The following is a 50843-nucleotide window of genomic DNA, read 5'->3' as shown; positions in this document are numbered from 1 at the left end:
GTTACCTCACCAACAAGCTGATAGGCCGCGAGCACATCCTGGACCGAAAAACTTTCCACCACCACTAGATGCCTAGAGTGGTCATATCCGGTATTAATCACCGTTTCCGGTGGCTATCCCAGAGTCCAGGGCAGATTACTCACGTGTTACTCACCCGTTCGCCGCTCGAGTACCCCCGAAAGGGCCTTTCCGCTCGACTTGCATGTGTTAAGCACGCCGCCAGCGTTCGTCCTGAGCCAGGATCAAACTCTCCATAAGAAAATTCTAACCTGACAATCGACGGACACTGACAACAAACGTTGTCAGAATCATCATTGTCACAAACACATCCATCATAAAGACGGACGCACACAAACGTCACAACAATCTATTTGCATGACACACTGTTGAGTTCTCAAACATCACACGCTTCGAAGTTTCCCGCCGCAGCGGTTCTTCTTCGAGCTGATGCAGTCCGAAACCTTAGATCCTGACTCCGGTCTGTGCCAAATCCGCAAGGACTTGCTTTTCTGACCGGCGTCCGAACGAGGTGTTCGAGACTAGGTGGTCGCGGAGCCGGAAGCCCTCCGGCTGACCGCCGTCTTGCTTCCCGCCGCACCCGGCGACAAAGAGAACATTACGCACACCCGGCCAGAAGCACAAATCGAAACGACGTGACCCGGGCCACAGGGCTCCGCAGGGGCCTCTGACACCCCCAGGAGACGCCTGTGGGCGGCCTCCGAGGAGGCCGCCCACAGAGGGGTGCGTGGTCCGGGGACCGGGGCGCTCAGCGCACCCGGACGCCGGCGAACCGCTTCTTGCCGCGGCGCAGCACCAGCCACGTGCCGGCGATGAGGTCGGCCGCGGCGGGAACGTGCTCGGCGTCGTCGACGCGGACGTTGTTGACGTAGGCGCCTCCCTCGGCGACGGTGCGCCGGGCCTCCCCCTTGGACTTGGCCAGCCCGGTGAGGGTGAGCAGCTCGACGACGTCCGGCAGTCCTGCCGCCGCGTCGACGTCGACCGTGCCCGCCTCTCCCAGCGCCGCCTCGAGCGTGGCGGCCGAGAGCGCCGTGACGTCACCGGTGCCGAAGAGCGCCTGGGCCGCGGCCTTGGCGTTCTCGGTCTCGGCCGCGCCGTGCACGAGCGTGGTCACCTCGTCGGCCAGGACCTTCTGGGCCTCGCGCAGGAACGGCTTCTCTGCGTGCCGGGCCTCGAGCGCCTCGATCTCCTCGCGCGGGAGGAAGGTGAAGACGCGCAGGAGCTCGCCGGCCTTCTCGTCCTCGACGTTGAGCCAGAACTGGTGGAAGGCGTAGGGCGGCATCATCTGCGGGTCGAGCCAGAGGGCGCCACCCTCGGTCTTGCCGTACTTGGTGCCGTCGGCCTTGGTGATGAGCGGCGTGGCGAACGCGTGGGCACTGCCGCCGTCGGAGCGGCGGATCAGCTCGACGCCGCCGGTCAGGTTGCCCCACTGGTCGGAGCCGCCGAACTGGAGCGTCACGCCGTGCTGGCGGTAGAGGGTCAGGAAGTCCATCGACTGGAGCAGCACGTAGGAGAACTCGGTGTAGCTGATGCCGGACTCGAGCCGGCGCTTCACCGTCTCGCGCGCGAGCATCCGGTTGACCGGGAAGTGCTTGCCGACGTCGCGCAGGAAGTCGATGACCGACAGCCCACCGGTCCAGTCGTGGTTGTTGACCATCGTGGCCGCGTTGTCCCCCTCGAAGGAGAGGAAGGGCTCGATCTGGCCCCGCACCCGCGCCGTCCACTCCTGCACGGTGTCGAGGGAGTTGAGCGTGCGCTCCCCCGAGTCGCGCGGGTCGCCGATCATGCCGGTCGCCCCGCCCACCAGCGCGTACGGCGTGTGGCCGGCGCGCTGCAGCCTCATCGCGGTGACGATCTGGACCAGGTTGCCCATGTGCAGGCTCGGCGCGGTGGGGTCGAAGCCCACATAGAACCGGACGCTCCCCTCGCTCAGCGCTGTGCGCAGCGCGTCGCGGTCGGTGGACTCGGCCAGGAGGCCGCGCCACTCGAGATCGGCGAGGAGGTTCGGGTCGACGGACACGTCGGTCCTTTCGGTTCAGGTGTGGTCGCTGAGAGGGGATCCGGGGTCCCGGTCCCGCCCCCAAGGGTGCCCCATCGGTGGCACGCGGGCCCACTGGGTTCGGCTCGGTGGACCCGGGTACGTTGCGAGCACGATGAGCAACCAACGGATTGCGGGGCGCTACACCCTGGGGAGGGCGGTCGGCCAGGGTGCCGGCGGCGCGGTCTGGCAGGCGCACGACGAGGTCCTCGACCGGCGGGTGGCGCTCAAGCGGATCGGCACGATCGCGGGCGTCGACGACGCCGTGCGCGCCGAGCGCGAGGCCCGGCTGGCCGCGCAGGTGCGCCATCCCCACGTGGTCGCCGTCTACGACCTCGTCACCGACCCCGACGGCACCTGGCTGGTCATGGAGTACGTCGACGGCCCCGCGCTGTCGACGGCGGTCCGCGAGCGCGGACCGCTCTCCCCCGACGAGGCCGCCCAGCTCCTCGCGCCGGTCGCCGACGCGCTCGTCCAGGCGCACGCGCTCGGCATCGTGCACCGGGACGTGAAGCCGTCGAACATCCTGGCCGGGGCCGACGGCGCCGCGAAGCTCTCCGACTTCGGCATCGCCCGCGGCGCCGAGGACGCCACGCTCACCCGCACCGGGCTGGTCACCGGCTCGCCGGCCTACCTCGCCCCCGAGGTGGCGACCGGCGGGCAGGCGACGCCGGCGAGCGACGTCTGGGCGTTCGGCGCGACGCTCGTCCACCTGCTGACCGCGCGGCCGCCGTACCACCACGACGACCGGGACAACGGTCCGCTGGCCGTCGTCTACCGGATCGCGCACGAGGACCCCCCGCTGCCGGAGTCCGCCGGGTGGCTGCGACCGCTCATCGCGGCCGCCATGACCAAGGACCCCGCGGCGCGCCCGACGATGGCGGCCGTCCGCGACCACCTGGCGCGGGTCGAGACGCTCGCCGAGCGGACGTCGTACCTCGACCCGGTGGCGGCAGCGCCCGCTCCGCCCGCCGCGGCGGAGGCGGCGCCGCGTCGCCGGCGGCCGGCCGGCCTGGTCGCGGCGCTCGCCGTGGCGGCGGTGCTGGTCGCGGTCCTGGGCGGGGTGCTGCTCGCGACCCGCGGCGGTGACGACGGCGCGCCCGCTGCGGGCGGCGACCGATCGACGTCCGCGTCGACGCCGGACGAGTCGACGGCGACTCCGCAGCCGCCCACCGAGGCGGCGATGATCGAGTTCGCCCGGCAGTACGTCGCGACGGCCAGCGCGGACCCGAGCCGCGGGTTCGCGATGCTGACGCCGGCCTACCAGCAGCGGAGTCCGTCGTACGCCGAGTTCTGGGGGCAGATGAAGAACCCCGAGATCGAGACGATCACGGCCGACCCGGCGGCGATGACGGTGACCTACGAGTACCGCTACGTCTTCCCCGGCAAGGGCCGGACCTCGGAGCGGGTCACGCTGCACCTCGTCGACGACGACGGCACGCTGCGCATCGACGACGCCGACTGACCCGTCGCACGAACCCTCACCAAGAGGTTACGTTGGCCCGGTGAGCGAGGACGACGACGCGGCGCGCCGCGTGCTCCCCGTCGCCGAGGCCGTGGCGTCCGCCCATGCCGCCGGCCGGGTGCACGGGGCCGTCGCCGACGACCCGCGCCTGGCCCCGCACGACGCGGTCCCGAGCCCGGCCTCGGACGTGTGGGCGCTCGGCGCGCTGCTCCTGCACGCGACCACCGGGCAGCTGGCCTCGACCGGCGACGTCGTCCCCCGCCGAGCCGGCTGGCTGGCCCCGCTGGTCGAGCTCACCCTCCGCGCGGACCCGGCCGAGCGGCCGACGGCCGAGGAGGTCGCGGCGTACCTGCGGGCCCGGATCGCTCCCCCGCCGGTGCGCCGGCGCCGCTCCGGCGCGGTCCTCGTGCTGGCCGGCGTCGCCGTGATCGCCGCGCTCGGGGTGGCCGGCGGAGCGCTCCTCCTCACCGGCGGGACGGACGACGACGACCCGCCCGCGGCCGGCCCGTCGGCACCCGCGTCGCAGACCGAGGACGACGAACCCGAGCCGGACCGGCAGCCGGCGGCCGCTCCCTCGGCCGAGCCGCCGACGGCCGCCGAGATCGAGCGGTTCGCGCGCGACTACGTGGCGCTCGCGAGCAGCGACCCGGACCGCGGCTACGCGCTGCTGACCCGTGACTACCAGGCCCGGAGCCCGCGGTACCGCGACGTGTGGGCCGCGATCGACGAGCCGGAGATCCTCGCCGTCGCGGCCGAGCCGGCGACGATGACCGTGCGCTACACCTACCGCTACGCGCTGCCCGGCGGCGTGCGCCGGACCGAGGACATCACGCTGCAGCTCGTGCAGCGCGGCGAGCGCCTCCTCATCGCGGGAGCGACGGCTCGCCCGCGCTGACCGCCGCGGCGACCCGGTCCGGCGGACCGGCCACGAAGAGGTACTCGACGTTGCGCAGCCGTCCCACCTCGCCGACCCGCTGGCCGGACGCATTGTGGATGCCGATCTGCGCGCCGACGTACCGCTTGCTGTCGAAGGCGAGCAGCGCCACCTCGGCGTGCCCGGCGTCGCGCAGGAAGCGGGTCATCTCGTCGGGCGTCACCCACGCCTCGTCGTTGTAGGAGACGACGACCACCTCGGCGCGCAGCCGGCCGAGCAGGTCGGCCAGCGCTGCCGGCATCGTCCGCCGGCTGTTGAAGACGCTCCGCCGCTCGCGGACGTCGACGCGCTTGCACGCGATGCCGTAGTGCTCGGGGGCGTCCCAGCGGACGAGGGTCTCCCAGATGTGGTAGTTCGCGAAGTAGCGGTGCTGGTTGTACGGCGGGTCGACGTAGGCCAGGTCGACGGCCGGCACGTCGTCCACCAGGACCATGGCGTCGCCGCGCACCGTCGTACCGGGGCCGGGAAGGAGCTCGGGGCGCCGCAGCCGCAGGTCGGCGTGCGCCCGCGGGGCCCACTGCTTGAGGTAGGCCATCTGCACGCCTGTCGTCGAGTCCACCCGGTCGGCGGCGAGCATCAGGCTGGTCAGGAGCACCGGTCGCAGCGGGCTCCCCTCGGGATGGTCGCGCTCGATCGCGTCCCGGATCGCGTCGATCCGGCGCCCGTTCTTGGGCTGGAAGAACCGCGCCCGCTCGCAGAACGTCTCGGTGACGTACCCGCTGCGCCCCTCGACCGCGTCGAGCCGGGCCAGCTCGGCGTCCAGCGCGTCGAGGTCGACGGTGCCGGCGTCGGTCGCGACGAAGCAGTCGCTCAGCACCGCCGAGTACGACGCCAGGTCGGCCGCCGTCACCTCGATCCCCCGCCGCTTGAACTCCTGGGCGACCCGCGTCGTCCCGGTGAACAGGTCGATCGCGGTCCGGGCACCGGTCGCGACGGCCATCTCCCCCAGCACGGGCACCAGCGTGCGCTTCGAGCCGAGGTACTTGATCACGGCCAGCAGCGTAGGTGTCCCGGGGCCGCGACGGGGGTACCGCCCGCGGATGGGTGAGATCCGCGTCGGCACGTCGGGCTGGTCGTACCCGTCCTGGCGCGGTGACTTCTACCCGCCAGGGCTGGTCCAGCGACGCGAGCTCTCGTACCTGGCCGAGCGCGTCGACTCGGTCGAGATCAACGGCTCGTTCTACTCGTTGCAGCGGCCCACGTCGTACCGGAAGTGGCGGGAGGCGACGCCGGACGGCTTCGTCCTCGCCGTGAAGGGCGGCCGGTTCATCACCCACCTGAAGCGGCTGCGCGAGGTGGCGGACCCGATCGCCCGGTTCTTCGGCTCCGGGCTCGACGAGCTCGGCCCCAAGCTCGGGCCGGTGCTCTGGCAGCTGCCCGCCACGCTCACCTACGACCGGGCGCTGCTCGCCGACTTCTACGACGCGCTGCCCCGCAAGGTCGGCACGTGGCCGGTGCGGCACGTCCTCGAGTTCCGCGACGCGAGCTTCTGCACCGACGAGGCCCTCGACCAGATGCGGGCGCACGACATCGGCTGCGTGGTCTCGGACTCCCCCGGGACCTGGCCGCGCGCCGAGGCGGTGACCAGCGACGTCGTCTACGTCCGCCTGCACGGGCACACCGAGCTGTACGCGAGCGGGTACGCCCCCGCGTCGCTCGACCAGTGGGCGGAGCGGTGCCGCGGCTGGGCGGAGGAGGCCGACGTCTACGTCTACTTCGACAACGACGCACGCGGCCGGGCGCCGTACGACGCGATGGGGCTGCGCGCACGCCTGCGGCAGTGACATGCTCGACCCATGGCCGAGACCCCCGCCCCGCTGCCGCCGCTGAACGAGGACTGGGAGCGCGCGCTGTGCGTCGTCGCGCACCCGGACGACATGGAGTTCGGCGCCGCGGCCGCCGTCGCGCGCTGGACCGGGCAGGGCAAGACCGTCGTCTACTGCATGGTCACCAGCGGCGAGGCGGGCATCGACGGACTCGACCCCGAGGCGTGCCGCGCGGTGCGCGAGGAGGAGCAGGTCCGGTCAGCCGAGGTCGTGGGCGTCGACGTCGTCGACTTCCTGCACCAGCCCGACGGCGTCCTCGAGTACGGCGTCGCACTGCGCGCCGTGATCGCCGAGTCGGTCCGCCGGCACCGGCCGGAGATCGTGATCACCGGCAACTTCCGCGACACCTGGGGCGGCCGGAACCTCAACCAGGCCGACCACATCGCGGTCGGGCGCGCGGTCGTGGACGCCGTCCGGGACGCGGGGAACCGGTGGGTCTTCGCCGACCAGCTGACCGACGGGCTCGAGCCCTGGGGCGGCGTGCGGGAGGTGTGGGCGTTCGGGTCGCCCGACTCCACGCACGCGGTCGACACCACCGCGACCTTCGACGCCGGGGTCGACTCGCTCAAGGCGCACGCGGCGTACATCGACGGACTGGGCTGGGAGAACTGGGACCCGAGGGAGTTCCTCGAAGGCATGGCGCGGACGACGGGCAGCCGGCTCGGCGTGACGTTCGCGGCGCCGTTCGAGGTGTTCCCAATGGGGTGGGGCGAGTAGCGCCGGGCCGGCTCAGACGTCGGGCAGCAGCTCGGCGACGAGTGCGGTGACGCGGGCCTTGATGTCGTCGCGGATCGCGCGCACGGCGTCGATCCCCTGCCCGGCGGGGTCGTCGAGCTTCCAGTCGTCGTACCTCTTGCCGGGGAAGTAGGGGCACGCGTCGCCGCAGCCCATGGTGATGACGACGTCGGCGACCTGGACGGCCTCGGGGGTGAGCACCTTCGGCGTGGCGGCGGCGAGGTCGACGCCGTCCTCGCGCATGGCCTCGACGGCGACCGGGTTGATCCGGTCGGCCGGCTCGGAGCCGGCGGACCGGACGTCGATCCGGCCGCCGGCGAGCTGCTCCAGGTAGCCGGCGGCCATCTGCGAGCGGCCCGCGTTGTGGACGCAGACGAAGAGCACGGTCGGGGTGCTCGGGATGCTCGGGGTGGGCTGAGTGGTGGTCACCTGGACTCCTCGACAGGGGCGGGGACGGGCATGTGGAGCAGTCGGACGAGGGCGAGCGCGAGCGCTCCCCCCAAGAGCTGCATCAGCAGGAAGGCCGGCACCGAGCCCGGCGCGATCCCGGCGAAGGTGTCGGACAGTGTGCGCGCCACCGTGACGGCGGGGTTCGCGAAGCTGGTCGAGCTGGTGAACCAGTAGGCCGCCGCGATGTAGCCGCCCACCGCGAGCGCGACGGTCTCGGCACGGCCCGTCCGCAGGCTGCCGAAGACGACGAGGACCAGGCCGAGCGTCGCCACCGCCTCGGCGAGGAGGACGCCGCCGCCGTCGCGGTGCGTGGTGGCGACCGAGATTGCGTCGAGGTCGAACATCAGGTTGGCGACCACGACGCCGACCAGGCCGCCCATCACCTGCGCGACGACGAGAACCGCAGCGGCGGTCGACGTGATCAGGCCGAGCCCCCGCTCGACCAGCGTGACGACCGGGTTGAACGACGCCGACACCGGCTGCAGCGCGAGGATCAGCGCCACCAGCACAGCGCCCGTCGCGATGCTGTTCTCGAGGAGCTGGAGCCCCCGATCGCCGGGCGAGAGCCGGGACGCGGCGATCCCCGACCCGACGACGGCCGCCACCAGGAACGCCGTACCGACGAGCTCGGCGGCGGCTCGCCGTCCGAGGTCCGCCGGCGCGGTCACGACGCGACGCCGCCGATGAGCGCGCCCAGGTCGGCGAGCGCCTCGCGCCGGACCGAGTAGTAGACCCACACCCCCCGCTTGGCGCGGTCGAGCAGGCCGACCTCGTGGAGGACCTTGAGGTGGTGGCTGATCGTCGGCTGCGAGAGGTCGAACGCGTCGTTGAGGTCGCACACGCACGCCTCGCTGTCGCTGTGCGAGGCCACCAGCGAGAGCAGCCGCAGCCGGACCGGGTCGGCCAGCGCCTTGAGCAGCGGCGCGATCCGCTCGGCCTGCTCACCGGACAGCGGCTCCTTGGTCAGCGGCGAGCAGCACGCCACGGTCTCGACCGGGGTGAGCTCGAGCGAAGACTTCGACATGTGTCTATGTTGACAGCGGTCGATGTCTGGGAGCAAGGTGAGCGTCAATATCGATGCTCGTCTATGTCAGGAGTGCCCATGTCCCGCGTCCAGCTCGCCCTCAACGTCGACGACCTCGACACCTCGATCGCCTTCTACCAGCGCCTGTTCGGCACGCCACCCGCCAAGGTCCGGCCCGGCTACGCCAACTTCGCCGTCACCGACCCGCCCCTCAAGCTCGTCCTCATCGAGAGCCCCGGCCACGGCGGCACCCTCAACCACCTCGGCGTCGAGGTCGCGGACACGGCCGCGGTCGACGTCGTCCAGGAGCGGTTGCGGGGCGACGGTCTTGCGTCGACCGACGAGCGCGACACGACCTGCTGCTACGCGCGCCAGGACAAGTTCTGGGTGGACGGGACGCCGGACGGCGAGCGCTGGGAGGTGTACGCCGTCCTGGCGGACGCGCCGGTGATCTCGGTCGCACAGGCCGGGTGCTGCTCGGCCTAGTCGCGGCCGTCGCGCAGGTACCAGACCGCCCACGTGACCGGGAAGAACGCGCCCGCCACGATCGCGACGTCCCACCGCGGCGAGCGCCGCCGCTCCCCCGCGCCGGTCAGCAGCGCGAGGGCGACGAGCGGGGCGGCCAGCGCCAGCAGGACGAGGGTGGTCGCGGGGGTCACCCGACGAGTGTGCCGCCGGGACGGGCGTCTGGGTAGGGCGGGTGGGGCTCGAACCCACGACCCAAGGATTATGAGTCCTCTGCTCTGACCGACTGAGCTACCGCCCCCTGAGCGTGGATCGGACCCTATCGGGCACCCCTCGTGGGGCAAAGCCGGGGCAGCGCCGTTCGGAAGTCCCAGGACCTCGGGTCCCGCGCACCTGGATTCAGGGACGGCCGGACGGTCAGCGTGGCCGCATGACCGAGAAGCCGGAGCCCTTCCCGACCGCCAGCGCCGCGGGTCCGCGGCGACCTCGCGAGCACCGCCGGCTGCGCCGCGCCCTCGCAACCATGCTCGGCGTCGGTGTCGCCGTCGCCGGGCTGCCTGCCCAGGCGCTCGCTGCGCCGGACACGACGCCACCGGTCATCACCATCGAGATCGCTCCGAGCGACGGGACCGGGGTCTGGGACGGGTGGTACTCCCAGCCGCAGGGCTTCCGGGTCCGGGCGTCCGACGACGTCGATGTCGCTCGCGTCTCGTATCGCCTGACCGGTGCTCAGACGGGCGAGGCCGAATCGGAAGGCAGTCAGATCGACGGGACGATCAGCGCCGAGGGGGTCACCCTGATCACGATGAAGGCGATCGACTCCGCCGGCAACGTCACCACCCGCACCTACGGCGTGGGCATCGACCTCACCGACCCCACCATCGACTTCACCAGTCTCGGCCGCGTCTACGAGGGCGAGGAGCGTCGCGCCACGTTCTCCTGTGCCGATCCCGGAGGAGCGATCGTGTCGTGCACCGCCCTGCACCGGGGCCAGCCGTTCGCGTCGGGCGACCCCATCTACACCGGTAACGGCTTCCACTCACTCGTCGTTCGCGCGGTCGACCGCGTCGGCCGAACGACGACATGGAACTCCAGCTACAACGTCGTGGCGAGGCGAGCCATCGCCAAGCGTCCGACCGTCAGCGGCAGCCCTCGCGCTGGCGGCAAGCTCCGCATCACGGACGGGACCGTGACGCCGGAGGTCGGCAACACCAGCATCACGAGCAGCTGGTACGTCGACGACACGCTGATCGCCGAGGGCACCGAGCTGGTCCTCACGTCGAGCCACGTCGGCAAGAACGTCAGGTGTGCGCAGACCTTCAAGTACGTCGGGTACGAGGAGGTGACGGCACCCTGCGCCTTCGCCGACGGCGGGAGCACCGTCAAGGTCCTCCCCGCCGCGTGGCGCCTCCTGCAACGCCCCGCAGTCGCCGGCAAGGCCAGAGCCGGCCGGACGCTGCGAGCGGTGGCCCCGCGACTCAGCGCACCCGCGGCCGCGCACCGTTACCAGTGGCTGCGGGACGGCCGGCCGATCAAGTCCGCCACCCGCGCGACGTACAAGACCCGCAAGGCCGACCGCGGCAAGCGGATCTCCGTCCGGGTCGTGTCGACCGCACGTGACCAGCAGCCCCTGGTCTCGGTGTCGCCCGCCCGACGCCTGCAACGCTGATCCCCGCGGTGCGCCGCCTCATCCCTCACCCTGGTGGGACGGCGGGCGTGATCGGCGTCGGCTCCAGGAGACGGGCGAGGCGCTCGGCGGGAGCGGCGCCGTGGACGAGGCGTTCGCCGGGGGTCATGGTGGCGACGCAGCGGCGCCAGGACTCGACCTTGGCGAGGCGGCCGAGCTGGAGGGCGGCGGGGAGGGCCGCGCGGAGGGCGCGGGCTGGGGCGAGGTCGGTCCAGACGTCGATCGCGGCGTCGGCGATCCGGCGCAGGCCGGGGTCGTCGGGAGCCAGGCCGAGCTCGCGCTGGGCCATGGTCAGGGGGACGGTCAGCGCGGCGAGGGGGTCGCCGAGGACGGCGTCCGCGAAGTCGAGGAAGCGCAATCCGTCAGGGCCGACGACGACGTTGTCGGCGTGCAGGTCGTTGTGGAGCAGGGTCAGCGGAAGCCCGAGGTCGTCGACCTGGTCGGACCAGCGGTCGACGGCCGGCAGCATCACCTCGAGGTGGGCGGCCGCGGCGGGGGCCAGGCGGCGGGGGTCGCCGGGCGGGAGGGCGCCGAGACGGCCGACCGCGTCGGCCACGTAGGTGGTGGCGTCGGCGGGGTTCATCCGGGTCAGGGGCAGGCGGTCGGCGTACGGGACGAGGAGGCGCTGGAGCTCGGCGGCGGCGCGGACCAGGCGGCACCAGGTGTCGATGTCGGCGATGCCCCCGCGGGCGGCGAGGGTCGGGCCGAGGTCGGCGGTGAGGAGCAGGTCGCGGTCGGGATCGGCGGCCAGCACCGGCACGACGTACGACGGCACCCAGCGGGTCAGCTCGGTGAGGAGCCGGGCCTCGTGGGCCTGGCCGGGACAGTTCTGCTTCGCGTACGACGTCCGACCGCCGGCCGCCGTCACCCGCCACACCGCCGACCACGGTCGGTGGACGACGAGCTCGATCCGCTCCGGATCGCCGACCGCACCGGACACGAAGGCGCGCAGCTCGGCGCGGAACGCGTCCGTCGCCCAGATCGCGCTCGTCCAGGTGGTGGTGGTCATGTCGGCAGCGTGACTCACGGCGGGGCCCGGCGCCACCGGGTTTCGGCTCAGCGGGCCGGCATCATGCCGCCGGCCGGTCCGCTGATCCGGAACCCACCCCCGCCGAACCCACCTTGCGGGGAGTCGCTCGAGGGGACCTCGGCGTCGAGGTCGGCGAGGACCACGCGGGTGCCGGCGTCCAGGCCGTCGACCACCTCCACGTCGGTGCTGCCGACGACACCGGTGGTCACCGGGACCCGTTCCGCCTTGCCATCCCGCAGCACCTGGACCGTGCCGTTGCTGAGGGCCGACGCCGGGACCGTCACCGCGTCGTCCGCCTCGCCCACCACCACGGCGACGCTCGCGGGGAGGCCGTCGGGCAGCGCCAGGTCGCGCTCGTCGAGGGTGACCTGGACGGCGTACGTCGGATCGGTGCTGTCGTCGGCGGTCGTCGCGAGGTGGGCGACCCGGGTGATGGTCCCGTCGAGCGGGTCGGACGCACCCGCGGGCGTGACCGCGACGGACGTGCCGGCCTCGAGCTGGGCGGCCTGGTCCTTCGTCACCTCGAGCGTGACCGTCGTGACGCCGGGGGCGACGACGGTGGCGACGGTGTCCCCCGCGCCGACCTGGTCGCCGGGGGCGACGCTCAGCGCCGTGACCGTCCCGTCGGCGGGCGCCCGGACGACGGCCGCGCGGAGGTCCGCCCGGGCCTGGGTGACGTCGGCGCGGGCGCGGTCGATGCTCGCCTGGTCGTCGGCGAGGGTCGCAGCGGTGACGGAGCGGGTCGGGGTCTCGCTGGCGGGCGTCTCGGTCACGGGGGTGCGCGTGGGCGTGGCGGCCGGGGTGCTCGTCGGGGTGTCGGCGGTGGCGGTGGCCGAGGCCGCGGCCGCGGTGAGGGTCTTGCCGAGGGCGAGGAGCGCGGTCTGCAGGGACTTCTGAGCCTCGGCGGTGCTCGCCTGGGCCGACTGGACCGCGGCCAGGGCGGCCGCACAGCCGTCGCTCACGGGGCTGTCCGGGGTCGCGGGAGCGTCGGAGCTCTCGGTGGCCGAGGGCTGGGGTGTCTCGGTGGCGGCGCAGGCCTCCTGCTGGGTGGCGAGGGCGGCGGTGGAGGTGGCGAGCGCGGTGCTGGCCGCGGTCTGGGCCGCCAGGACGGCGCCCTGCTGCTGGGCGAGCTGGGCCAGGGCGGGCGACGGAGACGGGGACGGGGACGGGCTCGCACCGCCGCCCCCGCTCGCACCACCGCCACCGCCACTGCCGGCGCCGGTGCCGCTGCCGGTGCCGGCGCCGGTGTCGGGCGTGGCGGCGACCTCCGCGGTCTGGGCGCTGCGGTCCGCGGCGAGGCGGGCCTTCGCGGAGGCGAGGTCCGCGGTGGCGCGGTCGACGGCGGCGCGCAGCGAGGCCCGGTCCAGGACGGCGATCACGTCGCCCTGGCGGACGGTCCGGCCGACGGCGGTCCGCACCGCGGCGACCCGGCCGTCCGTGCCGAAGGCGAGGTCCGAGCGGCCGCTGGGCTCGATGGTGCCGGAGAGGTCGAGGACCTGCTCGACGTCGGCGACGCGGGCGACCACGGTCCGGTACGACGGCGCGGAGTCGGTGGCGGCGCCGTAGGCGGCGAAGCCGGTCCCGAGGACGGCGAGGGCGGCGAGCGGGAGAGCGATCCGGCGCACGGGCGTCAGCGTCCGCACTGGTCGTCCACCGCGTCGCTGACCTGGATGGCGGTCGCGGTGACAGCACCGGTGTCGTCCGGGTCGCCCGACACCTGGACGCACCGGCCCGTGGTGAGGGCGGCGGCGGTCGCGGCGGCCGCGTGGGTGTAGGTGGTGGTGTCGGCGACGGTGACGGTCCGGTCGCCGTCGGGTCCGCCGGAGACGACGAAGCTGCCGTCGGCGACCGACGTCACCTCACCACGGACGCCGAAGCCGGGCATCCCGCTGGGCCGGTCGGTCGGCCTGTCCGTGGGAAGGTCGCTGGGGAAGTCGCTGGGGAGGTCGCTGGGGAGGTCGGTGGGTCGCTGACCACCACCGGGCCCCGAGCACCCGTCGTCGCCGGCCGCCTGGACCGCCACCGACGTCGCGGCGGCACCGTCGCCGGTCCCCGTGCGCACCACGACGCAGGACCCGACGGTGACGTCGGCGTAGGTCCCGGCGACCTGGTCGGTCACGGTCGTCCGGTCGGTGACGGTGACCGCGACCTGGCCGGTCCGCTGGCTGCGGACCTGGAGCACCTTGCCGTCGACCGCGGCGATCTGCCCGGAGGTCCCCGGGGCGCCGGGGGCCCCGGGAGCGCCGGATCCCGCGGCCGGGCCGGCGGCGGCCGCGGTCGTGTCCGGTGCGGCGGCGTCGTCGCTGCCGCAGCCGGCGAGCACGAGGGCCATGAAGGTGCCGGTCGCGAGGAGGACGAGGGGTCGGTCGGTGCGGATCGGGATCGAGGTCATGCGGGGCCTCCGAAAAGAACTGGGGACGGGGAACGGGGTGCGGGTCATTCGCTGCGGAGCGCGTCGATGGGGGTGAGCCGGGCGGCGCGGGTGGCCGGGTAGACGCCGAAGCCGACGCCGAGCGCGAGCGCGGTGGCGAGGGCGGCGACGGTGGCGAGCAGCGAGACCGCCACGGCCTGGTCGATGAAGTGCGGGAGGACCTGGGCTCCGACGACGCCGATGAGGACGCCGACGAGGCCGCCGGTCAGGCCGAGCAGGGACGCCTCGACGAGGAACTGGCGGCGGATCGCCCGTGGGGTGGCGCCGAGCGCCTTGCGCAGGCCGATCTCGCGGACCCGCTCGGTGACCGAGACGAGCATGATGTTCATGACGCCGATCCCCCCGACGAGCAGGGAGATCCCGGCGACGCCGCCGAGGAGCACGGTGAAGGTCCGGTTGGTCTGGTTGGCGGTCTCGACGAGCGACTCCTGGGTGGCGATCGAGAAGTCGGCGTCCGCGGTCGTGACGCCGTGCCGGGTGGCGAGGAGCGCCTGCACCTCCTGGTACGCCGCCGCGAGGGTCCCCTCGCCGGACGCCTCGACGTAGATCGTGGAGACCGCGTCCGAGGTGCTGCCGGTGAGCCGGCTCGCCGTCCCCAGGGGGACGACGGCCTGGTCGTCCTCGCTCGTCCCGGTCGCCGACGAGCCGGACGCCGACAGGACGCCGACGACGGTCAGCCGGGTGCCGTCCACGGTGACCTGCTGCCCGACCGGGCTGCGCGGGCCGAACAGCTCGGAGGCGGTGTCGGAGCCGATCACGACGACGTCCGCGGCGCGCGCGGTCTCGTCGGCGGTGAAGAACCGGCCGGCGGCCAGCTCCCGGCTGCGCACCCGCAGCCAGGCGGGCGTGGTGCCGACGAGGGAGGTGGTCCAGTTGGTGTCGCCGTTGACGAGCGCGACCGAGCCGGTCGTCGCGGGGGCGACCGCGGCCGCGTCCGGGACGGCGTCCGGGTCGGCGAGCGCGGTCGCGTCGGCACCGGTCAGGGTCGAGGCGGAGCCGAACCCGCCGCGGCGGCCGGTGGAGCTGTCGGTGGTGCTGCCGGGCGAGACGATGAGGAGGTTCGAGCCGAGCGCGTCGATCTGGTCCTCCACCTCGTGCTGGGCGCCCTGGCCGAGGCCGACGGTGAGGATCACCGACGAGATGCCGATGACGATGCCGAGCACGGTCAGCGCCGAGCGCAGCCGGTGCGCGCGGATCGCGCCGAGGCCGGAGCGGACCGTCTCCCACCAGCTCATCGGGCACCCGCCCGGACCCGGTCGGTGGTGATCAGGCCGTCGTCGATGACGAGGTTGCGGCCCGCGCGGGCGGCGACGTCCGGCTCGTGGGTGATGAGCACGATGGTGCGCCCGGCGTCGTGGAGCTCGTCGAAGAGCGCGAGCACGTCGCGGGTCGAGCCGGAGTCGAGGTTGCCGGTGGGCTCGTCGGCGAGGAGCAGGTCCGGCTCGGTGACCAGGGCCCGGGCCACGGCGACGCGCTGCTGCTGCCCGCCGGAGAGCTGGCCGGGCCGGTTGTCGACGCGGTCGGCGAGGCCGACCCGGGTCAGGGCCTCGACGGCGCGCTCGCGGCGCTCGGCGCGGGAGACGCCGGCGTACACCAGGGGGAGCTCCACGTTGCGCCAGGCGGGCATCGAGGCGAGCAGGTGGAACTGCTGGAAGACGAAGCCGATCCGGCGGTTGCGGATCGCGGCGAGTGCGGCCTCGTCGAGCGAGGACGTGTCCTCACCGGCCAGGACGTAGCGGCCCTCCGTCGGGACGTCGAGGCAGCCCAGGATGTTCATCAGCGTCGACTTGCCCGAGCCCGAGGGGCCGATCACGGCGGCGTACTCCCCCTCGGCGATCACGGTGTCGACGCCGCGGAGGGCCTCGAACTCGACGGTCCCCGAGCGGTAGGTCTTGCGGACGCCGGACAGCTCGATGAGCGCACTCACTGGGCACCGCCGAAGCCGGCAGGAGGGACGCCGCCGCCCGGCGCGAAGTCGGGCATCCGCTGCGGCATCTGGTCCAGCTCGACTCCCGCACCGCCCCCGCCGCGACCGGGCCCCGAGAAGGACGGCACCGAGACGACATCGCCGGCCTTCAGCCCGGAGAGCACCTCGGTGACCAGACCGCTGGTCTCGCCGAGCTCGACGTCGGTCCGCGTCGTGGCGCCGGTGGCGGCGTCGGTCACCTTCTCGACGTACGTCTGCTCGCCGTCGGTGCGGACCGCACGGCTGTCGACCGTGAGCACGTCCGGGCGGCTGCTGACCACGATCGACAGGTCGGCCGAGGTGCCGCCGAAGAGGTCGTCGCGGCGGTCGGTGACCGTGACGGTGACCGGGAAGACGGCAGCGCCGTTGGCGTCGGCCTCGGCGACGAGACCGACCTCGGTGACGGTGCCGTAGACGGGCTCGCTCACGCCGCTCACGGTGACGGTGGCCTGCAGGCCCTTCTTCAGCTTGCTCACGTCGTCGCTGGCGACCGTCGCGTCGACGACGAACCGGCCGCTGGAGACGACGGTGATGGTGGCGCTGTCGGCCGACGAGCCGTCGGACGCGCCGCCGCCCGACGGGCTCGACGAGCCGCCGACCGTGTCGCCCACGGCGATGCCGACGTCGGTCACGGTGCCCTTCGCCGTGGCCCGGAGGACGGCGCCACCGGCGGCGTCCTCGGCCTGCGCCAGGCTCGACTCGGCCGCCAGGACGGCGGCGTCGTCGGCCGCGAGCTGCTCGTCCGAGGCACCGTCGGAGACGTGCTCGGAGCGGGCGGTCCGGGCGGCGGACAGCGCGCTGCGCGCCGCGCTCAGCTCGGCCTGCAGCACGTCGTCGTCGATCGCGGCGAGGCGCTGTCCCTTGCGGACGGCGTCGCCGGGCTCGACGTACACGTGGGTGACGGTGCCGCTGGCGTCGAACCCGAGGGCGTCGGTGCGCGCGGCGGCGACGGTCCCGCTGGCGCTCACCGTCTGCTGGAGCGTCTGGGTGGCGACCGTCGCGGTCGTCGACGCGGCGGCCGCGGGGCTGTCGTCGCGCAGCAGGAGCCACGCACCGGCGCCGGCGGAGAGGACGACGAGCAGGGCCAGGCCGGCGACGAGGCGCCGGCGGGGCGAGCGGGGCGGGCGCAGGAGCTTCCGGATCACGAGGCCGACACTCGCGGGCCGGACTGTGCCGTCGCTCGGGTCCGCCTATGAGGAGGCTGTGAGCACCGGATCGCCCAGCCGGACGCTGATCCGGGTGTCCCCCGGGACGCTGTCGAGCGCCACGGAGCCCCCGTGCGCACTGACGATCGCCTGCACCAGCGCGAGCCCCAGGCCCACGCCGTCGGCGCGGTGCCGGGCGGCGTCGCCCCGGGTGAACCGCTCGAAGGCGGTGCCGACGAGCTCGGGCGGGAAGCCCGGTCCGTCGTCGTGGACGTCGAAGCCGTCGGCCCGGACGGTGACGGTGACCGTCGTCCCGGCGGGCGTGTACTTGCGGGCGTTGGTGAGCAGGTTGGTCACGACCTGGTGCAGCCGGTGCTCGTCGCCGACGACCTCGATCGGGACGCCGTCCGGCGGCAGGTTGATCCGCCAGCGGTGCTCGGGTGCGACCACCCGGGCGTCGTCCACGGCCTCGAGGAGGAGCCGGGTGAGGTCGACCGGCTCGGCGGCCAGCGGCCGGCCGGCGTCGAGGCGGGCGAGCAGGAGCAGGTCCTCGACGAGCGCGGTCATCCGGGCCGCCTCCTCCTCGACCTTGGCGAGCGCGACGGCCGAGGTCTCGGCGTCGCCGCGGCGCCGGGCCAGCTCGGTGTAGCCCGCGATCGTGGTCAGCGGCGTGCGCAGCTCGTGGGAGGCGTCCGCGACGAACTGACGCACCTGCAGCTCGCTGCGGTGCCGCGCGGACAGCGAGGACTCGACGTGGGCGAGGAGCTGGTTGAGCGCCAGGCCCACCTGGCCGGCCTCGGTCCGGGGATCGGTGAGGTGCTCGGGGACCCGCTCCGTGACGCCGATGTCGCCCTCGTCGAGCGGGAGCTCGGCGACCGCGTGCGCGGTGGCGGCGACCTCGGTCAGCGGGCGCAGCTGGCGGCGGACGACGGCCGTGCCGACCAGGCCCGCGACGACGGTCGCGAGCAGGCCGAGCACGAGCTCGAGCCGGACCAGCGAGGAGGTGGCGTCGTCGACGGTCTCGGTGGGCAGGCCGACCACGAGGGAGACCTCGGAGCCCTGGCCGGTGGGGCCGGTCGGCGCGGTCGACGCGGACGCCCGCCGGACCCGGTAGCTGCCGAGCCCGGGCACGTCGATCGTGCTCGCCTGCCGCCCGGCGCCGGCGAGCGCGTCGAGCGCGTCGTCGCCGAGCTCCTGCTCGATCGCGCCGTTGACGCTGGGGACGACGACCGTCCCCCTCCGCGCACCGCTGTCGGCGTAGACCGCCGTCACCGTGCCCGGCGCACCGAAAACCTGGGGGCCGCCGCGCGAGGGCGAGAAGCCCGGGCGCACCAGCTCGGCGACGTCGGCGTCGAGCCGGCTGGTCAGCCAGGCGTTCATGCCGAGCGTCGTCACCGTCCCGACCAGCAGCGAGACCAGCGCGACCAGCGTCACCGCGGTGACCACGAGCCGGGCGGTCAGCGAGCGCGGGACGAGCCGCTCCATCAGCCGGCCGGCTTCAGCACGTAGCCCGCGCCGCGCATCGTGTGGATCATCGGCTCGCGGCCGGCGTCGATCTTCTTGCGCAGGTAGGAGATGTAGAGCTCGACGACATTGGCCTGACCGCCGAAGTCGTAGTTCCAGACCCGGTCGAGGATCTGCGCCTTGCTCAGCACCCGGCGCGGGTTGCGCATCAGGTAGCGCAGCAGCTCGAACTCGGTCGCGGTCAGGCTGATCTCGTCGCCGGAGCGGGTCACCTCGCGGCTGTCCTCGTCGAGCACGAGGTCGCCGACGACGAGCGTGGACCGGCTCTGCTCGACGGCGGTGCCGGCCCGGCGGACCAGGGCCCGGAGCCGGGCGACCAGCTCCTCGAGCGAGAACGGCTTGGTCACGTAGTCGTCGCCGCCGGCGGTCAGCCCGGCGACCCGGTCCTCGACGGCGTCGCGCGCGGTGAGGAAGAGGACCGGCACGCTCGGGTCGTCGGCACGGATGCGGCGCAGCACCTCCATGCCGTCGAAGTCGGGCAGCATCATGTCGAGGACGACGACGTCCGGGCTCTGCCCCCGCACCGCGGTGACCGCCTCGCCCCCGGTGTGGGCGGTCTCGACCGCCCACCCCTCGTAGCGCAGCGCCATCGCGACCAGCTCGGCGATGTTGACCTCGTCGTCGACGACGAGGGCGCGCAGCGGCGTGCCGTCAGGGCGGGTGGCGGACTCGGTCATGGCACCAGACTGTGCCATCGACCTGTGACCTTGCTGTGAAGACCTTGTGGGTCGGACCAGGTGGCGACCCATGTCGAAACCATCGGTCGGCCACAGACTCCGCACAGGCTCCGGGGTCAGCGTGGAGCCATGACGGACAACGAGAACGACCCGACCCCCGAGCCCACCCCGGACGCGGCCACCCCGCCGACCAGCCCGCCTCCGCCGCTCGCGCCCGAGCCGGCGGCGGTGGCGGCGGCGCCGAAGCAGCGCTGGCGCGACCGGGCCTTCACCCTCCGCTCGCTCCTCGCCGTCGGCGTGGCGGGCGTGGTGCTCGGCGCCGGCGCGGGCGCGGGGACGGCGCTGGTCGCCGGCCACGACGACGGCCCGGACCGCTCCGGGCGCCCGGAGTGGATGCAGGGCCCCGGCAGCGGCCGGTTCCCCGGCGGTGGCCCGGGCGACGGCAACGGCAACGGCAACCGGTTCGCGCCGCCCGGCGGCAGCCAGGTCCCGCCGGGCACCGCGCCCGAGGAGGACCAGGGCGGCACCAGCGGCGGGTCGAGCAGCAGCGACAGCGCCAACGGCTAGAGGCTAGGACGGCGCGGTCGCGGCTCCGGGCGCCGCGCGCACCATCGAGACCACGAGGGGCCCGTCCGGGACCTGGGTGCGTGCGGTGGTGACGAAGCCGTGCCGCTCGTACAGCCGGACGTTGCGCTCGTCGGAGGTCTCCAGGGCGACGACGGCCGCCGGGTCGTCCGCGGCGACGAGCCCGAGCGCGGTCGCGACGACGGTCGAGCCGAGGCCACGGCCGCGCGCGTCCGGGTGGACGCCGAGCGTCGCGAGGTCCCACGCGCCTGCGGGACGCGGCGGCAGCTCGGCGACGAGCAGCGCCGGCAACCGGTCGCCGTGCAGCGCGGCCACCCGCTCCTGGACGGCGCTGCCGGGGGCCGGCGCGCCGGCGGGCAGGAGCGCTGCCACCGCGCGCACGTCGTCGGAGACCAGGACGACGCCGTGCGCGAGCGCGTGGCGGAGGTAGAGCGCCTGCAGCTCCCGCAGCCGGGCAGCGTGGTCGTCGGCGGGGACCGACCAGCGCGTCCAGGCGTAGTCGGCGAAGGCCGCGGCCAGCGTGTCGGCCGCCGCCGCGACGTCGTTCTCGCCGGCGCGGCGGATCGGGATCGTCATGCGGGTCTTCCTAGCGCCAGCCGTAGGCCCGGTCGATCACGGTCCAGTAGGCGTCGGTCGAGGCGGCGTTGGTCGTGGGGTCGGCCGCCAGCACGGGCGGCAGCGGCGTGCGACAACTGTCTCCCGCGCAGTCCTTGAGCTGGGGCCACATCCGGTCGAGCGCCGCGCGGACCGTCGCGTAGGCGGGGTCGTGGTAGACGTTGTGGTCCTGGCGCGGGTCGTCGACCATGTCGTACAGCTCGCCGCCACCGTTGCGGAAGCGCGTGTAGGAGTAGCGCGAGACGCGCAGGCCGATCGTCGTCCGGACGTCGGTGAAGGCGGGGTCGTTGCCCGACGAGGTGTTCATCGCCTCCGAGACGATGGGCGTGGTCCAGCCCTGGTCGCCCTCCTCGAGCGTCGGCAGCCGGCTGGTGCCGTCGGCCCGGCGCGGCGGGTCGGCGTCGGCGAGGTCGAGCAGCGTGGCGCTGAGGTCGACGGTCGAGATCGGGTCGTAGCGCTTCTGCTCGGTGCGCAGCCCCGGCCCGGTGACGAGCAGCGGCACCCGCAGGGACGGCTCGTAGGCCCACACCTTCACCATCTGGAAGCCGTGCTCGCCGAGCAGCAGGCCGTTGTCGGAGGTGAAGACGAAGACGGTGTCGTCCCAGGCGCCGGAGCGCTTGAGCTCGCGGATCAGCCGGGCGATGTTCTGGTCCATCACGTAGACGGCCTCGGCGCGCTGGCGCGTCACGTTGCGGAGCGCGGCCCGGTCGCGCGGGCCCAGGTCCTGGGTCCGGCGCTGGACCGGGATCGGCTTGTCGTGGCGGCTGCGCTCGAGGGGTGCGCCGGACCGGGCGAAGCCGGCGGGACGGTCGATGGTCCGGTTGAACCGGCCCTTGACCCAGTCGGGCCGGGCGGGCGTGGGCAGCCGGACCAGGTTGCCGCGCGCGCTGGTCACCCGGGCCGGGTCGTCGGGCTCGGCGGGCCCGCCGTGGTGCGGCGCGACGTAGTTGACGTACATGAAGAACGGATCGCGCCGGGCCGCGAACCGGCGCGCCATGTCGACCGAGAAGTCGCCGATGACCTTGCTCTGGTAGACGCCGCGGTAGCGGTTGTCGATCGTGCCGTTCACGTTGAAGGGCGTGTCGAAGTAGTCGTAGGTCTGGCCGTGGAAGCCCGCGTTGCCGGGGTTCTCGACGGCCGCGCGCCAGTCGGTCCAGCCCGGTGGCACGAACTTGTACGACGGCCCGCCGCTCACCTTGGAGCGCGCCGAGCCGTAGCGGTTGAGGTACTTGCCGATGAAGCCCGTGCGGTAGCCGGCGGCGGTCATCGAGGTGCCGAGCGTGCGGGAGTCGTCGAAGGCGCCGTACCCGTAGGGCGGGTCGTGCCAGAAGACCCGGTGGTTGTGGGCGTACTCGCCGGTGAGGAAGGACGCCCGGGCCGGGCAGCACAGCGGGTAGGGCGAGAAGGAGTTCTCGAAGGTGACGCCCTGGCGGGCGACGAGCTTGCGCAGGTGCGGGGCGAAGGCGAGGTCGTCGACGCGCATGTCGTCGGCCATCACGACGACGATATTGGGCTGCTTCGGCAGCCGCACCGGCGTCATCGAGGGCACCGGCGGGCGGGCCACGCCCTCGTCGGGGCCGACCGCCGAGCGGGTCGGCTCGCCGGCCGCCGGCTCGTCGGCGTCGCCGTCGCGGAGCACCGCGAGGAGTGCCGCCACCACGACCAGGACCCCCACGAGGACCACGGACGCTCTCAAGACGGACGCGCGCATCCGTTCCCTCCCCTGTTCACCGAGCCACCCTACGGTCGTTAAGACGCCGCGGGCGGCCGATCGGTTGCGTTCGATGCGCGGTGATCCGCGACTCCTGGCACCGGTCGTCGTCGGCCCTCCCCGACGACGACGAAGCCCCGCCGGATGACTCCGACGGGGCCTCGTGACCTGCTCCCCCGACTGGACTCGAACCAGTAACCCTTCGATTAACAGTCGAATGCTCTGCCAGTTGAGCTACGGGGGATCATGCTCGCTCCATCCTCGCGGTGGAGCGGGGAAACACTAGCAAGAGCCGCGGCGCGGCCCGAAATCGAGGGCCCTCACTCGCCGACGTCGGCGCGGGCCAGGGCCAGGGCCTCCTGCACCACCGCGTCGACGGCCGGATCGGCGGGGTCGAGGCCGTCGTCGTACTCGACGAACCAGGCGAGCCCGGCGTGCGTCCCCGGCGGGCGGCGGCCGAGGATCCGCACCGCGCGGCGCCCGGCGACGGGCACGTGGCGCTGGACCGCGATGCTCGCCGTGACCCGCTCGCGGACGAGCTGGAGGAGCCGCCCGGCGTCGTCGAGGACCAGCACGTGGACCGGCGCCGGCTCGCCGAAGCGGCCGACCTCGACCACTCGCAGCGTGTCGGTCTCGGCGTCCCAGTCGGCGCTGGCGACCTGCTCCCACGGGATCCGGTCCGGGACGTAGAGGGCGTCGCGCGAGCTGCCCACGAGGGCGGCCCCGCCGGCCGGGGGCGTGCGCAGCGCGGCCCAGGCCAGCAGGCGCTCCCCCGCTCCCACCGGGAAGGGCGGCCGGCGCGACGGGAGCGGCGGGAACCTCACGGGGCGCCCGCGATCTTCTCGCGCAGCGTCCGGCGGCGCTCCTCGAGCGCGGCGAGCTCGCCGAACATCTTGTTGTAGTCGGCGGCCTGGTCGAGCGGGTTGGTGCGCTGGAGGCGGGAGCGGACCTCGTCGATCCGGCGCAGCACGGTCAGCTCCTGGAGCCGGTGGATGTGGCCGGCCACGTAGGCGGCGTCGACCTCGCGGTTGACCGGGATCGGCTCGACGGCGAGCGCGCTGACCAGCGAGGAGAGCTCGGGCTCGGTGGCCGACTCGCGGATCTTCGAGACCCAGCCCGGGTCGTTCTGGCCGGCGACCGCGCCGCCGGCGGCGTCGATGAGCTCCCACACGGCCCGGTAGGTCGGGTGGGTGAAGTCGTTGGCGCCGATGTCGGCGGACGTGCGGCCGATGACGAGCGGGTGCTGGAGCACCACCCGCAGCGTGGCGCGCTCGATGCTGAACCGCGGCTCGCGCAGGTCGGGGACGGCGGAGCGCGGTGCCGCGGCCGGGGCCGGGGCGGACGACGACTGAGGAGCCCGGTCGCGACCGCCCGGGGCCGGCGCCGGGCCGCGGGCGGCGGCACGGCGCACCTCGGACCGGGCCTGCTCGATGTCGACGCCGACCATGCCGGCCAGCTCGCGGGCGAAGGCGTCGACCTTCGACTTGTCGCGGACGCTGGCGACCAGCTTGGCGCCCTCGCGCAGTGCGTCGACCCGGCTGTCGGCCCGGTCGAGGTCGTAGCGGCCGATCACGTTCTCGAGCACGAAGCGGTAGAGCGGACGGCGGCTGGCGACGAGCTCGCGGACCGCGGCGTCGCCGTCCTTGATCCGCAGCTCGCACGGGTCCATTCCCTCGGGCGCGACGGCGACGTAGGTCTGGGAGACGAAGCGCTGGTCGCCCTCGAACGTGCGGAGCGCGGCCTTCTGGCCGGCCTCGTCGCCGTCGAAGGTGAAGACGACCTCGCTGCGCAGCTCGGCGTGGTCGTCGAGGAAGCGGCGCAGCACCCGGGCGTGGTCGTCGCCGAACGCGGTGCCGCACGTCGCGACCGCCGTGCCGACCCCGGCGAGGTGGCAGGCCATCACGTCGGTGTAGCCCTCGACGATGACGGCCTGCGAGCTCATCGCGATCGACTTGCGGGCCAGGTCGATGCCGTAGAGGACCTGGCTCTTCTTGTAGATCGGGGTCTCGGGCGTGTTGAGGTACTTGGCGTCGATCCGGTCGTCGTCGAAGATCCGGCGGGCGCCGAAGCCGATGGTGTCGCCGTTGGTCTCGCGGATCGGCCACAGCAGCCGGCCGCGGAAGCGGTCGTAGAGCGAGCGGCCCATCGCGACCAGTCCCGCCGCGATGACCTCCTCGGAGGTGAACTTGCGGCCCGAGAGGTGGCGCCACAGCGCCTCGCCGTCCCGCGGGGCGAAGCCGATGCCGAACGTCAGCGCCGCCTGCTGGTCGAAGCCGCGCTCGGCGAGGAACTGCCGGGCGGCGAGCGCCTCGGGGGTGCCGAGCTGCTCGGCGTAGTACTCCTGGGCGACCGCGTGGGCCTCGACCAGCCGCCGGCGCTGGGGGCCCTTGGGTCGCTGCTCGTCGAAGCCGGACTCGTCGCGGCGCAGCTGGATGCCGTACTTGTCGGCCATCCGCTCGACGGCCTCGCCGAAGGTCAGGCCGTCGATCTTCATCAGGAAGGTGAAGATGTCGCCGCCCTCTTGGCAGCCGAAGCAGTGGAAGAAGCCGCGCGCCGGCGTCACGTGGAAGGACGGCGACTTCTCGTCGTGGAAGGGGCACAGCCCCTTGAGCGAGCCGCCGCCGGCGTTGCGGAGCGTCACGTAGCTGGCGACGACCTCGTCGATGCGGGCCTTCTCACGGACCGCGGCGATGTCCTCGTCACGAATCCGTCCGGCCATGCCGTCGATCCTACTGAGGGCCTGCTGAGCCGCTCCGCGGGAGCCGCCTCCAGCGGCGGCGGAGCCGAAATCGGGACCGGCCTCGGCGTGACCTTCGTCCTACCTGCGTCGTTGAAGGCGCGGGGAGGACCGCACGAAGGGTCGAAGGGAAATGGGAGTTCGGGGAGGGACCGGGCATGGAGCAGGCATCGGCGCGCAGCAACCGCGCCAGCTGGCCGGTGGTCGTCGTCGCGCTCCTGTTCGCGATCTCGGCCCTGGCGATGGTCCTCAAGGACGGCGGCGACGACGCCCCGACACGGCCGAGCGCGGCCCCCGTCCAGCAGGCGAAGCTCAAGACCCTGCCGCTGAGCTCCACCATGACCACGATCAAGGCCGCCCCCAAGGACCCGCGCCCCACGAAGACGCCCAAGGGCACCGTGGTGCACCCCCAGCGGATGACCGCGCTGTACGACGAGCCCGACGGCAAGCCGTTCGCCAAGGTCGGCCCGAAGCAGTTCGGCGACGCCTGGTTCCCGGTCGTGACCCGCAACCGCGACTGGGTGCAGGTGCTGCTGCCGTCGAGGCCCAACGGGTCGACGGGGTGGATCCGCTCCGCCGACCTGATCGAGGCGCACAGCCCCTATGTCGTCCGGGTGCACCTCGGAGCCCGCTCGCTCGAGCTGATCGAGGACGGCGAGCTGGTCGGCACCTGGACCGTCGCGGTCGGCGCCTCCGGGACGCCGACGCCCGTGGGCCGCACCTTCGTCCTCGGCCAGATCGTCGACGACAAGCAGCCGTTCTCGCCGGTGATCCTGCCGCTGGGCAGCCACAGCGACACCCTCGACTCCTACGGCGGCGGGCCGGGCACGGTCGCCCTGCACGGCTGGACCGACCCCTCGGTCTTCGGCCAGGCCGTCAGCCACGGCTGCGTGCGGGTGCCGGATGACGCGCTCGCCCTGCTGCGGACCGTCCCGATCGGCACCCCCGTGATCGTCGACGAGGCCTGACCCCGCAGCCCTCCCCCCGTACCCCCGACGGCGCCTCCCCCGGACTGCCGAGCAAGAGAAGAAGATGAAGGGAACACCCATGAAGATCAAGCGGCACCTGGCTCCAGTGGCCGGCGCTCTCCTGCTCGTGACAGGCGCGGCCTCGCTCGCCCTGCTCGGAGGCGGTTCGGCCACGGCGGCCGGCAACCCGTCGTCCGCCTTCGGCCTCGAGCTGACGATCGCCGACAACTCGGCCATCGACAAGCTCCCGTCGGTCGTGTCGACCAACGGGACCGAGGTCACCGACGAGCTGATCGACACCGACACGCTCAACCCGCTGCTGTCCGGGGGTGTGGTCCAGGTCAAGGCCAAGAACGGCAACGCCTCGGCCAACGTGACCGGCCTCGGCGTGGGCGAGGGCCTCCTGGCCCAGCTCCCCGCCGACGTCACCACGCAGCTCGGCAACGCGTGCACCACCCTGGTCGGCGCGCTCGGCCCGCTGACCGAGCCGATCGACCAGCAGGTCGTAGGCCCGCTGCTCACCCAGCTCGGCAACGTCCTCGACACGATCAGCAACGCCACCGACGGCAGCCCGCTCAACCTGAGCCTGCTCGGCGCGCTCGACCTGTCGAAGCTGACGAGCCTCCAGCTCAACGGCCTGTGCGACGTGCTGTCCGGCAAGACCAAGATCGTCAACGCCGGCACCGTGATCGCCGAGTGCAACGGCGACACCGGTACGACGACGATCGCGGACCTGACCGCGCTCGGCATCCCGGTCAAGCTCCCGGTCGACAAGCCCAACGCCAAGGTCGAGATCCCGGGCGTCGTGACGATCACCGCGAACGAGCAGATCGCCAACGCGAACGGCACCTTCACCGTCAACGCGCTGCACCTCAACCTGCTCGGCCAGATCGACCTGACGATCGCCTCGGCGACCTGCGGCGAGGTCACCACCGACCGCGAGAACCCGAGCGAGGCGCCGTCCCCGACGCCCGTCGAGTCGCACGTCCCGGTCACCGGCTGACCCGGCCCGCCTGACGCACCAGCACCTGACCGGTCGCCCCTCGGGGCGGCCGGTCAGCTGTTTCTCGCGACCAGCCGCTCGTGCCAGGCCACCGCGCTGGCGTCGGTGAGCGAGGCGACCTGGTCGATGACGACGCGGGTCCGCGCGGCGTCGTCGGCGGCGCCGCGCCAGTCCGCGGCGAAGGTCTCGTCGAGCGCGTCGCTCCCCCGCTCCAGCAGGACGGCGACCAGCTCGGTGAGCAGCTCGCGCTGCCGGCTCAGCAGGGCACGGTGCGAGAGGTCCTCCATGACGTAGTGCGCGGCCACGCCCTTGAGCACGGTGATCTCGGCCCAGGTGTCGGCCGGGACCACCAGGTCGGCGGCATAGCGCACGAACGGACCCTCCGACGCCGCGAAGGTCGCCTCCTGGACCGCACCGCAGAAGCGGCCGATCAGGTCGCTCGTGAGGTTCTTCAGCGCGGCCAGGCTGCCCCGGCGGCCGTCGTACGGGGCGCGGGGCCAGCTGCCGACCGAGCGCAGCCGCTCGAGCACCGCGTCGAGCTCGGCGTCCGTCGCGCCCGGCCGGTACCAGGCACGCACCGTCTCCCACACCGCGGCCGTGTCGAGCCGGGTGAGGTCGATCTTGCCCGCGACCGTGCCGTCCTCGACGTCGTGGACCGAGTAGGCCACGTCGTCGGCGAGGTCCATCACCTGCGCCTCGACGCACTGCCGGCGCTCCGGGGCGCCCTTGCGGACCCACGCGAACGCGGCGCGGTCGTCGTCGTACACGCCGAACTTGGGGGTGCTCGCCTCGCCCGGGCCCCAGGGGTACTTGGTGCAGGCGTCGAGCGTCGCCCGGGTCAGGTTGAGACCGGCGTCGGCCGTCTTGGCCTCGAGGCGGGTGAGCAGCCGCAGCGTCTGGGCGTTGCCCTCGAAGCCACCGACATCGCCGGCGAGCGCGGCGAGCGCCCGCTCGCCGTTGTGGCCGAACGGCGGGTGGCCGAGGTCGTGCGCGAGCGCGGCCGTCTCGGTGATGTCGGGGTGGGTGCCGAGCGCCCGGGAGAGGTCGCGCGCGATCTGGGCGACCTCCAGGCTGTGGGTCAGCCGGTTGCGGACGAAGTCGTCGCTCTGCGGCCCCACCACCTGGGTCTTGGCCGCCAGCCGCCGGAACGACGCCGCGTGCACCACCCGCGCCCGGTCCCGCTCGAACGCCAGCCGCTCCGGCGCCTCGACCCGCTTGGGCGGCTCGGGCACGATCCGCTCGCGGGCGTGCGCGTCGTACCGCTGCTCGACGGGGTCCACGCAGCGACCCTAGCGGCGCCGCGGACAACCGGCCGACCGCCCCGCGCGTCTCCTCGACATGGTCCGGCTCCCGACCCTCCTCCTGCTCGGCGCCCTGGCGCTCGCCGGCTGCTCTGCCACCGGCTCCGGCACCGGCTCCGGCGCCCCGGCCGCGGCGCCGGCGCACCCCACCCCCGACCCGTGGGCGGACCTGCCGGCCGGCCCGGCTCCCGCCGTCCCCTATGTCGCCGGGCGTCGCTACGTCGGGCCGGACGGCACCCGCCGCCTCCCGGGGGGCGCGCGTGGCCTGAGCGGCGTCGTCCCGTTCGCGGGTGGGCTGCTGGTCGCGGACACCAGCTACTTCGAGGGGACCAACGGTCTCGCGCTGGTCCGCCGCGGCCGGTACGACGCCACGTGGTCGCCCGGCGGCGCATGCTCGAGCGGCGTCCCGGTCGCCTCACCCGACGGCCACCACGTCGCGTGGACCACCGTCCGCTATCCCGAGAGCGGCGACGTCGGCGAGGGCGCCGTCCACCGGGCAAGGGCAGACGGCTCGGGCGAGGTCGTCCGGCCGACGGGCCCGGGCCTGGTGCAGGCGGTGGGCTTCGTGGGCGGCGAGGTCGTCTACGACCGCGGCTTCCGCGACGGCGCCTGGCGCACGGACTTCCGCGGGCCTCCCGTGCGGATCCCCGGCGTCGACCGCGTGGTCGCGCTCAGCGCTCGCGGCCTGCTCGTCGGTCAGCGCGGCGACCGGGTCCGGCTCGTGCTCGACCTCCGCGGGAAGGTCCGCTGGCGGGCGGCGGCCGGCGACCTCTCCTGGTTCAGCCCGGACGGGTCTCGCGTGCTCGCCGTCGACGGCGACCGGCTCCGCGTGCTGGCCACCGGCGACGGGTCGGTACGCGCCGAGCTCACCCTGCCGGCCGGCACCGACGGGTCGACGGTGGTGTGGGAGGGCGACCGCAGCCTGCTCGCGGTCGCCGAGCGGGGTGGCCGGGTCGCGGTCGTGCGGCTACGGCTCGACGGGACGGCGGAGCGGGCCACCGCGGCCGTGGTGGTGCGGGGTGGGCGGGCGCCGTACGTGCTGGTGGGTCAGTAGACCGACACGTGCACGTGGTCGAAGTGGTTGGCCGTCGCCGACCCGCGGTTGGGCATCCCGCGCCAGCCCTCGCCGGAGCGCTCGACCGACCAGATCTTCTGCGAGTAGATGATGTACGAGACGCCGAGGGCGGCGTAGTTCTCGCGCACGAACTCGGCGATCTGCCAGCCCCGGGCGCCTGAGATCATGATGTCGACGGCGCGGCCGGTCTCGTGGTCGCCGGAGATCGAGGCGCCGCGGAAGGTGCCGTAGACCGAGACGTCGGGGAAGGCGGCGCAGACGGCCTCGTGGACCTTCTTGATGCTCGCGCTCACGGCCGAGGGGACGGTGGTGCCGTTGGTGCAGGTGCCGCCGAGGGTGGCCGGCTTCTCGTCGCTGAAGTAGCCGTCGGTGACCCAGCGGGCCTTGCCGTCGACGACGACCTCGGCGCGGTCGGCGTACCGGCGGCCGGTGAGGACGACCTTGTCGCCCTCCTCGAGCTCGCCGACCTGCTTGCCGCGCTTGTCGGGCCGGCTCCAGAGGTTCAGGGGGGCCGTCGTCCAGCGCCGGGTGTCGGCGTTCTTGACGGCCTTGGTGACCGCGGGGGTCGCCAGCATCCGGTCGAGGCGGGTGCCGACGGCGTCGGCCGAGCGGTCCGCGCTGCGGGAGATCACGGGGATCTCGCGGGGCGCCGCTTCGTCGAGGGAGCCGGTGGCGGCCTTCGCGCGGTCGACCGCGAGGACGTCGGCGGGTGGGGCCGAGGAGCCGAGGACGCCGGTGGACACGACCGCAGTGGTCGCCAGGACGGCGAGCGAGCCGGCCAGGAGGGCGGCTCGGGGTGTACGTCGCGCGGTTTCCCGCTTGTGGCTGGTGGCCACGCGCTGATTCCTTTGCTGTTGCTGACAGATGTATCCCGAGGACTCCGACCTGGGCCAGAGCATCGTGCTACTAGAGCACAGAGATCAAGCCTTCAACCAATTGGTGAGACGCCTCGCCGGGGTGAGGCCGCTCACCCGCCGGTGGTCTCGTCGACGTCCTCCAGGACGCCGGCGGAGCCCTCGCCGAGCCCGTCGGTGTCGTCGAGCCAGCCCTCCGGCAGCACGATCCGGTGCCGGGGCGCGCCCTGGCGGCCGCGGGGCGCGCCGAGCTCGGAGACGGGGAACGGCTCGTCGCCGTCGAGCTCGGCCAGGAGCCGGTCGAGGGCGGCGAGGGAGTCGACGAGGCCGAGCGAGCGGCGCAGCTCGCCGCCGGCCCGGAAGCCCTTGAGGTACCAGGTGACGTGCTTGCGGAACTCCTTGCAGCCCCGCTCCTCGCCCATGTGCTCGCTGAGCAGCTCGGCGTGGCGGCGCATCATCACGGTGACCTCGCCGAGCGTGGGCAGCGTGGTGGCGCCGGGGCCCTCGGGGCCGAACGCCGAGGCCAGGTCGCGGAACAGCCACGGCCGGCCCAGGCAGCCGCGGCCGACGACGACGCCGGCGACGCCGGTCTCGTCGACCATCCGGACGGCGTCGGCGGCCTCCCAGATGTCGCCATTGCCGAGCACGGGGAGGTCGACGCTCGCGACGAGCTCGGCGATGGCGTCCCAGTCGGCCTGGCCCGAGTAGGCCTGCGCGACGGTGCGGCCGTGGAGGGCGATGGCGGCGACGCCGGTCTCCTGGGCGATCCGGCCGGCGTCGAGGAACGTGAGGTGGTCGTCGTCGAGGCCCTTGCGGGTCTTCATCGTCACCGGCACGTCGTACGGCGCCGCGGCGGCGACCGCCTCCTCGAGGATGCGGCCCAGGAGGTTCCGCTTCCACGGCAGCGCCCCGCCGCCACCCTTGCGGGTGACCTTGGGCACCGGGCAGCCGAAGTTGAGGTCGACGTGGGCCACGCCGTACTCGTCGCAGAGGATCTTCGTGGCCTGGCCGACGTAGGTCGGGTCGGTGCCGTAGAGCTGGACCGAGCGGACCGTCTCGGCCTCGTCGAAGACGAGCATCCGCTTCGTCGTCTCGTCGCCCTCGACCAGTCCGCGGCTGGTGATCATCTCGCAGACGTAGAGGCCGGCCCCCTGCTCGGCGCACAGCCGGCGGTAGGCGGCGTTGGTGATGCCGGCCATCGGGGCGAGCACCACCGGCACGGGCACCTCGAGCGAGCCGAGGGTCAGCGTCACTGCTTGTCGTCCTTCTTCTTGCCGGACTTGCCGGACTTGCCGGGCTTGCCGGGCTTGGCCGGCTTGGTCACCTTGGTGATCTCGCCGCTCCAGGTGACGGCGTCCTGGCCGCCGAACGGCGAGAAGGTCACGTTCTCGAACGCCTTGCCGGGCGCGATGAAGTAGACCTGGCACAGCTCCGCGGTCGCACCGGCCGCGAACGGCGTGGGCAGCGCGTCGCCGACGCACGCCGGCAGCTGCTCCGCGGTGTAGTAGTTGGGCGCCTCGAGCGTGGCGCCGTCGGAGGCCCACAGCACGTTGGTGAGCCGCAGGCCGCCGAGGTCGGTCTCGCCCTCGTTGGTGACCGCCACGCGCACGAAGTACGGCGTCCGCGCGGCCGTCGCGTCGTCGAGGTTCCAGCCGGGGAACGAGGCCGGGAACGAGGTCCGCTCGATCTTCTGCACCGCCACCTCGAGCACGGCGACCTCGTCCTGGCGCCGCTCGAAGGCGATGACGCCCTGCTCACCGAGCCCGAGCTGCGTGCCGGGCTCGGTGAGGGTGACGCCGTCGGGCACCGCGAGGTACGACGCCGGGGCGGCCGAGCTCGTCGGCTCGCTCGCCCGGGGCCGGCCCGCGGGCTCGCCGTCGTCCGATCCGCACGCCGCCAGACCGGCGGCCACCACGAGGGCGGCCACCGGGGCGACGGCGGACCGGAGGGTCAGCATCCGATGAGCCGCTCGGCGAAGTAGGTGCTCAGCTTGTCGAGGGCCACCCGCTCCTGGGACATGGAGTCCCGCTCGCGCACCGTGACCGCCTGGTCGTCGAGGGTGTCGAAGTCGACCGTGACGCAGTAGGGCGTGCCGACCTCGTCCTGGCGCGAGTAGCGCTTGCCGATGGAGCCGGCGTCGTCGAAGTCGATGTTCCAGCGCGCGCGCAGCTCGGTCGCCACGGCCTTGGCCCGGGGGGTGAGGTCCTCGTTGCGGCTCAGCGGCAGCACGGCGACCTTGACCGGCGCCAGGCGCGGGTCGAGGCGCAGCACGGTGCGCTTGCGGACGCCGCCCTTGGTGTCGGGCGCCTCGTCCTCGGCGTAGGCGTCGACGAGGAAGGTCATCAGGCTGCGCGAGAGACCCGCCGCGGGCTCGATGACGTAGGGCACGTAGCGGGTGTTGTTGGCCTGGTCGAAGTACGACAGGTCCTTGCCCGAGTGCTGGGCGTGGGTGGAGAGGTCGAAGTCCGTGCGGTTGGCGATGCCCTCGAGCTCACCCCACTCGGAGCCGGTGAAGTTGAAGCGGTACTCGATGTCGGTGGTGCCCTTGGAGTAGTGGCTCAGCTTCTCGATCGGGTGCACGAAGTGGCGCAGGTTGTCGGGGTTGATGCCGAGGTCGACGTACCAGCGGGTGCGCTCCTCGATCCAGTACTTGTGCCACTCGTCGTCCTCACCCGGCTTGACGAAGAACTCCATCTCCATCTGCTCGAACTCGCGGGTGCGGAAGATGAAGTTGCCCGGCGTGATCTCGTTGCGGAAGCTCTTGCCGATCTGGGCGATGCCGAACGGGGGCTTCATCCGCTGCGAGGTGACCACGTTGGCGAAGTTCAGGAAGATGCCCTGCGCGGTCTCGGGGCGCAGGTAGTGCAGGCCCGACTCGTCCTCGACGACGCCGAGGTGGGTCTTGAGCATGCCGGAGAACTCGCGCGGCTCGGTCCAGGCGCCGCGGGTGCCGCAGTTGGCGCAGACGACGTCCTTGAGGTCGACGTCGTCGGGGTTCGCGATCCCCTTCTTCTCGGCGTACTGCTCCTGCAGGTGGTCGTAGCGGTAGCGCTTGTGGCAGGAGAGGCACTCGGTCAGCGGGTCGTTGAACGTCGCGACGTGGCCCGACGCCTCCCAGGTCTGCCGCGGCAGGATGACGCTCGAGTCGAGGCCGACGACGTCGTCGCGGCTCTGCACCATCGAGCGCCACCACTGGCGCTTGATGTTCTCCTTGAGCTCGACGCCCAGCGGACCGTAGTCCCAGGCGGAGCGGGTGCCGCCGTAGATCTCCCCGCAGGGGTAGACGAAGCCTCGGCGCTTCGCGAGGGAGACGACCTGGTCGACGGTGGACGGGGGCGGCTTGGCCACGGTGATTTCCTTGTGGGGACGTGCCCGGCTGGCTGCCGGGCGTGACTTCTGGTGTCGGCCTCGCGCGGTACGCGAAGTAAAGGCCTAGGTTACGCGAGCACCGGCCACGTTGAGCACTCCACCGGGCTCGACGACCTCGTAGGCGCCCGGCTCGTCGATCGCCCGGCTCAGCACCGGCACGCCGTGCAGCTTCAGCTCGTACGACGAGAGGGCGCGCCGGTAGGCCCCGACGTTGTCCCAGCGGGTGGTGAGCACCCACAGGTCCGGGTCGTCGAGGTTGCGCCCGATCGAGCCCCCGGCGTAGCCGGGGCTGTCGGCGAGCAGGCCGTGCACCCGCTCGAGGTCGGCCCGGAGCGAGGCGGGGTCCTCCCCCGCGCGGAAGCGGTTCACGACGAGCACGAGGCGCACTCTACGCAGTCGCGAACTTGACCGGGCCTCCGTCGAAGATGAGAATGATTCTCATGCGCTTGATGTCCGGCCTCGTCGCCCTCTCCTCCCTGGCCCTGCTCGCCTCCGGCTGCTCGGCGTTCAGCGACGACGCACCCGAGGCCGACGGCAAGGTCACCGTGGCCGCGGCCTTCTACCCGCTCGCCTACGTCGCCGAGCGGGTCACCGACGGGACCGGGACCGACGTCGCGCTGCTCACCCAGCCCGGCGCCGAGCCGCACGACCTCGAGCTCACCGTCAAGGAGACCGCCGAGGTCGCCTCGGCCGACCTCGTCGTCTACGAGTCCGGCTTCCAGCCGGCGGTCGACGACGCCGTCGAGCAGAACGCCGGCGGCGCGACCCTCGACGCCACCAAGGTCGTCGACCCGCTGCCCTTCGAGGAGTCGGCCGCGGAGCACGAGGAGCACGCCGGCGAGGAGGGCCACGACGAGGAGCACGGCCACGACCACGGCGAGCTCGACCCCCACTTCTGGCAGGACCCGCTGCGGATGGCCACCCTCGGCGACGCCGTCGCCGACCGCCTCGCCGAGATCGACGACGCGCACGCCGACGCCTACCGGGCCAACGCCGCCGCGCTGCGCACCGACCTCGAAGAGCTCGACGCGGCGTACACCGCTGGCCTGGGCAGCTGCGCGCGTGACACCATCGTGGTGTCCCACGACGCCTTCGGGTACCTCGAGAAGTACGGTCTGCACGTCGCCTCGATCGTGGGGCTCTCCCCCGACGCCGAGCCGACCGGCGCGGTCCTGGGGCAGCTGCAGGAGCTCATCCGGAAGGAAGGCATCACCACGGTGTTCAGCGAGCCGCTCAAGCCGGCGCTCGGCGAGAGCTTCGCCCACGACCTCGGGCTCCGCAACGCCGTCCTCGACCCGGTCGAGGGCCTGGCCGACGCGGGATCCGACGACGACTACCTGAGCCTCATGCGCGCCAACCTCGACGCCATCGTCGCCGCCAACGAGTGCAAGTGAGCGCGGGCGTCCCCGCGGCGGCGGTCGCGATCAGCGAGGGCAGCGTCGCCCTGGGCGGTCGGCCGGTGCTGCGCGGGATCGACCTCAGCGTCGCGCCCGGCGACTTCGTCGCGCTGATGGGCGCCAACGGCTCCGGCAAGTCCACGCTCGTGCGCGCCCTGGTCGGGCTGCGCCCGCTCGTGGCCGGCGAGGTGCGCCTGTTCGGCACCCCCCTCGACGACTACGACGACTGGCGCCGGATCGGCTTCGTCCCCCAGCGCGCCACCGCCGCCTCCGGCATCCCCGCCTCGGTGTGGGAGGTCGTGGCCGCCGGCCGGCTGACCCGCCGCCGGCTGCTGCGCCCGCTCTCGCGCGCCGACCGCGCCGCCATCGACGACGCACTCGAGATCGTCGGCCTCGCCGACCGGCGCCGCGACGCGGTCAGCAACCTCTCCGGTGGCCAGCAGCAGCGGGTGCTCATCGCCCGCGCCCTGGCCGGCGAGCCGGAGCTCTTCTTCCTCGACGAGCCCACCGCCGGCGTCGACCTGCCCAACCAGCAGGTCCTCGCCGACACCCTGCGCCGGCTCAAGGAGCGCGGCGCGACCATCGTGCTCGTCGCCCACGAGCTCGGGCCGCTGGCGCCGCTGGTCGACCGGGCCGTCGTCCTGCGTGACGGCCGGGTGGCCTACGACGGCGACCCGCTGCGCGACCACGAGGTGCACCAGCCCTGGTTCGCCGAGCCGCACACGCACCACCATCACCCGGCGCGCCCGGTGGCCGACCACGTGCCCCAGGTCTCCTCCCCCGTCGACCGCCCGCGAGGTGACGCCTGATGTCCCCCGTCGAGCTCTTCGCGCAGCCGTTCATGCAGCGCGCGCTCATCGCCGCCCTGCTCACCGGCCTCGCCGCGCCCGCCATCGGCACCTTCCTCGTCCAGCGCCGCCTGGCCCTGATGGGGGACGGCATCGGCCACGTCGCCGTCACCGGTGTGGCGATCGGCCTCGCCACCGGCGCCTCGCCGCTGTGGACCGCCGTCCTCGTCGCCGTGCTCGGCTCGGTGCTCATCGAGGTGATCCGCGAGCGCGGCCAGACCAACGGCGACGTCGCCCTCGCCCTGCTCTTCTACGGCGGCCTGGCCGGCGGCGTCTTCGTCAGCGGCCTGGCCGGGCAGAGCGCCGCCGCGCTCAACCGCTACCTCTTCGGCTCGCTGACCACCATCTCCTCCGGCGACGTGCTCATCACCATGGGCCTGGCCATCGCCGTCGTCGGCCTCTGCCTGGGGCTCGCGCCCCAGCTGTTCGCCGTCGCCCAGGACCAGGAGTTCGCCCGCGTCGCCGGTCTGCGCGTGCGCGGCTACAACGTGCTCGTCGCCGTCCTCGCCGCCGTCTCGGTGACCGTCGCGATGCGCACCGTCGGCCTGCTCCTCGTCTCGGCGCTCATGGTGGTGCCCGTGGCCACCTCCCAGCAGGTCACCCGCTCGTTCCGGACCACCCTGGTCGCGGCCATGGCGCTCGGCACCCTCGCCTCGGTGGGCGGACTCGTCGCGGCCACCTTCGCGTCGTACCGGGTGAACGTGGCGCCGGGTCCCACGATCGTGCTGCTCGCCCTCGCCTGCTACGCCATCGCCTGGCCCATCGGCATCTGGCTCCGCCGCCGCGCCCGCCTGCGCGAGCCCTTCGCCTCCGGTCAGGCCGCGCCGTCCCACGACGCCTGCGGCGCCCACCCCCACGCGCACGGACCGGGGTGCGGCCACCTCGCCGTCCCCCACGACGACCACGTGGACTACGTCCACGACGGGCACCGCCACGCGGCGCACGGCGCCCACTACGACGAGCACTGACCCGGGGCCACTCGCCCGGCGAAGGAGCGCGTTCCGGCGCGCGAAGTGACACGAACCGGCGGTCGAGGGCGCACTCTCGACCGCCGGTTCGTGCTCCTTCGTGCGCCCGAACGCGCTACTTCGTCGGGTTGGGCTCCGCGCCGCCGTAGCGCCGGTCGCGGCGGGCGTAGGTGTCGATGGCGTCCCACAGGTGACGGCGGTCGACGTCGGGCCAGAGGACGTCGGAGAACACGAACTCCGCGTACGCCGCCTGGTAGAGCATGAAGTTCGAGAGCCGCTGCTCGCCGGAGGTGCGCCAGATCAGGTCGGCGTCCGGGAGCTCGGGGACGTAGAGGTAGCGGCCGAGGGTGCGCTCGTCGACCTTGTCCGGGTTAACCCGGCCGGCGGCGACGTCGCGGGCCAGGGCCTTGGCGGCGTCGCCGAGCTCGGAGCGGCCGCCGTAGTTGACGCACATGGTGAGGGTCAGGACGTCGTTGTGCTTCGTGAGCTCCTCGGCGACCTGGAGCTCGGTGATCACCGACTTCCACAGCCGCGGCGCGCGACCGGCCCACCGGACCCGGACGCCGAGCTCGTGCATCTCGTCGCGGCGGCGGCGGATGACGTCGCGGTTGAAGCCCATCAGGAACTTGACCTCGTCGGGGCTGCGCGACCAGTTCTCGGTCGAGAAGGCGTACGCCGACACCGCCTTCACGCCGATCTCGATCGCCCCCTCGACGACGTCGAACAGGCTCGACTCGCCCTCCTCGTGACCGCGCGTGCGCGGCAGGCCGCGCTCCTTGGCCCAGCGGCCGTTGCCGTCCATCACGATCGCGACGTGGTGCGGCACCAGCTCGGCCGGGACGGCGGGCGGACGCGCGCCCGAGGGGTGCGGCGTGGGCGGGCGGACCGGGCCGCGGGCGGCGGCCGCGGCCGCCTCGGCGGCGCGGGTACGACGGGAGGCGCGGGTCACGGGAGCAGTCTCTCAGGAGGCCTGTGGAGGAGCGGTTGCGGGCGATCCGCGCACGATCCAGCATCGGGGCGTGGAAACTCTCGGGAAGGTGATGCAGCATGGGGGCCATGACCATCGATACCGGTGTGCCGCTCGGGCGGGCACTGACGGTCGACGATCTCGAAGCGCTGCCCGATGACGGGCTGCGGCACGAGCTCATCGACGGGGTGCACGTCGTGAGTGCGGCGCCGATCCCGCTGCACCAGCGGGTCAACTTCAAGCTGTGCCGGGCCCTCGATGACGCCGCGCCGGAGCATCTCTGGGTGGTACCGCCGATCGACGTCGTGCTCGCTCGCGACACCGTGCTCGAGCCCGACGTCGTCGTCGCCCCGCGCGACCAGCTGACCGGCAAGCGGCTCGACGGCCCGCCGCTGCTGGCGATCGAGGTGCTCTCGCCGAGCACGGCTCTGATCGACCTCAACACCAAGTACGCGCGGCTCGAGCGGGCCGCAGCGCCGCACTACTGGGTGGTCGACCCGGTGGCGCCGCGGCTGATCGCGTGGGAGCTGCGCGACGGGGCCTACGTCCAGGTCGCCGACGTGTCCGGCGAGGAGACCTGGACGGCGCAGCGGCCGTTCCCGGTCGCGATCTGCCCGGCCCGACTGGTCGAGTAGGACCCCGAGCGGCTCAGCGCTCGACGTAGGCCAGCGACCGCAGCCCGCGCTCGAGCTGCCACTGCACGAACGCCGCGATCAGCCCGCTGGCCTCGCGCACGGGACGCGGCTCGGCGGCCTCGATGACCGGCCAGTCGCCGGCGAGCAGCGCGCCGAGGAGGACCAGGGTCTCGGGGGCGGGGGTCGCGGAGCCGGGGATCCGGCAGGTGGAGCAGAGGACGCCACCCATCGAGGGGTTGAACCACCGGTGGTGCCCGAGCTCGCCGGTCGCCAGGACCGGGGGGCGGCCGCAGTGGGCGCAGTCGACGAAGGCGGGCGCGTAGCCGGCGATCGCGAGCGCGCGCAGCAGGTACGAGTCGAGCACGTGGCAGGGCAGCCGCTGACCGCCGGCCATGGCGTTGAGCGCGCCGAGCAGGAGGCTGAACTGCTGGCGGGCCGGCTCGCGCTCCTCGACGACGAGCCGCTCGGCGGTCTCGAGCATCGCGGTGCCCGCCGTGTAGCGGTCGTAGTCGTAGCCGATCGGCGCGGCGTAGGCGCCGCGGGTCTCGGCCTGGGTGATCGTGTCGAGGTTGCGGCCCTCGGCGATCTGCAGGTCGACGTGGGTGAACGGCTCGAGCCGCGAGCCCCACCGCGAGGTGGTACGGCGCACGCCCTTGGCCACCGCGCGGACCCGGCCGTTCTCGCGGGTCAGGAGCGTGATGATGCGGTCCGCCTCACCCAGCTTGTGGGTGCGCAGGACGATCGCCTCGTCACGGTAGAGTGGCACCCCTCCATTGTGCGGCCTGGAGCGTGACGAAGCCCGGCGCCACCCCGTTGAACGGCCATGCGCCGCGTCACCCTCACCCTGCTCCTGCCGCTCGTGACGGCGCTGGTGGCGGCTCTCGGGACGTGGCCGGCCGCGCACGCCGACGACGACGGCGGCGGTGGCGCCTACGCGCCGCTCGACCGCCCCGGGCCCGCGCTGTCGGTCCCGCGGCCGGCGCTCGCGGCGTCCCTCGCCTGCCACGGCGACCCGCGGACCGGCCCGGCGCCGATCCTGCTCAACCCCGCCACGAGCGTGACGCCGGTCGAGAACTACTCGTGGAACTGGGCGAACGTCTTCGCGGCGCAGGGCCGCTACTACTGCCTGGTGACGGTGCCGCAGCACACATTCGGCGACATCCAGGTGGCCGCCGAGTACGTCGTCAACGCGATCCGCACGATGCACGCCCGCACCGGCCGGCGGATCGCGGTCCTCGGCCACAGCCAGGGCGGGATGAACCCGCGCTGGGCGCTGCGCTTCTGGCCGGACGTGCGCCCGATGGTCGCCGAGATGATCGGCATGGCGCCCTCGAACCACGGGACACGATCGATCCCGGGCTGCCTGCGCGGGCTGACCACCTGCGTGCCGGCGGTCTGGCAGCAGCTCGCGGGGTCGGCGTTCATCAAGGCACTCAACAGCGGCGCCGAGACGTTCGCGGGCATCGACTACACCAACGTCTACACGATGCTCGACGAGGTGGTGACCCCGCCGGCGTCGTCGGGGCTCAGCACCGGTGGCGGCCGGATCGCGAACGTCCGGGTCCAGGACGTCTGCCCGCTCGACCCCTACGAGCACGTGCTCACCGGGACGATCAGCCCCACGACGTACGCCATCGTGATGGACGCGCTCGACCACGACGGACCCGCGGTCGCCGCGCGCGTCGACCGGTCGGCGTGCCGGCGGCTCTCCATGCCGGGCCTCGACCCGCTCGACGCGCGGGCCTACGTCCCGGTGCTGTTCGCACTCCCCCGCCTGGTGAGCACGATGCTGCCGCTCGTCAGCCTCGGTGGGGCCCCGCTGCTGCGGGCCGAGCCTCCGCTGCGGTGCTACGTGCTCGCGGCGGGCTGCTGACCGGCCGGCCGGCGCCGCGGCACCGGCCGGCCAGCCGACGGATCAAGCCGCCGAGACCTCGGGGGTGAACTCGGTGAGGCGGGTCAGGGCGTCGAGCAGCTTGGCCCGGACGTCGGCGTCGGTGGTGGGGTCGACGTCGATCGCGGACTGCGACACGGTGACGTCCTCGACCACGATCGCACCGGCGATGCCGGCCGAGCGGGCGGTGTCGCCGTGCGCCCACTTGCCGCCGTACGGCGTGGGGGTGGCGCCGATGACGCCGAAGGGCTTGCCCACGACGGCGCCGGCGCCGTACGGGCGCGAGAGCCAGTCGATGGCGTTGTTGAGGACGGCGGGCATGGTGCCGTTGTACTCGGGCGTGACGGCGAGGACGCGGTCGGCGCCCTGGACGCGCTCGCGCAGGGCGACGGCGGTGGCGGGAGCGTCATCGCCGTCGATGTCCTCGTTGTAGAACGGGACCTGGTCGAGGCCCTCGATGATGTCGAGGGTCACGCCGGCGGGAGCCTCGTCGCGGAGGATCTCGGCCAGCTTCCGGTTGAGCGAGTCGGCCCGGAGGCTTCCGACGAGGACGGCGACGCGGGTGGTGGTGGTCTCAGTCATGATGGGCGAAACGGACCATGGTCCGCTTCTATTCCGGGGTGGCGGATTTTCCTTTCGGCCCAGGGCGGCGAGGCGGCGGCAGCAACGCGGCAGTTTCACCGCCTAGGCGGTGAAACTGCCGCCGGTGTCGGCACCCCCACCTACAGTTGGCGAACCATGTCTAAGCCCCTGCCGCTGCTGACCGGCGCGCCGCCCGCCGAGCGCGCCGACGCGGCGCGCAACCGCGAGGCACTGCTCCAGGCGGCGACCGAGCTGATCGAGGGCTGCAGCGTCGCGGGCATCACCATGGACGCCGTCGCGGCCCGCGCCGGCGTGGGCAAGGGCACGGTCTTCCGGCGCTTCGGCAGCCGCGAGGGCCTGATGGCCTCCCTGCTCGACCACCGCGAGCGGGTCTGGCAGGCCGGCGTGATCAGCGGCCCGCCGCCGCTCGGGCCGGGGGCGCCGGCGCTCGACCGGCTGCTCGCCTTCGGTGCCTCCCGGATGCGCCTGCACCTCGAGCAGGCCGCCCTGATCGAGGCGGCCGGCCGCACCTGGGGCGAGAACCACGCTGTCCTCGGCTTCGCCACCCTCCACGTCCGGCTGCTGCTCACCGAGCTGGGCACCCCGGGTGACCTCGACTACCTGGCGGGCGCGCTCATCGCGCCGCTCAACATCTCGGTCCTGCGCCAGCAGATGGGACCGAGCGGGATGAGCGAGGAGCGGGTGCTCGCGGGCTGGGAGTCGCTGGTGCGCCGGGTCGTCGGTCCGCCGATCAGTCCCGGTGGTGCCGCAGCAGACCGTAGGTGAGCCCGTCGACGAGCGCCTCCCACGACGCCTCGATCACGTTCGCGCCGACGCCGACGGTGACCCACTGCGTGGCGCCGTCGGTGGTCTCGATGAGCACCCGGGTGATGGCGTCGGTGCCGTGGCCCTGGTCGAGGATGCGGACCTTGAAGTCGATCAGCTCGAACTTCGCGATCTCCGGGTAGGCCTGCACGATCGCCGAGCGCAGCGCCTGGTCGAGCGCGTTGACCGGGCCGTTGCCCTCGCCGGTGACGACATAGCGGACGCCGGCCGCCTGGAGCTTCACGGTCGCCTCGGAGACCGCCTCCTCCCCCGGCTGGGCGTGGGTGAGCGTCTCGGTGATGACCCGCCAGCTCTCCACCTCGAAGTACGACGGCCGCCGGCCCTCGGCCTCCTCGACCAGCAGCAGCTCGAACGAGGCGTCCGCGGCCTCGAAGGTGTAGCCCTGCGACTCGAGCTCCTTGACCCGCTGGGTCACCCGGGTGACGAGCTCCGGGGAGTCGGACAGGTCGAAGCCGAGCTCGCGGCCCTTGAGCTCGATGGTGGCGCGCCCGGCCATGTCGGAGACGAGCAGGCGCATGTCGTTGCCGACGCCCGCGGGGTCCATGTGCTGGTAGAGGTCGGGGTCGACCTTGATCGCGCTCGCGTGCAGGCCGGCCTTGTGGGCGAAGGCCGAGGTGCCGACGTACGGCTGGCGCGAGGCGGGCGGGACGTTGGTGACCTCGGCGACGGCGTGGGCGATCCGGGTGGCCTCGGAGAGGAGGCCGGGCGGGAGCACCTGCTTGTCGAGCTTGAGCTCGAGGTTGGCGACGACGTTGACGAGGTCGGCGTTGCCGGTGCGCTCGCCGTAGCCGTTGATGCAGCCCTGGACGTGCGTCGCGCCGGCGTCGACGGCGGCGAGCGTGTTGGCCACGGCGCAGCCGGTGTCGTTGTGGCAGTGGATGCCGACCCGGACCTGGGCCGCCTCGATGACGTCGTGGACGACGTCGGAGACCCAGCCCGGCAGCATGCCGCCGTTGGTGTCGCACAGCGCGATGACGTCGGCGCCCGCGTCGTACGCCGTGCGGAGGACCTCGAGCGCGTAGGACCGGTCGAGGCGGTAGCCGTCGAAGAAGTGCTCGGCGTCGAGGAAGACCTGCTGCCCCTCGGCGCGCAGGTGGGAGACCGTGTCGCGGATCATCGCGAGGTTCTCGTCGAGCGTGGTGCGCAGCGCCTTCTCGACGTGCCCGACGTGGGACTTCGCGACGAGCGTGACGACGCCCGCGCCGCTGTCGCGCAGGGCCGCGACGAGCGGGTCGTCGGCGGCCTTGACGCCGGCCCGGCGGGTCGAGCCGAAGGCGGCGAGCCGCGCGTGCTGGAGGTCCAGCTCGAGCGCCGCGCGCCGGAAGAACTCGGTGTCCTTGGGGTTCGAGCCCGGCCAGCCGCCCTCGATGTAGCCCACCCCGAGCCCGTCGAGCTGGCGCGCGATCGTCAGCTTGTCGGCGACCGAGAGGTTGAGCCCCTCCTGCTGGGCGCCGTCGCGCAGCGTCGTGTCGTAGACGTGGAAGGAGCCGTGGAGGTCGAGCTGCTGGGTCATCGTGATCTCTCGCTGGTGCGTCACCTGGGCAAAACAAAAGCCTCCCGACAACGAGAGGCTGGCGCGTCCGACGGTGGTCGGACGCGCTAGGTAATGATCGTGATGAAGGTGGTCACGGGCCCTAGTCTGCCACGGATCGGTGAGACGGTGATCTCAGAGTCCGAACGGGCCGCCGGTCCAGGGCACCCAGGAGACGTCGTTGCCGGCGACCAGGGCCGCGAGCAGCGCGGCGATCCCGAGCAGCACCGCGCAGGTCAGCACCCAGGGCAGCGGCCGGCGGCACAGCGGGAAGAGTGCCCGGGCGACCGGGCCGCGGAACCGACTGCCGCCCGGTCCCGACCACAGCGCCACGCCGACGGTCGCGCCGCAGGCGAGGAGGGTGGACGGCACGTCGAGCTGGACGGCGTAGCCGAGCAGGCCGGCGGCCAGGCCGAGGCCGGCGCTCCACGAGACGAGGACGACCGTGCCGGTGACCGCGCGCAGCCCGTGCCAGGGGCTGGAGAAGGCCCAGCGCAGGCCGTCGTACCACTTGACCCCGCGGACGGTACGGCGCTGGGCGACCGCCGACGCGGCGAGAGAGCCTGCGCGGAGCAGCCACACGGCGAGCACCACGAGCGCGAGCGCCACCCACGGCGCGGCCGCGAATCCGGCGCCGAGTGCGAGCGCGCCGGAGCCGATGGCGGTCCAGCGGCGCAGCCGCTCGCCCAGGGGCGGGCGGGGCTGCGGCGCGAACGGGTCGCCGGGGTCGCCGGCCTGGTCGCCCCAGGCCTCGTCGAACTCGCGCTCCATCCGGGTGACCGCGTCGCCGGGCGCGACGGTGGCGGGCGCTGCGGGCGCGGCCGGCGCTACCGGCGCTACCGGCGCTGCGGGAGCCGGGGGCGGGTACGCCGGTCCCGGCACGGTCGGCGGCGTCAGCACCGGCGTCGGCGGCGCGACGCTGACCGGTGCGGCCGGGCCCGGCGCCGCGCCGGCCTGGGCGGCGAGCGCGAGCGGCAGCGTGAAGTCGTCGGGCTCGTCGGCCGGGTCCGGAGCCTCGAGGGGCGGCGCGAACAGCCCGCCCGGGGGCGCCACTCGCGGCAGCTCGGGCCGGGTGCTCAGCGGGCGCAGCCAGGCGAGGATCTCGTCGAGCAGGGGGCGCGCCAGCGGGTCCGGGTGGAGCGCGGCCGCAAGGACGTCGGCCAGCGGGCGCTCGATCCCGGACAGGTCGTGCTCGCCCCGACGCGTCCGGTCCATCACGGCCATCGCCGGCCCGCGGCCGTAGGGCGCGCGCCCGCTCGCGGCGTAGGCGACCGTCGCCGCCCAGGCGTGGACGTCGGCGGCGGGGGTCGCCTCGTCGCCGTACAGGATCTCGGGGGCGAGGTAGCCCGGCGTGCCGAGCAGCCAGCCGGTCTGGGTGAGCCGGATGTCGTCGGCGACGCGGGCCAGGCCGAAGTCGATGAGGATCGGCGTGCGCCCCTCCATGAGGACGTTGCCGGGCTTGACGTCGCGGTGCAGGACGCCGACCGCGTGCACCGCGGCGAGCCCCTCGGCCAGGCAGCCGGCCAGCCAGTGCAGGTCGCTGCCGACGACCGGGCCCTCGGCGGCGACGTGGTCGTGCAGCGAGAGGCCGGGGACGTAGCGGGTGACGACGTAGGGCACGTCGGCCCACGGGTCGGCGGCGAGCATCTCGGCGACCCAGGGGCTGCGGACCCGGGTCAGCGAGCTCACCTCGCGCGCGAGCCGGCCGCGCGCCTCGTCGTCCCCGACGATCTGGTGGCGCAGCACCTTGAGCGCGACCCGGCGCCCGTCGGGACCCTGGGCGAGGTGGACGATGCCCATGCCGCCCTCACCGAGCTTGGTGAGCAGCAGGTAGGCGCCCACCTGGGTGGGCACGCCGCTGTCGGGTCGGGTCGTCACGCCCTGAGATTACCTGCGGGCATCGAGCTCGGCGATGAGGCGCTTCGGCGCCACGCGGCGGTACGACGCGTCGGCCAGCTCCGCGATCTCGGCCCAGTCGACGCCGGGGCCGGCGAGGTCGATCGCGCGGCCGCCGTACGGGCCGTAGTAGGCGGGGACGAAGAACCGCGGGTCGTCGTCGATGGCCGGCAGGTCGACGTCGTCGGGCGTGAAGATGAAGGCGCTCGGCACCCTCCGGTGCTCCCCCGGCCGGATCTTCTCGCTCCCGCCGAAGGCCGCGAAGATCCTGCCCGCCCGGAAGGTCGGCCGGCCGTGGCTGACCTTCTCCTCCGCTCCGGGGAGGGCCAGGCAGATCCCGCGCAGCTCGGCGAGGCCGGGATCGTCGTCGGAGAACATGATGGGGTGCACCATGGGGCCAGTATGCGTGCCACCATGGACCATGGGCTCGGCCCTCGAGGTGCACCGCCTGGGTGCGGGGGCACCGCCGCTGCTCCTCGTCCAGAGCGGGCTCACCGCCGACGAGCTTCTCCCCCTCGCCCGCGAGCCGGTCCTCGACGGCTGCGAGCGGCTGGTCCCGCACCGGCGCGGGTACGCCGGCAGCGGACCCGCCGCGGGGTCCCCCTCGATCGCGGGCGACGTCGCCGACTGCCTCGCGCTGCTCGACGCGCGGGGCCACGAGCGGGCGCACGTGCTCGGGTACTCCTACTCGGGGGCGGTCGCCCTCCAGCTCGCCGCCGACCACCCCGAGCGGGTGGCCGGGCTGGTGCTGGTCGAGCCGCCGCCGCTGCTGGCTCCGTCAGCGCGCGCCGAGTTCGTCGCGACGGTGGAGGGGCTGCTCGCCGTCCGCCGGGAGGCCGGGGTGGAGGCTGCGCTCGACGCCTTCTGGGCGATGCTCGGGACGCCCGCGTGGTGGGCCGCGCTCGACGCGCAGGTCCCCGGCGCCCGCGACCAGATGCGCCGGGACGCCGCGACCTTCCTCGACGCCGACCTCCCCGCGCTGCTGGCCTGGTCCTTCGGGGACGCCGACGCGGCCCGGGTGCGCTGCCCGGTGCTCCACGTCGGCGCCGACGGCAGCGGCCCGTGGTGGGCCGCCGTGCGCCGTCAGGTCCGGGCGTGGTTCCCCGGCGCCGGGGACGTCGTCGTGGCGGGCGCCGACCACGGCCTGGCCCTCACCCACGCCGCCGAGATCGCGGCCCGGATCGCGCCGGCGCTCAGCGCAGCCGGCCCGCGCGATACTCGGCGACGAAGCTCTCGACCGCCCGATTGGCCTCGCGCAGCCCGTCGCCCGTCTCGCGCCGGTACTGCTTGACCGCGTGCACCACCTTGTCGGCGCGGATGAAGGCCAGCACCTCCTCCGACGGTCGCAGCGGCCCGGGCGCCGCTGCCCCCGCGGCCGGGACCGAGTAGGGCGGGGTGTGCCCGGCCTGCCGGTAGAGCCAGTTGACGTGCTCCTCGAGCTTGGCGATCCGCGCGTCCAGGTAGGAGTCCATGCCGCGACCCTACGAGGCAGGTGGGCTCAGTCGATCTTGCGCATCCAGCCGAAGGTGTCATCGGCCCGGCCGAGCTGGACGTCGACGAGCGCCTGCCGGATCCGCATGGTCAGGTCCTGGCTCGCGGGCGCCGGCGTCTCGCCGCCGGCCCACTTGAGCGCGCCGACCGGGGTGACGACCGCCGCGGTGCCGCAGGCGAAGATCTCGGTGATCCGGCCGCTGGCCACGCCCTCGCGCCACTCGTCGATGCCGAACTTCCGCTCGGTGACGTGGTGGCCCATCTTGCCGGCCAGCTCGATGATCGAGGAGCGCGTGATGCCCTCGAGGATCGTGCCGGTCTCGGGCGTGACGATCGAGCCGTCGTCGAACACGAAGTACATGTTCATCCCGCCGAGCTCCTCGACGTAGGTGCCCTCCTGGGCGTCGAGGAAGACGACCTGGTCGCAGCCCTGGGCGTAGGCCTCCTGCTGGGCGACCAGCGACGAGGCGTAGTTGCCGCCCGTCTTGGCGGCGCCCATGCCGCCGCGCCCGGCGCGCGTGTACTCCTCGGTCAGCCACAGCGTGACCGGCTTGACGCCGCCCTTGAAGTAGGCGCCGGCCGGGCTCGCGATCACCATGAAGGTGACGTGCTGGGCCGGGCGCACCCCGAGGAACTTCTCGGAGGCGAACATGAACGGGCGCAGGTACAGGCTCTTCTCGCCGCCGTCGGGGTTGCCGGGCACCCAGCGGGCGTCGGCCTTGACGAGCTCCTCGACGGCCTGGAGGAAGTCGGGCACCTCGAGGACCGGCAGGGCGAGCCGGTGGCTGGAGCGGATCATCCGCTCGGCGTTGGCCTCGGGCCGGAACAGCCACAGCGAGTCGTCGTCGTGGCGGTAGGCCTTCATCCCCTCGAAGGTCTCCTGCGCGTAGTGCAGGACGGCGGCCGCGGGGTCGAGCGTGATCGGGCCGTACGGCGTGATGCGGGCGTCGTACCAGCCCTGCTCCGGGGTCCACTCGACGGTGAACATGTGGTCGGAGAAGTGCGACCCGAACCCCGGGTTCGCCAGGATCTCCGCCAGGCGGGCGTCGTCGGTGGGGTGCGCAGAGAGCGTGGTCGTGATCTGCATGGTCATCAGGTTAGTCCTCGTTAACGCGGGTCGGCAGGGGGCATCTGCCCGCGTTCGGAGGGGAGCGTCTCCGAAGGCGGGCTAGCCGGCTACTCGGGAGGCGATGGCGTCGCCGACCTCGGGGGTCCGGCGCTGCTGACCGGGCGTGCGCGCCTCGAGGTCGGCGAGCACGGCCGCCTCGATCCGGGCGGCGGCCTCGGGGTGGCCGAGGTGGTCGAGCAGGAGCGCGCCGGAGAGGATCGCGGCGGTCGGGTCGGCGACGAGCTGACCCGCGATGTCGGGCGCCGAGCCGTGCACGGGCTCGAACATCGAGGGCGCGGTGCGGTCGGGGTTGACGTTGCCCGAGGCCGCGAGGCCGATGCCGCCGGTGATGGCCGCGGCGAGGTCGGTGACGATGTCGCCGAACAGGTTGTCGGTGACGATGACGTCGAAGCGCTGCGGGTCGGTGGCGAGGAAGATCATCACCGCGTCGATGTGGCAGTAGTCGGTGGTCACGTCGGGGTACTCGGCCGCGACCTTCTCGAACAGCCGCCACCAGACCTGGCCGGCGTGCACCAGCACGTTGGTCTTGTGGACGAGGGTGAGCTTCTTGCGGGGCCGCTTGCGGGCGCGCTCGAAGGCGTCGCGGACGACGCGCTCGACGCCGTACGCGGTGTTGACCGAGACCTCGGTGGCGACCTCGGCGGGCGTGCCGACGCGCAGCGCGCCGCCGTTGCCGGTGTAGGGACCCTCGGTGCCCTCGCGGACGACGACGAAGTCGATCTCGCCCTTGCCCAGCACCGCGTCGGACAGCGGCGCGACCGAGCCCGGGAACAGGCGCGAGGGGCGCAGGTTGACGTAGTGGTCGAGCTCGAAGCGGAGCTTGAGCAGCAGACCGCGCTCGAGGATGCCCGGGGGCAGGTTCGGGTCGTTGGGCTTGCCGCCGACCGCGCCGAGGAGGATCGCGTCCTGGCCCTTGATCTCGGCGAGCACCGACGGGGGCAGCACCTCACCGGTCTTGAGGTAGTTCTCGGCACCCAGGTCGTACTGGGTGCGGGAGAACTTCAGCTCGGCCGGCGCCGCCACCTCGAGCACCTTGAGCGCCTCGGCGGTGACCTCGGGACCGATGCCGTCACCCGGGATGACGGCGAGGTCGACCTGGCCGGTCGCGGGCGTGAAGGAGGCAGCGGAGGTGTCGGTCATGACGGCGAGGTTAGTTGTCGTCGGGACGGCCGGCGTCACCGTCTCGCAGGTCAACCGCGCCGAGGGTCTCGAGATCGCGGTGCAGCGGGTGCTCGGGGTTGTGCTTGGCGGGGCCCCACTCCGTCGTCCCGGCGTCGGTGCGGGAGGCGTAGCCGGTGGGGTTCGTGCGGCGGTCGCTGCTGGTCGAGGTGAACATCGCTGTGTCTTTCGTGAGGAGGAGCTGCGCGGGTGGAGGAAGGAACGGGTACGGCCGTCCTGGGCTCCTCCCACCGCGACGGGTGGGTGTCAGCTCGTGGGTCTCACGATGTCGACTGCGACGGGGGTGCGGATCACGCGGTATGCCGGCCGGTGGGCCCGTCGCGGTGCTCTGCGGAGAAAGCGCCAGGACTGTCGAGTTGGACGAGCGGCCTGGGCGCCGATAGTGGGAACGCCGCGATCACCGCGGCGAGGTGGCCTCTCTCAGGCCTCGCCGCGGCGCACGATTACGAGAAGAGCGCTCCGCATGGTGGACAGATCCTACGACAGGTGAGACGACGAGGCCAGCACCGTCTCGCATGGCGGAGTGTCGCGAGCCGCGTCCATGGGACGAGACCGGCGCACAGCATCTGAGACACCGGATGTAAGACTCGATGCATGAGCGCGCCCCCCGAGCTTCCCGACGTCGTCAACCGCGCGTTCGACGTGTCCCGTCGCGCGGGCTACGTGTCGTTCTGCCGCAACGAGACCGGCCGCCTGCTGGCGGCCCTCGCCGCGACCCGTGAGGGCACGATGGCCGAGTTCGGCACCGGCTGCGGCGTCGGCACGGCGTGGCTGCGCTCGGGCGTGCGCAACGACAAGGCGCGCATCCTCACCGCCGAGCTCAACCCCAAACTCGCCGCGGCCGCCGCGGAGATCTTCGTGGACGACGCCCTGGTCGACGTCCTCGCCGCGGACTGGTCGACGCTGATGGACAAGGGCCCGTTCTCGCTGCTCTTCCTCGACTCGGGCGACCCCTCGGCCGTCGGGGTCGACAAGATCGCCGACCTGGTCGAGCCGGGCGGCATCGTCGTCCTCGACGACTTCGTGCCGTGCGAGATGTGGCCGCCCATCACCGGCGGCCGGGTCGACACGCTGCGCGAGGAGTGGCTCACCGACGAGCGGTTCACGACCGTCGAGGTGATGGTCGCCGCGGACGCGTCCGCGCTCATCGCCACCCGCCGCTGAGCCGCGCGCGCCGCTGCTGAACCACGCGCCGCTGAGCCGGCCGCCGCTGAGCCGGCTCGGGGCTGCCGCGCGCGTCCGCGGCGGGGTGCGACCGTCGTCGGGTAACACGCTGTCCACCGTGCTGACCGGCGGTTGACGTCGCTCCACGCCGTCTGCAACGGCGTGGAAGCAACGACAAGTGGCGCGAACCAACGCGGACAGCGTGTTACAGCGGGTGGGGCGCGGCGCGCGGACGGCGGGGGCGGGGGCGGTGCTCAGACCTCGCCCGGCTGCGCCCGGCGGATCACCAGCCGGGTCCACGCGCCGAGGTAGACGCGGCCGTCCGGCGGGATCTCGCGCTTCTCGCCTGCCGGCACCGGGTCCTTGGGCAGCGGCCCGATGGCGGTGCCGAGGTAGGTGCCGTTGGACGAGCCGAGGTCCTCGACCCACCAGCGGGTGCCGTCGGTGGTCAGCTGGCAGTGCCGCCGGCTGATCCCGTTGTCGGCGCCGAGGTCGATGTCGGGGTGGATCCCGCGGCTGCGGGAGGTGCGGCCGACCAGGATCGACGTGGTCCGCAGCGCGACGACGGTGGGCACGCCAGCGGAGGGCAGCGGGTCGGTGGACTCCTGGTCGGCGTACCAGTCGGGGTCGATCCAGACCTCGGCGATCCAGGGCTCGGCCAGCGGCGGCGCGACCGACGCCGGCGG

At 73.4% G+C, this 50843-nt stretch carries 53 protein-coding genes, 2 tRNA genes and 1 rRNA gene (1 of these 56 only partly in view); 18 read left to right on the top strand and 38 right to left on the bottom strand.

Going from position 1 to position 50843, the window contains the following annotated elements; all coding sequences use genetic code 11:
• Both BM223_RS07565 and tyrS read right to left on the bottom strand, forming a co-directional pair.
• Positions 1-258: ribosomal RNA gene (locus tag BM223_RS07565) — 16S ribosomal RNA — on the bottom strand; the annotation flags it as partial.
• A 508-nt stretch (positions 259-766) separates the two neighbouring features.
• Positions 767-2038, bottom strand: a complete 1272-nt coding sequence (gene tyrS, locus BM223_RS07560; protein ID WP_038680418.1) for a tyrosine--tRNA ligase — start codon at positions 2036-2038, stop codon at positions 767-769.
• A 133-nt stretch (positions 2039-2171) separates the two neighbouring features.
• Here tyrS and BM223_RS07555 point away from each other — a divergent pair, with 133 nt between their 5' ends.
• Positions 2172-3521, top strand: coding sequence for a serine/threonine-protein kinase (locus BM223_RS07555; protein WP_052138853.1), 1350 nt, complete (start codon positions 2172-2174; stop codon positions 3519-3521).
• A 40-nt stretch (positions 3522-3561) separates the two neighbouring features.
• On the top strand, positions 3562-4416 hold the full coding sequence (locus BM223_RS07550) for a protein kinase family protein (protein WP_038680420.1): 855 nt from the start codon (positions 3562-3564) through the stop codon (positions 4414-4416).
• Here BM223_RS07550 and BM223_RS07545 read toward each other — a convergent pair.
• A complete protein-coding gene (locus BM223_RS07545) occupies positions 4385-5446 on the bottom strand; it encodes a DNA adenine methylase (protein ID WP_038680422.1) in 1062 nt (353 codons plus the stop codon). The two genes, BM223_RS07550 and BM223_RS07545, sit on opposite strands and share 32 nt — an antisense overlap.
• A gap of 49 nt (positions 5447-5495) precedes the next feature.
• Between BM223_RS07545 and BM223_RS07540 the strand changes: the two genes are divergently transcribed.
• Positions 5496-6239 (top strand): DUF72 domain-containing protein, encoded by a 744-nt coding sequence (locus tag BM223_RS07540; protein WP_038680425.1) that lies wholly within the window; start codon positions 5496-5498, stop codon positions 6237-6239.
• Positions 6240-6251: 12 nt separating this feature from the next.
• A complete protein-coding gene (locus tag BM223_RS07535) occupies positions 6252-6998 on the top strand; it encodes a PIG-L deacetylase family protein (RefSeq protein ID WP_038680426.1) in 747 nt (248 codons plus the stop codon).
• A gap of 12 nt (positions 6999-7010) precedes the next feature.
• On the opposite strand, the gene BM223_RS07530 is transcribed toward BM223_RS07535, so the two are convergent.
• The 3 genes from BM223_RS07530 to BM223_RS07520 are packed head-to-tail and all read right to left on the bottom strand — an operon-like array spanning position 7011 to position 8490.
• A complete protein-coding gene (locus BM223_RS07530; RefSeq protein ID WP_255319196.1) occupies positions 7011-7445 on the bottom strand; it encodes an arsenate reductase ArsC in 435 nt (144 codons plus the stop codon).
• Positions 7442-8134: an aquaporin gene (locus BM223_RS07525; protein ID WP_038680429.1), complete on the bottom strand. Its 693-nt coding sequence runs from the start codon at positions 8132-8134 to the stop codon at positions 7442-7444. Before BM223_RS07525 ends, BM223_RS07530 begins: the two co-directional genes overlap by 4 nt.
• Positions 8131-8490, bottom strand: coding sequence for an ArsR/SmtB family transcription factor (locus BM223_RS07520; RefSeq protein WP_052138854.1), 360 nt, complete (start codon positions 8488-8490; stop codon positions 8131-8133). The genes BM223_RS07525 and BM223_RS07520 overlap by 4 nt, the downstream gene beginning before the upstream one ends.
• A gap of 78 nt (positions 8491-8568) precedes the next feature.
• On the opposite strand from BM223_RS07520, the gene BM223_RS07515 reads away from it, so the two are divergent.
• A complete protein-coding gene (locus tag BM223_RS07515) occupies positions 8569-8976 on the top strand; it encodes an ArsI/CadI family heavy metal resistance metalloenzyme (protein WP_038680431.1) in 408 nt (135 codons plus the stop codon).
• Here the strand turns inward: BM223_RS07515 and BM223_RS28845 are convergent.
• Both BM223_RS28845 and BM223_RS07510 read right to left on the bottom strand, forming a co-directional pair.
• Entirely contained in the window at positions 8973-9149 is a 177-nt protein-coding gene (locus tag BM223_RS28845) for a hypothetical protein (protein ID WP_158510218.1), read from the bottom strand. The two genes, BM223_RS07515 and BM223_RS28845, sit on opposite strands and share 4 nt — an antisense overlap.
• Before the next feature lie 33 nt (positions 9150-9182).
• A tRNA-Ile gene (locus tag BM223_RS07510) sits at positions 9183-9256 on the bottom strand.
• Between the two features lie 129 nt (positions 9257-9385).
• Between BM223_RS07510 and BM223_RS07505 the strand changes: the two genes are divergently transcribed.
• Positions 9386-10624, top strand: coding sequence for a hypothetical protein (locus BM223_RS07505; RefSeq protein WP_038680434.1), 1239 nt, complete (start codon positions 9386-9388; stop codon positions 10622-10624).
• 25 nt (positions 10625-10649) lie between these two features.
• On the opposite strand, the gene BM223_RS07500 is transcribed toward BM223_RS07505, so the two are convergent.
• From BM223_RS07500 to BM223_RS07465, 8 genes are read right to left on the bottom strand one after another with little or no spacing between them, the layout of a single operon-like run.
• Positions 10650-11651, bottom strand: coding sequence for a phosphotransferase (locus BM223_RS07500; protein WP_038680436.1), 1002 nt, complete (start codon positions 11649-11651; stop codon positions 10650-10652).
• A gap of 47 nt (positions 11652-11698) precedes the next feature.
• On the bottom strand, positions 11699-13297 hold the full coding sequence (locus BM223_RS07495) for a permuted SH3 domain-containing protein (protein WP_158510219.1): 1599 nt from the start codon (positions 13295-13297) through the stop codon (positions 11699-11701).
• 5 nt (positions 13298-13302) lie between these two features.
• The gene (locus tag BM223_RS07490) at positions 13303-14064 is read right to left on the bottom strand and encodes a DUF5666 domain-containing protein (protein WP_038680440.1); all 762 of its coding nucleotides are present in this window, start codon (positions 14062-14064) and stop codon (positions 13303-13305) included.
• 44 nt (positions 14065-14108) lie between these two features.
• Positions 14109-15338 carry an ABC transporter permease gene (locus BM223_RS07485; RefSeq protein WP_038680442.1) on the bottom strand — a complete coding sequence of 410 codons (1230 nt, stop codon included), beginning with the start codon at positions 15336-15338 and terminating at the stop codon, positions 14109-14111.
• Positions 15335-16030, bottom strand: a complete 696-nt coding sequence (locus tag BM223_RS07480; protein ID WP_038680444.1) for an ABC transporter ATP-binding protein — start codon at positions 16028-16030, stop codon at positions 15335-15337. Before BM223_RS07480 ends, BM223_RS07485 begins: the two co-directional genes overlap by 4 nt.
• A complete protein-coding gene (locus BM223_RS07475; RefSeq protein WP_052138855.1) occupies positions 16027-17214 on the bottom strand; it encodes an efflux RND transporter periplasmic adaptor subunit in 1188 nt (395 codons plus the stop codon). The genes BM223_RS07480 and BM223_RS07475 overlap by 4 nt, the downstream gene beginning before the upstream one ends.
• A gap of 45 nt (positions 17215-17259) precedes the next feature.
• The gene (locus tag BM223_RS07470) at positions 17260-18699 is read right to left on the bottom strand and encodes a sensor histidine kinase (RefSeq protein ID WP_038680446.1); all 1440 of its coding nucleotides are present in this window, start codon (positions 18697-18699) and stop codon (positions 17260-17262) included.
• On the bottom strand, positions 18699-19415 hold the full coding sequence (locus BM223_RS07465; RefSeq protein WP_038680448.1) for a response regulator transcription factor: 717 nt from the start codon (positions 19413-19415) through the stop codon (positions 18699-18701). Before BM223_RS07465 ends, BM223_RS07470 begins: the two co-directional genes overlap by 1 nt.
• 129 nt (positions 19416-19544) lie before the next feature.
• Between BM223_RS07465 and BM223_RS07460 the strand changes: the two genes are divergently transcribed.
• A complete protein-coding gene (locus BM223_RS07460) occupies positions 19545-19982 on the top strand; it encodes a hypothetical protein (protein WP_075018494.1) in 438 nt (145 codons plus the stop codon).
• 3 nt (positions 19983-19985) lie between these two features.
• Here BM223_RS07460 and BM223_RS07455 read toward each other — a convergent pair whose 3' ends face one another.
• The 5 genes from BM223_RS07455 to dnaG all read right to left on the bottom strand — a co-directional run bounded on the left by BM223_RS07455 (position 19986) and on the right by dnaG (position 25045).
• The gene (locus tag BM223_RS07455; protein WP_038680450.1) at positions 19986-20576 is read right to left on the bottom strand and encodes a GNAT family N-acetyltransferase; all 591 of its coding nucleotides are present in this window, start codon (positions 20574-20576) and stop codon (positions 19986-19988) included.
• A gap of 10 nt (positions 20577-20586) precedes the next feature.
• A complete protein-coding gene (locus BM223_RS07450; RefSeq protein WP_082003722.1) occupies positions 20587-22326 on the bottom strand; it encodes a sulfatase family protein in 1740 nt (579 codons plus the stop codon).
• A gap of 171 nt (positions 22327-22497) precedes the next feature.
• Positions 22498-22570, bottom strand: a tRNA-Asn gene (locus tag BM223_RS07445).
• A 76-nt stretch (positions 22571-22646) separates the two neighbouring features.
• On the bottom strand, positions 22647-23150 hold the full coding sequence (locus BM223_RS07440) for a hypothetical protein (RefSeq protein ID WP_141267593.1): 504 nt from the start codon (positions 23148-23150) through the stop codon (positions 22647-22649).
• Complete coding sequence (gene dnaG / locus BM223_RS07435) at positions 23147-25045, bottom strand: DNA primase (RefSeq protein ID WP_038680454.1); 1899 nt, start codon at positions 25043-25045, stop codon at positions 23147-23149. The genes BM223_RS07440 and dnaG overlap by 4 nt, the downstream gene beginning before the upstream one ends.
• Before the next feature lie 176 nt (positions 25046-25221).
• Here dnaG and BM223_RS07430 point away from each other — a divergent pair, with 176 nt between their 5' ends.
• Positions 25222-26031 (top strand): L,D-transpeptidase, encoded by an 810-nt coding sequence (locus tag BM223_RS07430; protein ID WP_038680456.1) that lies wholly within the window; start codon positions 25222-25224, stop codon positions 26029-26031.
• 79 nt (positions 26032-26110) lie between these two features.
• Positions 26111-27034, top strand: a complete 924-nt coding sequence (locus BM223_RS07425; RefSeq protein ID WP_038680458.1) for a choice-of-anchor P family protein — start codon at positions 26111-26113, stop codon at positions 27032-27034.
• Between the two features lie 53 nt (positions 27035-27087).
• On the opposite strand, the gene BM223_RS07420 is transcribed toward BM223_RS07425, so the two are convergent.
• A complete protein-coding gene (locus BM223_RS07420) occupies positions 27088-28314 on the bottom strand; it encodes a deoxyguanosinetriphosphate triphosphohydrolase (protein ID WP_038680460.1) in 1227 nt (408 codons plus the stop codon).
• 58 nt (positions 28315-28372) lie between these two features.
• Here BM223_RS07420 and BM223_RS07415 point away from each other — a divergent pair, with 58 nt between their 5' ends.
• Entirely contained in the window at positions 28373-29389 is a 1017-nt protein-coding gene (locus BM223_RS07415) for a hypothetical protein (RefSeq protein ID WP_038680462.1), read from the top strand.
• Here the strand turns inward: BM223_RS07415 and BM223_RS07410 are convergent.
• The 5 genes from BM223_RS07410 to BM223_RS07390 all read right to left on the bottom strand — a co-directional run bounded on the left by BM223_RS07410 (position 29383) and on the right by BM223_RS07390 (position 34011).
• The gene (locus BM223_RS07410) at positions 29383-30246 is read right to left on the bottom strand and encodes a VldE C-terminal domain-containing protein (protein WP_052138859.1); all 864 of its coding nucleotides are present in this window, start codon (positions 30244-30246) and stop codon (positions 29383-29385) included. The two genes, BM223_RS07415 and BM223_RS07410, sit on opposite strands and share 7 nt — an antisense overlap.
• Before the next feature lie 131 nt (positions 30247-30377).
• The gene (gene dusB, locus BM223_RS07405; protein ID WP_038680463.1) at positions 30378-31517 is read right to left on the bottom strand and encodes a tRNA dihydrouridine synthase DusB; all 1140 of its coding nucleotides are present in this window, start codon (positions 31515-31517) and stop codon (positions 30378-30380) included.
• On the bottom strand, positions 31514-32221 hold the full coding sequence (locus tag BM223_RS07400; RefSeq protein ID WP_038680466.1) for a hypothetical protein: 708 nt from the start codon (positions 32219-32221) through the stop codon (positions 31514-31516). Before BM223_RS07400 ends, dusB begins: the two co-directional genes overlap by 4 nt.
• Positions 32215-33612, bottom strand: a complete 1398-nt coding sequence (locus tag BM223_RS07395) for a glycine--tRNA ligase (RefSeq protein ID WP_038680468.1) — start codon at positions 33610-33612, stop codon at positions 32215-32217. Before BM223_RS07395 ends, BM223_RS07400 begins: the two co-directional genes overlap by 7 nt.
• Before the next feature lie 84 nt (positions 33613-33696).
• A complete protein-coding gene (locus tag BM223_RS07390; protein WP_052139364.1) occupies positions 33697-34011 on the bottom strand; it encodes an antibiotic biosynthesis monooxygenase family protein in 315 nt (104 codons plus the stop codon).
• 62 nt (positions 34012-34073) lie between these two features.
• On the opposite strand from BM223_RS07390, the gene BM223_RS07385 reads away from it, so the two are divergent.
• From BM223_RS07385 to BM223_RS07375, 3 genes are read left to right on the top strand one after another with little or no spacing between them, the layout of a single operon-like run.
• The gene (locus tag BM223_RS07385; protein ID WP_200886996.1) at positions 34074-35027 is read left to right on the top strand and encodes a metal ABC transporter substrate-binding protein; all 954 of its coding nucleotides are present in this window, start codon (positions 34074-34076) and stop codon (positions 35025-35027) included.
• Positions 35024-35839, top strand: coding sequence for a metal ABC transporter ATP-binding protein (locus tag BM223_RS07380; protein WP_038680473.1), 816 nt, complete (start codon positions 35024-35026; stop codon positions 35837-35839). Before BM223_RS07385 ends, BM223_RS07380 begins: the two co-directional genes overlap by 4 nt.
• On the top strand, positions 35839-36846 hold the full coding sequence (locus tag BM223_RS07375; protein ID WP_038680475.1) for a metal ABC transporter permease: 1008 nt from the start codon (positions 35839-35841) through the stop codon (positions 36844-36846). Before BM223_RS07380 ends, BM223_RS07375 begins: the two co-directional genes overlap by 1 nt.
• A gap of 115 nt (positions 36847-36961) precedes the next feature.
• Here the strand turns inward: BM223_RS07375 and BM223_RS07370 are convergent, their stop codons facing one another.
• Positions 36962-37795, bottom strand: coding sequence for an isoprenyl transferase (locus BM223_RS07370; RefSeq protein WP_052138861.1), 834 nt, complete (start codon positions 37793-37795; stop codon positions 36962-36964).
• Positions 37796-37902: 107 nt separating this feature from the next.
• Here BM223_RS07370 and BM223_RS07365 point away from each other — a divergent pair, with 107 nt between their 5' ends.
• On the top strand, positions 37903-38448 hold the full coding sequence (locus BM223_RS07365) for a Uma2 family endonuclease (RefSeq protein WP_038680477.1): 546 nt from the start codon (positions 37903-37905) through the stop codon (positions 38446-38448).
• A gap of 13 nt (positions 38449-38461) precedes the next feature.
• Here the strand turns inward: BM223_RS07365 and recO are convergent, their stop codons facing one another.
• Complete coding sequence (gene recO / locus BM223_RS07360; RefSeq protein WP_038680480.1) at positions 38462-39214, bottom strand: DNA repair protein RecO; 753 nt, start codon at positions 39212-39214, stop codon at positions 38462-38464.
• Between the two features lie 57 nt (positions 39215-39271).
• On the opposite strand from recO, the gene BM223_RS07355 reads away from it, so the two are divergent.
• On the top strand, positions 39272-40321 hold the full coding sequence (locus tag BM223_RS07355) for an esterase/lipase family protein (RefSeq protein ID WP_052138863.1): 1050 nt from the start codon (positions 39272-39274) through the stop codon (positions 40319-40321).
• A 42-nt stretch (positions 40322-40363) separates the two neighbouring features.
• Here BM223_RS07355 and BM223_RS07350 read toward each other — a convergent pair whose 3' ends face one another.
• A complete protein-coding gene (locus BM223_RS07350) occupies positions 40364-40921 on the bottom strand; it encodes an NADPH-dependent FMN reductase (RefSeq protein ID WP_038680482.1) in 558 nt (185 codons plus the stop codon).
• Positions 40922-41077: 156 nt separating this feature from the next.
• Between BM223_RS07350 and BM223_RS07345 the strand changes: the two genes are divergently transcribed.
• A complete protein-coding gene (locus BM223_RS07345; protein WP_038680484.1) occupies positions 41078-41707 on the top strand; it encodes a TetR/AcrR family transcriptional regulator in 630 nt (209 codons plus the stop codon).
• Here BM223_RS07345 and cimA read toward each other — a convergent pair.
• The 3 genes from cimA to BM223_RS07330 form a co-directional block, all read right to left on the bottom strand.
• Complete coding sequence (cimA, locus tag BM223_RS07340; RefSeq protein ID WP_038680486.1) at positions 41673-43280, bottom strand: citramalate synthase; 1608 nt, start codon at positions 43278-43280, stop codon at positions 41673-41675. The two genes, BM223_RS07345 and cimA, sit on opposite strands and share 35 nt — an antisense overlap.
• A gap of 153 nt (positions 43281-43433) precedes the next feature.
• Positions 43434-45176, bottom strand: coding sequence for a serine/threonine-protein kinase (locus BM223_RS07335; RefSeq protein WP_052138864.1), 1743 nt, complete (start codon positions 45174-45176; stop codon positions 43434-43436).
• A gap of 9 nt (positions 45177-45185) precedes the next feature.
• On the bottom strand, positions 45186-45587 hold the full coding sequence (locus tag BM223_RS07330) for an MmcQ/YjbR family DNA-binding protein (RefSeq protein ID WP_038680488.1): 402 nt from the start codon (positions 45585-45587) through the stop codon (positions 45186-45188).
• A 28-nt stretch (positions 45588-45615) separates the two neighbouring features.
• On the opposite strand from BM223_RS07330, the gene BM223_RS07325 reads away from it, so the two are divergent.
• Positions 45616-46485 carry an alpha/beta fold hydrolase gene (locus BM223_RS07325; protein ID WP_052138865.1) on the top strand — a complete coding sequence of 290 codons (870 nt, stop codon included), beginning with the start codon at positions 45616-45618 and terminating at the stop codon, positions 46483-46485.
• Here BM223_RS07325 and BM223_RS07320 read toward each other — a convergent pair.
• The 4 genes from BM223_RS07320 to BM223_RS07305 form a co-directional block, all read right to left on the bottom strand.
• Positions 46388-46666, bottom strand: coding sequence for a hypothetical protein (locus BM223_RS07320; RefSeq protein WP_075018493.1), 279 nt, complete (start codon positions 46664-46666; stop codon positions 46388-46390). The two genes, BM223_RS07325 and BM223_RS07320, sit on opposite strands and share 98 nt — an antisense overlap.
• Positions 46667-46692: 26 nt before the next feature.
• A complete protein-coding gene (locus BM223_RS07315; RefSeq protein ID WP_200887186.1) occupies positions 46693-47772 on the bottom strand; it encodes a branched-chain amino acid aminotransferase in 1080 nt (359 codons plus the stop codon).
• Between the two features lie 81 nt (positions 47773-47853).
• Positions 47854-48954 (bottom strand): 3-isopropylmalate dehydrogenase, encoded by a 1101-nt coding sequence (locus tag BM223_RS07310; protein ID WP_052138866.1) that lies wholly within the window; start codon positions 48952-48954, stop codon positions 47854-47856.
• Between the two features lie 10 nt (positions 48955-48964).
• Positions 48965-49150, bottom strand: coding sequence for a hypothetical protein (locus tag BM223_RS07305; RefSeq protein WP_038680492.1), 186 nt, complete (start codon positions 49148-49150; stop codon positions 48965-48967).
• A gap of 437 nt (positions 49151-49587) precedes the next feature.
• On the opposite strand from BM223_RS07305, the gene BM223_RS07300 reads away from it, so the two are divergent.
• Entirely contained in the window at positions 49588-50157 is a 570-nt protein-coding gene (locus BM223_RS07300; protein WP_038680494.1) for an O-methyltransferase, read from the top strand.
• Between the two features lie 254 nt (positions 50158-50411).
• On the opposite strand, the gene BM223_RS07295 is transcribed toward BM223_RS07300, so the two are convergent.
• Positions 50412-50843, bottom strand: partial view of a double zinc ribbon and FHA domain-containing protein gene (locus tag BM223_RS07295; RefSeq protein WP_038680496.1) — the 3' portion only. 354 nt of this gene lie beyond the right edge of the window; only the last 432 of its 786 coding nucleotides appear in the window; the start codon falls outside the window, past its right edge — the gene reads right to left on this strand; it ends in the stop codon at positions 50412-50414.

It is taken from the genome of Pimelobacter simplex (assembly GCF_900114845.1).
GTDB classification, from domain to species: domain Bacteria; phylum Actinomycetota; class Actinomycetes; order Propionibacteriales; family Nocardioidaceae; genus Nocardioides; species Nocardioides simplex.
The sequence above is the reverse complement of the archived record's forward strand: the minus strand, read 5'-3'. Positions and strand labels throughout refer to the sequence as shown.

What these genes read in the sequence shown, in the direction of transcription:
- BM223_RS07555 (WP_052138853.1), top strand. Translation starts at nt 2,172, where the DNA reads ATGAGCAACCAACGGATTGCGGGGCGCTACACCCTGGGGAGGGCGGTC.
- BM223_RS07540 (WP_038680425.1), top strand. Translation starts at nt 5,496, where the DNA reads ATGGGTGAGATCCGCGTCGGCACGTCGGGCTGGTCGTACCCGTCCTGG.
- BM223_RS07535 (WP_038680426.1), top strand. Translation starts at nt 6,252, where the DNA reads ATGGCCGAGACCCCCGCCCCGCTGCCGCCGCTGAACGAGGACTGGGAG.
- BM223_RS07520 (WP_052138854.1), bottom strand. Translation starts at nt 8,490, where the DNA reads ATGTCGAAGTCTTCGCTCGAGCTCACCCCGGTCGAGACCGTGGCGTGC.
- BM223_RS07515 (WP_038680431.1), top strand. Translation starts at nt 8,569, where the DNA reads ATGTCCCGCGTCCAGCTCGCCCTCAACGTCGACGACCTCGACACCTCG.
- BM223_RS07505 (WP_038680434.1), top strand. Translation starts at nt 9,386, where the DNA reads ATGACCGAGAAGCCGGAGCCCTTCCCGACCGCCAGCGCCGCGGGTCCG.
- BM223_RS07500 (WP_038680436.1), bottom strand. Translation starts at nt 11,651, where the DNA reads ATGACCACCACCACCTGGACGAGCGCGATCTGGGCGACGGACGCGTTC.
- BM223_RS07490 (WP_038680440.1), bottom strand. Translation starts at nt 14,064, where the DNA reads ATGACCTCGATCCCGATCCGCACCGACCGACCCCTCGTCCTCCTCGCG.
- BM223_RS07485 (WP_038680442.1), bottom strand. Translation starts at nt 15,338, where the DNA reads ATGAGCTGGTGGGAGACGGTCCGCTCCGGCCTCGGCGCGATCCGCGCG.
- BM223_RS07470 (WP_038680446.1), bottom strand. Translation starts at nt 18,699, where the DNA reads ATGGAGCGGCTCGTCCCGCGCTCGCTGACCGCCCGGCTCGTGGTCACC.
- BM223_RS07465 (WP_038680448.1), bottom strand. Translation starts at nt 19,415, where the DNA reads ATGACCGAGTCCGCCACCCGCCCTGACGGCACGCCGCTGCGCGCCCTC.
- BM223_RS07460 (WP_075018494.1), top strand. Translation starts at nt 19,545, where the DNA reads ATGACGGACAACGAGAACGACCCGACCCCCGAGCCCACCCCGGACGCG.
- BM223_RS07455 (WP_038680450.1), bottom strand. Translation starts at nt 20,576, where the DNA reads ATGACGATCCCGATCCGCCGCGCCGGCGAGAACGACGTCGCGGCGGCG.
- BM223_RS07450 (WP_082003722.1), bottom strand. Translation starts at nt 22,326, where the DNA reads ATGCGCGCGTCCGTCTTGAGAGCGTCCGTGGTCCTCGTGGGGGTCCTG.
- dnaG (WP_038680454.1), bottom strand. Translation starts at nt 25,045, where the DNA reads ATGGCCGGACGGATTCGTGACGAGGACATCGCCGCGGTCCGTGAGAAG.
- BM223_RS07430 (WP_038680456.1), top strand. Translation starts at nt 25,222, where the DNA reads ATGGAGCAGGCATCGGCGCGCAGCAACCGCGCCAGCTGGCCGGTGGTC.
- BM223_RS07425 (WP_038680458.1), top strand. Translation starts at nt 26,111, where the DNA reads ATGAAGATCAAGCGGCACCTGGCTCCAGTGGCCGGCGCTCTCCTGCTC.
- BM223_RS07415 (WP_038680462.1), top strand. Translation starts at nt 28,373, where the DNA reads ATGGTCCGGCTCCCGACCCTCCTCCTGCTCGGCGCCCTGGCGCTCGCC.
- BM223_RS07400 (WP_038680466.1), bottom strand. Translation starts at nt 32,221, where the DNA reads ATGCTGACCCTCCGGTCCGCCGTCGCCCCGGTGGCCGCCCTCGTGGTG.
- BM223_RS07385 (WP_200886996.1), top strand. Translation starts at nt 34,074, where the DNA reads ATGCGCTTGATGTCCGGCCTCGTCGCCCTCTCCTCCCTGGCCCTGCTC.
- BM223_RS07375 (WP_038680475.1), top strand. Translation starts at nt 35,839, where the DNA reads ATGTCCCCCGTCGAGCTCTTCGCGCAGCCGTTCATGCAGCGCGCGCTC.
- BM223_RS07365 (WP_038680477.1), top strand. Translation starts at nt 37,903, where the DNA reads ATGACCATCGATACCGGTGTGCCGCTCGGGCGGGCACTGACGGTCGAC.
- BM223_RS07355 (WP_052138863.1), top strand. Translation starts at nt 39,272, where the DNA reads ATGCGCCGCGTCACCCTCACCCTGCTCCTGCCGCTCGTGACGGCGCTG.
- BM223_RS07350 (WP_038680482.1), bottom strand. Translation starts at nt 40,921, where the DNA reads ATGACTGAGACCACCACCACCCGCGTCGCCGTCCTCGTCGGAAGCCTC.
- BM223_RS07345 (WP_038680484.1), top strand. Translation starts at nt 41,078, where the DNA reads ATGTCTAAGCCCCTGCCGCTGCTGACCGGCGCGCCGCCCGCCGAGCGC.
- cimA (WP_038680486.1), bottom strand. Translation starts at nt 43,280, where the DNA reads ATGACCCAGCAGCTCGACCTCCACGGCTCCTTCCACGTCTACGACACG.
- BM223_RS07330 (WP_038680488.1), bottom strand. Translation starts at nt 45,587, where the DNA reads ATGGTGCACCCCATCATGTTCTCCGACGACGATCCCGGCCTCGCCGAG.
- BM223_RS07325 (WP_052138865.1), top strand. Translation starts at nt 45,616, where the DNA reads ATGGGCTCGGCCCTCGAGGTGCACCGCCTGGGTGCGGGGGCACCGCCG.
- BM223_RS07320 (WP_075018493.1), bottom strand. Translation starts at nt 46,666, where the DNA reads ATGGACTCCTACCTGGACGCGCGGATCGCCAAGCTCGAGGAGCACGTC.
- BM223_RS07315 (WP_200887186.1), bottom strand. Translation starts at nt 47,772, where the DNA reads ATGCAGATCACGACCACGCTCTCTGCGCACCCCACCGACGACGCCCGC.
- BM223_RS07310 (WP_052138866.1), bottom strand. Translation starts at nt 48,954, where the DNA reads ATGACCGACACCTCCGCTGCCTCCTTCACGCCCGCGACCGGCCAGGTC.
- BM223_RS07305 (WP_038680492.1), bottom strand. Translation starts at nt 49,150, where the DNA reads ATGTTCACCTCGACCAGCAGCGACCGCCGCACGAACCCCACCGGCTAC.
- BM223_RS07300 (WP_038680494.1), top strand. Translation starts at nt 49,588, where the DNA reads ATGAGCGCGCCCCCCGAGCTTCCCGACGTCGTCAACCGCGCGTTCGAC.